At 71.1% G+C, this 46,071-nt stretch carries 42 protein-coding genes and 1 pseudogene; 23 read left to right on the top strand and 20 right to left on the bottom strand.

Translation table 11 applies throughout. From position 1 onward, the window contains the following. Positions 1 to 207 precede the first annotated feature (207 nt). From F7R91_RS37425 to F7R91_RS37415, 3 genes are read right to left on the bottom strand one after another with little or no spacing between them, the layout of a single operon-like run. Positions 208 to 1,269, bottom strand: a complete 1,062-nt coding sequence (locus F7R91_RS37425; RefSeq protein WP_191971812.1) for an ABC transporter permease — start codon at positions 1,267 to 1,269, stop codon at positions 208 to 210. Positions 1,270 to 1,279: 10 nt separating this feature from the next. Further along, on the bottom strand, positions 1,280 to 2,857 hold the full coding sequence (locus F7R91_RS37420) for a sugar ABC transporter ATP-binding protein (protein WP_150957683.1): 1,578 nt from the start codon (positions 2,855 to 2,857) through the stop codon (positions 1,280 to 1,282). Next, a complete protein-coding gene (locus F7R91_RS37415; protein WP_191971811.1) occupies positions 2,857 to 3,966 on the bottom strand; it encodes a sugar ABC transporter substrate-binding protein in 1,110 nt (369 codons plus the stop codon). The genes F7R91_RS37420 and F7R91_RS37415 overlap by 1 nt, the downstream gene beginning before the upstream one ends. 978 nt (positions 3,967 to 4,944) lie before the next feature. On the opposite strand from F7R91_RS37415, the gene F7R91_RS37410 reads away from it, so the two are divergent. From F7R91_RS37410 to F7R91_RS37400, 4 genes are all read left to right on the top strand, one after another. Continuing rightward, entirely contained in the window at positions 4,945 to 5,559 is a 615-nt protein-coding gene (locus F7R91_RS37410) for a hypothetical protein (RefSeq protein WP_150957679.1), read from the top strand. A gap of 115 nt (positions 5,560 to 5,674) precedes the next feature. Then, a complete protein-coding gene (locus tag F7R91_RS44445) occupies positions 5,675 to 5,977 on the top strand; it encodes a DUF6791 domain-containing protein (protein WP_408056096.1) in 303 nt (100 codons plus the stop codon). Positions 5,978 to 6,467: 490 nt separating this feature from the next. Then, on the top strand, positions 6,468 to 7,151 hold the full coding sequence (locus F7R91_RS37405; protein ID WP_230989832.1) for a toll/interleukin-1 receptor domain-containing protein: 684 nt from the start codon (positions 6,468 to 6,470) through the stop codon (positions 7,149 to 7,151). A gap of 80 nt (positions 7,152 to 7,231) precedes the next feature. Continuing rightward, the gene (locus tag F7R91_RS37400) at positions 7,232 to 7,597 is read left to right on the top strand and encodes a hypothetical protein (RefSeq protein ID WP_150957677.1); all 366 of its coding nucleotides are present in this window, start codon (positions 7,232 to 7,234) and stop codon (positions 7,595 to 7,597) included. Positions 7,598 to 7,918: 321 nt separating this feature from the next. On the opposite strand, the gene F7R91_RS37395 is transcribed toward F7R91_RS37400, so the two are convergent. From F7R91_RS37395 to F7R91_RS44545, 4 genes are all read right to left on the bottom strand, one after another. Then, entirely contained in the window at positions 7,919 to 9,958 is a 2,040-nt protein-coding gene (locus tag F7R91_RS37395; protein WP_150957675.1) for a S8 family serine peptidase, read from the bottom strand. A 44-nt stretch (positions 9,959 to 10,002) separates the two neighbouring features. Next, entirely contained in the window at positions 10,003 to 10,947 is a 945-nt protein-coding gene (locus F7R91_RS37390) for an endonuclease/exonuclease/phosphatase family protein (protein WP_150957674.1), read from the bottom strand. A gap of 561 nt (positions 10,948 to 11,508) precedes the next feature. Next, positions 11,509 to 12,156 carry a dihydrofolate reductase family protein gene (locus F7R91_RS37385; RefSeq protein WP_150957700.1) on the bottom strand — a complete coding sequence of 216 codons (648 nt, stop codon included), beginning with the start codon at positions 12,154 to 12,156 and terminating at the stop codon, positions 11,509 to 11,511. Positions 12,157 to 12,281: 125 nt separating this feature from the next. Then, positions 12,282 to 12,794 carry a transposase gene (locus F7R91_RS44545; RefSeq protein ID WP_456243076.1) on the bottom strand — a complete coding sequence of 171 codons (513 nt, stop codon included), beginning with the start codon at positions 12,792 to 12,794 and terminating at the stop codon, positions 12,282 to 12,284. Positions 12,795 to 12,921: 127 nt separating this feature from the next. Between F7R91_RS44545 and F7R91_RS37370 the strand changes: the two genes are divergently transcribed. Then, complete coding sequence (locus tag F7R91_RS37370) at positions 12,922 to 13,305, top strand: hypothetical protein (protein WP_191971810.1); 384 nt, start codon at positions 12,922 to 12,924, stop codon at positions 13,303 to 13,305. A 116-nt stretch (positions 13,306 to 13,421) separates the two neighbouring features. Here the strand turns inward: F7R91_RS37370 and F7R91_RS37365 are convergent, their stop codons facing one another. Next, entirely contained in the window at positions 13,422 to 13,985 is a 564-nt protein-coding gene (locus tag F7R91_RS37365) for a dihydrofolate reductase family protein (protein ID WP_150957672.1), read from the bottom strand. Positions 13,986 to 14,816: 831 nt separating this feature from the next. Next, positions 14,817 to 14,939 (bottom strand): SHOCT domain-containing protein, encoded by a 123-nt coding sequence (locus F7R91_RS43940; RefSeq protein WP_269144811.1) that lies wholly within the window; start codon positions 14,937 to 14,939, stop codon positions 14,817 to 14,819. Between the two features lie 231 nt (positions 14,940 to 15,170). On the opposite strand from F7R91_RS43940, the gene F7R91_RS37360 reads away from it, so the two are divergent. From F7R91_RS37360 to F7R91_RS37350, 3 genes are all read left to right on the top strand, one after another. Beyond that, positions 15,171 to 16,061 carry a universal stress protein gene (locus F7R91_RS37360; protein WP_225321013.1) on the top strand — a complete coding sequence of 297 codons (891 nt, stop codon included), beginning with the start codon at positions 15,171 to 15,173 and terminating at the stop codon, positions 16,059 to 16,061. 489 nt (positions 16,062 to 16,550) lie between these two features. Continuing rightward, positions 16,551 to 17,432, top strand: coding sequence for a universal stress protein (locus F7R91_RS37355; RefSeq protein WP_191971809.1), 882 nt, complete (start codon positions 16,551 to 16,553; stop codon positions 17,430 to 17,432). 2 nt (positions 17,433 to 17,434) lie between these two features. Continuing rightward, a complete protein-coding gene (locus F7R91_RS37350; protein WP_225321012.1) occupies positions 17,435 to 20,161 on the top strand; it encodes a cation-translocating P-type ATPase in 2,727 nt (908 codons plus the stop codon). A gap of 84 nt (positions 20,162 to 20,245) precedes the next feature. On the opposite strand, the gene F7R91_RS37345 is transcribed toward F7R91_RS37350, so the two are convergent. The 5 genes from F7R91_RS37345 to F7R91_RS37325 are packed head-to-tail and all read right to left on the bottom strand — an operon-like array spanning position 20,246 to position 24,513. Then, on the bottom strand, positions 20,246 to 21,481 hold the full coding sequence (locus F7R91_RS37345; RefSeq protein ID WP_225321011.1) for a PAS domain-containing sensor histidine kinase: 1,236 nt from the start codon (positions 21,479 to 21,481) through the stop codon (positions 20,246 to 20,248). Next, the gene (locus F7R91_RS37340; RefSeq protein WP_225321010.1) at positions 21,478 to 22,491 is read right to left on the bottom strand and encodes a SpoIIE family protein phosphatase; all 1,014 of its coding nucleotides are present in this window, start codon (positions 22,489 to 22,491) and stop codon (positions 21,478 to 21,480) included. Before F7R91_RS37340 ends, F7R91_RS37345 begins: the two co-directional genes overlap by 4 nt. Continuing rightward, positions 22,488 to 22,916 (bottom strand): ATP-binding protein, encoded by a 429-nt coding sequence (locus F7R91_RS37335; protein ID WP_150957669.1) that lies wholly within the window; start codon positions 22,914 to 22,916, stop codon positions 22,488 to 22,490. Before F7R91_RS37335 ends, F7R91_RS37340 begins: the two co-directional genes overlap by 4 nt. Then, a complete protein-coding gene (locus F7R91_RS37330) occupies positions 22,913 to 23,299 on the bottom strand; it encodes an STAS domain-containing protein (RefSeq protein ID WP_150957667.1) in 387 nt (128 codons plus the stop codon). The genes F7R91_RS37335 and F7R91_RS37330 overlap by 4 nt, the downstream gene beginning before the upstream one ends. Continuing rightward, the gene (locus F7R91_RS37325; RefSeq protein WP_150957665.1) at positions 23,296 to 24,513 is read right to left on the bottom strand and encodes a PAS domain S-box protein; all 1,218 of its coding nucleotides are present in this window, start codon (positions 24,511 to 24,513) and stop codon (positions 23,296 to 23,298) included. Before F7R91_RS37325 ends, F7R91_RS37330 begins: the two co-directional genes overlap by 4 nt. A gap of 289 nt (positions 24,514 to 24,802) precedes the next feature. Here F7R91_RS37325 and F7R91_RS37320 point away from each other — a divergent pair, with 289 nt between their 5' ends. The 11 genes from F7R91_RS37320 to hypE all read left to right on the top strand — a co-directional run bounded on the left by F7R91_RS37320 (position 24,803) and on the right by hypE (position 35,064). After that, positions 24,803 to 25,309 (top strand): hydrogenase maturation protease, encoded by a 507-nt coding sequence (locus F7R91_RS37320; RefSeq protein ID WP_150957663.1) that lies wholly within the window; start codon positions 24,803 to 24,805, stop codon positions 25,307 to 25,309. Next, a complete protein-coding gene (gene hypF, locus F7R91_RS37315; RefSeq protein ID WP_150957661.1) occupies positions 25,306 to 27,594 on the top strand; it encodes a carbamoyltransferase HypF in 2,289 nt (762 codons plus the stop codon). Before F7R91_RS37320 ends, hypF begins: the two co-directional genes overlap by 4 nt. Positions 27,595 to 27,600: 6 nt before the next feature. Continuing rightward, a complete protein-coding gene (locus tag F7R91_RS37310) occupies positions 27,601 to 27,858 on the top strand; it encodes a HypC/HybG/HupF family hydrogenase formation chaperone (RefSeq protein ID WP_150957659.1) in 258 nt (85 codons plus the stop codon). 148 nt (positions 27,859 to 28,006) lie between these two features. Further along, positions 28,007 to 29,146, top strand: coding sequence for a 4Fe-4S dicluster domain-containing protein (locus F7R91_RS37305; RefSeq protein WP_150957657.1), 1,140 nt, complete (start codon positions 28,007 to 28,009; stop codon positions 29,144 to 29,146). Continuing rightward, on the top strand, positions 29,143 to 29,370 hold the full coding sequence (locus tag F7R91_RS37300; protein WP_150957655.1) for a hypothetical protein: 228 nt from the start codon (positions 29,143 to 29,145) through the stop codon (positions 29,368 to 29,370). The genes F7R91_RS37305 and F7R91_RS37300 overlap by 4 nt, the downstream gene beginning before the upstream one ends. Then, positions 29,370 to 30,176, top strand: a complete 807-nt coding sequence (locus tag F7R91_RS37295) for an FAD/NAD(P)-binding protein (protein ID WP_150957653.1) — start codon at positions 29,370 to 29,372, stop codon at positions 30,174 to 30,176. Before F7R91_RS37300 ends, F7R91_RS37295 begins: the two co-directional genes overlap by 1 nt. Position 30,177: 1 nt before the next feature. Beyond that, positions 30,178 to 30,933: an NADH-quinone oxidoreductase subunit B family protein gene (locus F7R91_RS37290; RefSeq protein ID WP_150957651.1), complete on the top strand. Its 756-nt coding sequence runs from the start codon at positions 30,178 to 30,180 to the stop codon at positions 30,931 to 30,933. Further along, positions 30,930 to 32,291, top strand: coding sequence for a Ni/Fe hydrogenase subunit alpha (locus tag F7R91_RS37285; protein ID WP_150957649.1), 1,362 nt, complete (start codon positions 30,930 to 30,932; stop codon positions 32,289 to 32,291). Before F7R91_RS37290 ends, F7R91_RS37285 begins: the two co-directional genes overlap by 4 nt. After that, entirely contained in the window at positions 32,284 to 32,910 is a 627-nt protein-coding gene (locus F7R91_RS37280) for a CBS domain-containing protein (RefSeq protein WP_150957647.1), read from the top strand. Before F7R91_RS37285 ends, F7R91_RS37280 begins: the two co-directional genes overlap by 8 nt. Before the next feature lie 19 nt (positions 32,911 to 32,929). Further along, positions 32,930 to 34,033, top strand: coding sequence for a hydrogenase formation protein HypD (gene hypD, locus F7R91_RS37275; protein ID WP_150957645.1), 1,104 nt, complete (start codon positions 32,930 to 32,932; stop codon positions 34,031 to 34,033). Beyond that, on the top strand, positions 34,030 to 35,064 hold the full coding sequence (hypE, locus tag F7R91_RS37270) for a hydrogenase expression/formation protein HypE (RefSeq protein ID WP_150957644.1): 1,035 nt from the start codon (positions 34,030 to 34,032) through the stop codon (positions 35,062 to 35,064). The genes hypD and hypE overlap by 4 nt, the downstream gene beginning before the upstream one ends. A gap of 46 nt (positions 35,065 to 35,110) precedes the next feature. On the opposite strand, the gene F7R91_RS37265 is transcribed toward hypE, so the two are convergent. The 3 genes from F7R91_RS37265 to F7R91_RS37255 form a co-directional block, all read right to left on the bottom strand. After that, positions 35,111 to 35,842, bottom strand: a complete 732-nt coding sequence (locus F7R91_RS37265; protein ID WP_150957642.1) for a CBS domain-containing protein — start codon at positions 35,840 to 35,842, stop codon at positions 35,111 to 35,113. Positions 35,843 to 35,853: 11 nt separating this feature from the next. Then, complete coding sequence (locus F7R91_RS37260; protein ID WP_150957640.1) at positions 35,854 to 38,541, bottom strand: bifunctional acetate--CoA ligase family protein/GNAT family N-acetyltransferase; 2,688 nt, start codon at positions 38,539 to 38,541, stop codon at positions 35,854 to 35,856. Between the two features lie 133 nt (positions 38,542 to 38,674). Continuing rightward, positions 38,675 to 39,577: a universal stress protein gene (locus F7R91_RS37255; RefSeq protein WP_150957638.1), complete on the bottom strand. Its 903-nt coding sequence runs from the start codon at positions 39,575 to 39,577 to the stop codon at positions 38,675 to 38,677. Positions 39,578 to 39,926: 349 nt separating this feature from the next. Here F7R91_RS37255 and F7R91_RS37250 point away from each other — a divergent pair, with 349 nt between their 5' ends. From F7R91_RS37250 to F7R91_RS37235, 4 genes are all read left to right on the top strand, one after another. Beyond that, positions 39,927 to 40,904, top strand: a complete 978-nt coding sequence (locus F7R91_RS37250; protein WP_150957636.1) for an ABC transporter ATP-binding protein — start codon at positions 39,927 to 39,929, stop codon at positions 40,902 to 40,904. Positions 40,905 to 40,910: 6 nt separating this feature from the next. After that, positions 40,911 to 42,080, top strand: a complete 1,170-nt coding sequence (locus tag F7R91_RS37245; protein WP_150957634.1) for an ABC transporter permease — start codon at positions 40,911 to 40,913, stop codon at positions 42,078 to 42,080. After that, positions 42,077 to 43,252: an ABC transporter permease gene (locus F7R91_RS37240; protein ID WP_150957632.1), complete on the top strand. Its 1,176-nt coding sequence runs from the start codon at positions 42,077 to 42,079 to the stop codon at positions 43,250 to 43,252. Before F7R91_RS37245 ends, F7R91_RS37240 begins: the two co-directional genes overlap by 4 nt. A 141-nt stretch (positions 43,253 to 43,393) precedes the next feature. Beyond that, positions 43,394 to 43,918 carry a universal stress protein gene (locus F7R91_RS37235; RefSeq protein WP_150957630.1) on the top strand — a complete coding sequence of 175 codons (525 nt, stop codon included), beginning with the start codon at positions 43,394 to 43,396 and terminating at the stop codon, positions 43,916 to 43,918. Positions 43,919 to 43,935: 17 nt separating this feature from the next. Here F7R91_RS37235 and F7R91_RS43325 read toward each other — a convergent pair whose 3' ends face one another. The 3 genes and pseudogenes from F7R91_RS43325 to F7R91_RS37220 form a co-directional block, all read right to left on the bottom strand. Further along, on the bottom strand, positions 43,936 to 44,379 hold the full coding sequence (locus F7R91_RS43325) for a hypothetical protein (protein ID WP_225321009.1): 444 nt from the start codon (positions 44,377 to 44,379) through the stop codon (positions 43,936 to 43,938). A 146-nt stretch (positions 44,380 to 44,525) separates the two neighbouring features. Then, positions 44,526 to 45,530, bottom strand: coding sequence for a GerMN domain-containing protein (locus F7R91_RS37225; RefSeq protein WP_225321008.1), 1,005 nt, complete (start codon positions 45,528 to 45,530; stop codon positions 44,526 to 44,528). A 445-nt stretch (positions 45,531 to 45,975) separates the two neighbouring features. Beyond that, positions 45,976 to 46,071 (bottom strand): annotated as a pseudogene (locus F7R91_RS37220) (IS5/IS1182 family transposase); the annotation flags it as partial.

Below are 46,071 nucleotides of genomic sequence, written 5' to 3'. Positions count from 1 at the left end.
CCCGTGGCGAGAACGTGTGGAATGCGGGACGTGAGTCACGCGTCCCTGCCACCCCATAACGGGGTGTCTGGACGGAGGAGTCCACCCCAGCAGCCAGCTGGGCACTACCTCCAAGCCCGGCCCTTCAGGGCCGGGTCAAGTTGACCCCTGCCTTTCATCGGCCGTGCGGCCGCCGCCGCGCGAAGCCGGGGCGGGCGCAAGCCGGTGTCATGCCTGCTGTGACGCTCGGCGGCGCCGCAGGAGCCGGGCGATCGCCGACGTACGGCCCGTTGCGTCCCGCCGCACGGCCATGCCGACGGCGAGCAGCAGCGCCAGACCGTTGAAGAGGTCCGGAATCCACACCGGGGCCCCGGCCAGTTGCAGTCCTTTGACCCCGGTCGCCAGGACGTAGACCGCTATGACGGTGCCCCACACGTTGTAGCGGCCGCCGCGGAACTGCGTCGATCCCAGGAACGCAGCGGCGAACGCGGGCAGCAGATAGCCGGGGCCGATGCTCGGGTCGCCTGTGGCCAGCCGGGAGGAGACCAGGGTGCCTGCGGCGGAGGCGATCACCCCGCAGGCGATCAGCGACAGCACGACCGTGGTGGAGGTGCGCACGCCGGCCAGGCGCGCGGCGTCCAGGTTTCCCCCGGTGGCGTAGACCCGACGGCCCGCGGGAGTACGTTCCAGGACGTACCACACGGCCAGTGCCACGAGCACCAGGAAGTAGACGGGGTGGGTGATGCCGAACAACTGGCCCGTGGCGAGTTCCTGGTAGGCGGCTCCGAGGTCGAGGATCTGCTGGCCGTCGGAGATCCAGGTCGTGATCGCCAGCAGCACCGAGGACACGCCCAGGGTCGCGATGAACGAGTCGATCCGGGCGCGCACGATCAGCAGTCCGGTCGCCAGGCCGATGGCGGCGCCTGCGACCAGCGTGAGCGTGACGGTCGCGGGAATTGGCAGGTGCTGGGACAGCAGCCACGCCGACAGGATCGAACCGACGGCGACCTGGGACCCGATCGCCAGGTTGAAGACACCGGCGGACAGCGGGATGACCAGGCTGACCGCGGTCAGTGCCGTGATGGCCTGGTCGTCCAGCATGGCCTTCCAGGTGTCCCCGTCGAGGAAGGTGCTCGGCACCCAGAGGGAGAACAGCACAAACAGCGCAGCGAAGATGTAGAGGGCGCTGATGCTGCGGAAGGACAGCGCGTCGCGGAGTCGGTGGCGCGGGCGCGCACGTTGGGGTGACGGGTGCTCGGTGAGTGTCTCGGTGTCTTCGATCACGGTCATGTGGCTCATCTCAATCATGTGGGTCGCTGGGCGCGGACGTCGTGGACAGCCCGAGACTTTCGCTGATCAGGCGTGCCTCGCTGAGTTCGTGGCGACTGAGTTCGGCGCTCACCCTGCCGTCGCGGAGGATGAGGACCCGGTCGCAGAGATCGAGGATTTCCCTCGTGTCTGTGGAGGAGACGAGGACACCTGTGCCCGCCGCCCGGGCTTCGGCGATCAGTTGGTGAATCGCGGCCTTGGCTGCGATGTCGACGCCCTGGGTGGGCTCGTCCAGCAGCAGCACCGCAGGCGCCATGCGCAGCCATTTGGCCATCACGATCTTCTGCTGGTTGCCACCGGAGAACAGGCGCAGCGGCCGGTCCGGCTGCGGCGGACGCAGCGCGACGCGGTCCGTCCAGGCCCTTGCCTCACCCCGTTCTGCCGCCCGGTCCAGGCTTCCGAACGCGCTGCGCAGCGGACGCAGCCAGGGAAGGGTCAGATTCTCCGTCGCCGTCATGGTCATGACGGCGCCCTGCCGCAACCGGTCGGCGGGCACATAGGCCAGTCCGTGCCGGATGCTGCGGGCGGGGTCGGCGGCTTTCAGGGGACGTTCGAAAGCGGTCACCGTACCGGCGTGCCGCTCCATGGCGCCGAAGAGGACGGCGGCCAGGTGCTCGCGCCCCGAGCCGAGCAGGCCGCAGACTCCGACGACCTCGCCCTCGTGGATGTCGAGGTCCACGCCGCGCAGGACGTCGGTGACCAGGCCACGGGCCCGCAGCATGGGGCGGCCGCGCTCGTCGGCGTGTTCCATCCGGAACTCGGCCAACTCGCTTCCCGCGATCAGGTCCACCAGTCTGTCGTGGTCGACCTCGCCCGCGGGGACATCGGCCACGAGCCTGCCGTCCCGGAGGGCGACGACGCGGTCGGACAGCCCGAGTACCTCGTCGAGTCGGTGGGAGATGAAGACGACTCCCGCGCCTTCGGCGGCCACCGTGCGCACCGCGTCGAAGAGCAGCTCGGACTCGGCCGCGCCGAGTGCCGCCGTCGGCTCGTCGAGCACCAGCACGTTACCCGTCGGTGACCAGTCGCTCATCGCGCGGGCGATGGCCACGAGGGTCCGTTCGGCCGCCGTGATCCGGGCAATGGGCTCGGTGACGTCGAAATCGCCGCCGAACCGCCGGATCATCCGTTCCGCGGCGAGCAGCTCCTCGCGTGACTTGGCCGGCCAAAAGCCACGCCGCCCGAGCGGGCGGGCGATGTCCAGGTTCTCGATCGTCGACAGACCGGGCACCAGGCCGAGGTCCTGGTGGATGAACCGTATGTCCCGGTGCTCGATCACGGCGCCCGGGTCGGGTGTATGGATGCCCGCCAGCACCTTGACCAGCGTGGACTTTCCCGAGCCGTTCTGTCCGACGACCGACACCACGTCACCGGCGTTCACCTCGAAGCCGACGCCGTCGAGGGCTTTGGTCCCGGCGAAGGATTTCGACAGCCCGTGAACGCGCAGCAGCACTCGCGCAGCGCTGCGCCGATCCTGGCTCGCCGATGTGTGGGCGGGTGCGCCGGGCAGGTCGGCGGTGCGGGGGCCCTGAGAATCAGAGATGCCCATCAGCCGGCCTTTCTCGCCTTGGCCCAGAGCTCGGAGAAGCGCTGCACGAAGTCCGGGTATGCCGAGAAGCCCTTGCTCACGTCGCCGGGAAGATCTTCCTTGGTGATCAGCTGCAGGGGCACCTCACCGGACTTCTGCGCGTCGGTGAGGGGCTGGTCGGTGGCCAGGCGCACGGCCGCGTCGAGCTGAGTGAAGGCGAGAACACCTGCGTCCAGGCCGACCGCGGCGTCGATGCCGCCGTTCTTCATGTCCTGCAGGTTGGCCGGCACGGGTGCGGAGCCGGCGATCTTCACCTCGGTGATGCCCGCGCTGCGCAGCGCGGGTGGCAGGCCGGTGGCGGTCTCCAGGCTGCTGAAGAGGGCGATGTCGGTGTCCGGATGGGCCTGAAGATCGCTGACCACTCGGCTGGGCGCGGTGGTGCCGATCGTCGACAGGGGAATGTCGACGTAGCGAACTCCGCATCCCGGGCAGTTCTTCTTCAGCTCTGTCGTGAACGCCTCCGTCGAGACCTTCGTGAAGTCGAGTTCCGGATTGCGGTACCAGACGATGTTCGCGTCGCCGCCCGCGGTGACGATCGCCCAGTCGGCGAGGATCGTGCCCTGCCGCTCGTAGTTGATCGGCCCGTTGATCGACGCATCGATGCCCTGCTTCGGGCCTCCCATCACGCCGGCACCGACGATGGGGATGCCAGCCTGGTTGGCCCTCCTGATGCTCGCGCCGACCGAGCCGAGGTTGACCGCGGGAAGCAGCAGCGCTGCCGGGTCGTCGGCGGTGATCGAGGAGAGGGCGGTCTGCACACCGTCGGCCGAGTGGCCCCCCTTGACGGTGTCGACCGGCACTGTGCCCATGGTCTTGGTCCCCGTGCCGTAGAGCTGGGCCAGCAGGGCGCAGAACGGGGAGGCGCACTGCATGAAGGCGATGCGCTGACCGGGCGCCAGTCCTCGGGTCAACGGCTGATCGACGGGGAAGCGCGTGGGCTTGGAATATGTCTCGACCACCTCCTTCGCCGCCGCCAGATTCGCGTCGCCCTTCGACGCCTGGGAGCCGCTGGTGCCGTCGCCGTCCGCGGCTGCACAGCTCGTCACTGTCAGACAGGCCGCGACGGCCATAGCCGCCAGGGTCCGAATCCCCCAAGGGCGCGGGACGGCTCTGGGCACTCGGGGCCTACGAACATCGCTGGAGATGGACATCATTGCCTCTTCTCGCCGCTGGCTGCGATCCGCGGCGGGAACAGCCGCCGATGCTCCGAGCAGGCCCGGAGCCACCGACCGCGTCGTCGTCCCTGCCGACGGGGTGTAGCGGTCAGCTTGGCTGCACCGACGGGCCACGGCATCGTCCACTCGACGCGCCTGAAGTGGCTGTTTCGGTGAAAGGACCCGCAAGACCCGGCAGACCGCGGTACGACATTGGTCGCATCGGGACGCAGCCACCATTGAGGGCAGGCGCACGGCGCGAAGTGCCGCCAGGTCACGCTTTCACGAGTTCTTTCCTGATCAGGCTCTGGGAGAACGCCGGGACGGCCAACTGCGCCATCCCCGGCGCGCGGCGGCACCGGGGGGAATGGACAGCGGACAACAGCCACGCTGGGGGCCATGAGGTGCCGGGGCCCCGGAAGCCGTGACGGCAGCGAAGGCCGACATCCCCCGCGGCCCATACCGGTCGGCCCCGCTACCGCCCCCGCCCCAGTGCAGCGAACAGGTGGGTCCCGGCGTGGTCGGGCCCCGGGCGGGATGCGGCATACATCAGGCGGTGGCTGGGCCCGGGAAGGATGTCGCGGTCTTCCAGCAATTCCCCTGCAGCACCGGGCATGACTGCGCAGACGAATGCGCCATGGTCCGAAGTGTCACTCGGGGCTCGGAGTCGGTGCCGGCGACGTACGCGCACAACGTGGGCGGGGAGCGGAGCGGTGTGGACGATCGCGTAATTCCCCATCGTCGTTCCCCATGCCTGCGGTCACGTAACTCCCCACCGTCCTGCCTGGTTCGCGCGATGGTGTGAGTCGTTGTGTGCTGCGGTGATCGAGATGCTGACGACGCTCGCTGCCGTGCAGGGTGCACCGGCTATGCGGGCGTCGCTAAGGTGCGCGCATGCGTTCGAGTGCCGAGGAATGGGATCTTGAGAGGTTCGGTCCCGGTGCCCGCCGGTGGCTGGCAGGCTTGTTCGTGGCGCGTTTCGTGGTGGTGGTCCTGGTGGTCGTCCCTGCGCTGTGGCGCTGGCTGGACAGCGCCCCGCTGCTGGGGGCGGCGTCGGCAGCGGTGCCCATGGAGGGCGGCACCCGCTGGGGAAGGCCGTACACTGCCGCCTACTTTGTCTCCCTTGCCCCGGCGCTGGCCGCTGTCGGCGGGTATCTGTCCTGGGCAGCCTTCCGCAGGCCCAGCAACCGGATGCCCACGCTCCTTCTGGTCGCCGTCGGTGCCCTGGTCGTCGGCCAGTGCGGGTTCGTCACTGCAGGCTGGGGAGAGCCCACAACCGAGGACGCGTTGGACGAGAGTCTGGACCGGGCCGGCATCAGCCTGTGGGGCCATGATGTCATCGAGCGCGGTTGGTACGTCGGCTATGCAGCGCTGGGCGCCGGCTTCGGAGCCGCCGTATTCGCTTCGACCCGGGCCGCTCACCAACACGCATGGTTCGCGGTGCTCCTGATCCCCGCCGCGCTCTTGCCATGGCTCCTGCTGTCCGGCCCCCACCTGTCCTTTCTCTGACCGCCGACGCGTCACTGCGTCGGGAGCCACGCCAAGGTCCCCTGTCCGAAGTGTCCTCACGACCGGCGGCCCCGAGCTGGCGTCCCCGTGGAGAACCTGGCCATGAGGGTGGGAAATTACGAGCAGGTCGTCCCCCTGGCGTACGACCCGGTGCCATCCGGCCCCGGCATCACCTTCACCATCAGCCGGCACACGGCAAGGTGGTTGGCGGCCACCTCGTCCTGCGCGACATCCCCTACGCACACGGGAGCGAACGGTCTGCTACGGCACGCTGGTGTCGGAGCTGTCCTTGGCCGACGACGTCGCCACCGTTCCGGAGACGCACGTGACCAAGTGGTGCGGAACAGAGCCGTGCGGCCGGCAAGTTGACGTTGCCCACCTCATCGTCCGAGTGGTAAGCCTCGTCCGCGCGGCGTGAGGCCCGGTCGGGCGGGCCTTTGGCGATCGGGGGCGGACCGGACCCAGCCGCTAGCCTGCATGGTCATCCCAAAACCGGAGCAGACACGCCAGGTTCGTGACACCGCCGGGGGGGGCAGTCACCGAACTGCCGGGCGCAACCGGCAACCAGCAACCAGCAACCAGCAACCAGCAAAAGGGCCCTACCAGGCCCGCCCCTCACGGATACCCAGCCCGCACCTCATACTCGTGCCTCCGGGATCATCGTCCTCGCGTGGCATGGCTTCCACCGCGCCCCAGGAATTCCGTCACCCATTGTATTGAGCGATATCACCTCCGTAGTCTGGCAGTTGTGGACGCGCTAGCCTTGCTCCTCACTGCCATCGGCACTATCGCCGGTATTGTCAGTGCCTACTTCGCCTACGTTGCAATCCGCCACCAGCTGTCAAGAAGACGCGAGTCGCTTCCGCTCCGACGTGTTCGTCTCCTACAGTCACCATGATGCCGAGTGGGTGACGGCCTTCGTCGAACGACTGCGCGGGGCGGGATTGAGGGTGGCCTCCGACGAGATCGTGCTGAGGCCGGGGGACGTACTCGTCCACTCTCTTGAGGAGGCGATTCGAAACTCGGTGCATGGCCTGCTCGTCTTCAGCCCGGCGTCGATTGACGACGGGTGGACCAAGCAGGGGTACGCCGCGCTGATGCAGCGCTCCATCGAGACCGGCCAACGGTTCATCCCTGTGCTGTTCGGGGCCGCGGAACTGCCGGAGTTCGCTGCCAACCGCCGTTACTGCGACTTCCGTGGGGTGGACGGCCACGAGTACCAGCGGCTCGTTGCCGCCCTGGTCAGTGCCATACGAGACGAACGACCGGAGCGCCCAGCCTCGCCTCGTCCGGTGCCTGGGAGCGGGGTGCGCCCGGAGGGGCCGCGTCGCTTCGTTCTGCAAGTGGCCGTTGACCGGGTCGCCTTCGGGCACGAGGGCGGAGTGGCGATCGAGCATGAACCGTCCGTAGCCGGCACGCGCCTCGACGACCTGGTATGGCGCCTGGACAACGCACGCCGAAGTCCTGCGCGCGCGGTCCGGAGCGCGGGCAGCGAGGGCGGGACAGAGGGGCTACTGACCGAGTGTGGCCGGGAGTTGGGCAGACTCTTCCTGTCCGGTCCGGCGGGGGAAGCCCTAGCCTGCGAAACCTGACGCACCTGCGCCGGGCACTGACCATACGGGAGGACCTCGGCGACCTCATCGGCATAGCCAACTGCCATCGAGAGCTCGGCTTGCACGCCACTCTCACCGGCGATGACGACGGGGCCCTGCGCTACTTTGAGCAGGCACTCACCGTCTTCGAAGAAGAGCGCAATCAAGTCGGAATCGGACGCACCCACAGTGGCCTCGCATACCTCTTCACCAGACGAGAACAGCCCGAGCAGGCCGTCGAGCACGCCTTGATCAGCCTGCAGGTGTTTCTGGGGCTACAGGCGCCGTCAGAGATCCGTGAGGCGTTGAGGCTGCTGGAGCGCCAGCGCCGACATGTGGGCCATGACGCGTTCCACGAGCTGCTCAGCCTCCACCTCGACAGCACATCAGTCGCGAACGTCATGCAAGCACTCGGTCCAGGAGACACAGACGCGGAATCGAGCTGATGCCAACGGTTCAGCCCCCTGTTGGTGCAATCCCCACCGTGACCTGGTCGGGCTGCACCAGGCACGATGCGGGACTTGCGCCGGGACACTGCCGGACTGCCGGGGTCTGATCTACTCGCCGATCACGGCGATGCCGTGGTCCTGAGCCATCGCAGGATCCGAGGCCAAAGGTCTCCTGACCACGCGGTGGACCGGATCTCTCCGTCCCGGGTGATGGGTGCTGCTTCGGCGATTTTGTGGGACTCGACCATGTAAGCAGGGGGCGCCACGAGCCCTGGGCATCGAGCTCGGGGCGTCCGGCGGCCAGCAGCCGACGTCTGGTCAGGAAATGCGCCAGGCGAAGGCGTAGGGCTGCGGGAAGCGGGTGATGCGGTGGGCACGGACGATGACCTCGACGTCTCCGGCGGGGATGTCGTCCCACTGGACCTGTTCGACGTTGTTGGTGCGGTCGAACCCGGCGGAGGTGCCCATGTTTCCGTGGCGCTCTCGGCCGTCGGCGGTCCGGACGACGAGGTCGAGGTCGTTTTGCAGGGCCGCGCCGGGAGGGTCCGTCCACACCAGGGTGACCTTGAACGTCGGCTCTTCACCGCCGTCCTGCTCCGGGATCCGTATGCGGACAAGGTTCTGTTCGCCCTGGTCCAGCGGGCCGCCCTCGTGGAAGCCCGCACGCCCGTCGTCTCCAGGGAGGACCACCGAGCGGGTGAGGTCCACGCGGCCGAAGCCGGAATTGTTGTTGGGCGACGGGCCCGCCTCCGATGGGCTGTACTGGCCCGGAAGTTCGACCGCCCCGTTGATCAGCATGGCTTTGACGAGCGCCGCGCTCGGCTCGGGGGTGCCGTTCCTGATCAGGGTCTCGCGCAAAACCGCCACGCAACCGGCGACCAGGGGCGTGGCCATGCTGGTGCCGCTCAGGAAGAAGAACTTCGGGTCCGCGGAGGCACCGAAGGGGTCGCCGGGGATGCTTGCTGCGGCACGTGACAGCGCGGAGAGGATCGAGGTGCCCGGGCCGACAATGTCCGGCGCGATCCTGCCTTCCCGGGTGGGCCCGCGGCTGCTGAAGGCAGCCATTCCATCGGGGTTGTCCGCCTGCCGGTCGTCGCGGATCGGGTTGACGGGAAAGTCCCGGCCCCAGAGTTCGCCGTAGGTAGAGCGAACTTCCGGGCGGCTGCTCTCGCTGGCCCCGACGGTGATGCAGTTCTTGGCTGCTCCTTCCGATCCGACGTCTCCCAGATTGACGCGGCCGTCCCGGTCACGGTCATTGCCGTCGTTGCCCGCCGCGAAACAGATCACGAGGTCCTGGTTGTTCCAGACCATGTCGTCGATCTCGAATGCGCTCCGGTCGTACGACAGCCCCGGCACGGTCGAGCCCCAGGAGTTGGTGTGCACGCGCGCGCCGTCGTTGTCATACGGGGGTGTGAAAAGGTCGCGCAGGTCCGCAGGGATTCCGCCGAGCCCCCCGCGGCGGTCCAGGAGCGATTGCAGCACCAGGGTGGCGCGGGGCGCGGTGCCCTGGACGGCTCCGCCGATCGCGGCGGATGCGGCGTCGCCGAGCACGGAGCCCGCGACGTGCGTGCCGTGCCCGTCAGGGTCGTCTGCCCGGGTGGGCCGGCCGAGGGCGTACAGACGGGCGACCCGGCTGGTGAACGCGCTGTGCACATCCGTGGTGGAGCCCAGGTCGAGGCCGGTGTCGGCCACCGCCACGACCTGCCCCTCGCCTTGGTGCGGGGTGCCGTTCACGACCACGTCGGCGTGCAGGATCGGCCGGGCCTGGCTGTTGTACAGACTCCGCTCCGGGACCTCTTCGACCTGCCGCACTTCGTCCATGGCCGTGAGCGCGGCCAGGGACTCTTCCGGCACCTCCACACGCAGTTTGTCGCGGGCCGGATGCAGGTCGTCGGGGTTGAGCCGGGCCGCCGCTGCGATCCGCTGCCGCACCTCGTACGAGCCTGGGTCGACATCGTCGTGGAGGACGATGTCGACGGTGCGCGTCCCCGGGACCAGGGCGTCGGCGGGTGCGCGGAGGACCGAGATGTCCGGCCGCAGCCCTTCCCCGCGCAGCGAAGGAGCGATCTTGAAACCCTCGAGATACACATCCGCCCACGTCACGAAGGGCAGGTCGCGGACTGCGTCCAGGTCGGAAGGCTGGTAGCCGCAGAGATAGGTGTTCTCCGGCACGTATTCGTGAATCACCACGCCCACGTTGACCAGTTGTGCCTTCTCCTCGGCGGAGAGCACGTGGTCGGTCTGGACGAGCAGGTAGTTGGACTGGGAGGCGTCTTCGGCTATCAGGGATGCTTCGGCCAACTCGTCTCTTTGGGCCAGCGGGTCGACCGTCACTCCGTTGATGGTGATGCGAGCCATGATTGAGCTCCGTACTCCATAAAGCTCCGTCAATTGCGGAGTGGTCAGGCGATCGTGAGGTCCATGACCACGGGACAGTGGTCGGAGGCCTTGGGCTTGTCGTTGCCGACGCCCGGGAACCGCGGCCCGGTGTAGCGGGTCGCGCGCAGAGGCATGCCCATGCGGTGGATCTCGGGCTGTGACTGCGCGGACGCCTCGGCGAGGGACGCCGAGGGGAGCAGGTAGTCAAGTTGCCGGTACTCGTTGCCGCCCCGGAAGAAGTGGGTCCACTGGTCAGCCTCAGGCAGGCGTGTCACCACGTTGTCCACCTGGTCCCATTCGACGAGGCCGTCGATGCCGGAGGTTCCGTCCGGCCCGAGGTAGTCGTTGAGGTCACCCACGATGACGAACGGATGGTCTCCGGGAGAGGCGGATCCAAAACGCCCGGTGACGAGTTCCTTCACCTTCGCGGCCTGACGACGCCGCTTTCCCCGGGTTTCAGCACGCCCGCCCATCATGGACTTGAAGTGATTGACCAGGAGCGTCACGGTCGTGCTCTTCGATTCGCTCTCCCTGACCTCGACATCGACCTCAAGACAGTCCCGCGAGAACAGCGTCGCGGCCGGACTCTCGGAGTCCATCAGATGCTGGTGCGAGCGGATGCGGGTGATGGGCAGCTTCGACAGCACGGCGACGTCGATGAGGCGTGGATCGTTGCCGTCGACTCCCGCGACGTAGGGGTACTCGGCGCGCCCGCCGAGGGCCTGTGCCCGGAAGTGCTTCAAGGTGTCGACGTTCTCGACCTCCTGAAGAGCGAGCACATCCGCACGGACCTCACGCACGGCCGCTCCCGTGATGGCTTTGTCGTCGACGCCCAGCTCCTCGAACTGGGTCTGCTCGACGACCCAGCCCCGTGTGTTCGCGGTGGTGGGGTTGACACCGTCTCTGAACCGCCATCGGGCGAAGAGGTTTTCGACGTTGAAGGTCGCCAATCGCAATGTCGTGGACATGGGCCCTCCCGCAACCGGAACGCAGCCCCGGCACCGCCGGAACCAGTGATGGACGGGCGTACCCGGGTGGACGCCAGCGGCATTGCGTGGTGTGCCGCCCGCCGGCCCCGGTCCACGGGCAACCCCGCGGGTCATACGACCAGTGTCCGCCTGACCTGGGGTCACAGCAACGCGAGGAACCCCTCCACGCCCCGGGCACTTACCGTCACCCGCTCATGCGACGGGGACCTCCGGAAGTCACGCTGCGTAACTCGCCTTCGGTCTCGGCCTGGTATCCGTCCACCGCCTCGGCCGCGCTCAGCTTGCTGCGCGCCTTCCCCATTCGCCTGTACGGCAGAGTCAGCTCACTGTTGGATCGGCCTGCACGGCGCTGCGGGCCTGTTCAGTTGGGGCTGTCCTTGAGGCGCACAACAGCCGGCACGTCTGCTGCACATGTGGTTGGTTGATTGGTGGGTTGTGGGCGAGTACCGGGGTCTGCAGTGGTAACTCGCCCACCACTACGGGTTCATCTGCTGGAACGCTCGCGTCGGCCGTCCTGAGGTTCCCGCATTGTCTCTCTTGTCATTTGCGCCAGAAAAGGTGGTGCGTCACGCCGCTCGGGCTGGGCACGACCTCCATGTGGAACCGGTCCAGGAGCTGTTGGGGCGAGTCCCAGAGGCGTAGCCCGGAGCCGAGCTTCAGCGGTGAGACGGCCACATGCATGGTGTCGACGAGGTCGGCGTCGAGGAACTCCCGGATGGTGGTCACGCCGCCGCCGAGCCGGACGTCCTTGCCCTGCGCGGCCTCCCGCGCCTGCGCGAGAACCGTGGCGGGGTCGCCGTCCACGAAATGGAACGTGGTGTCGGAGAGCGTGAACGATGGACGCTTGTGGTGGGTCAGGACGAACACCGGCGTGTGGAAGGGCGGCTCGTCACCCCACCAGCCGCGCCACTCATGGTCGCGCCATGGGCCGCGCTGGGGTCCGAACTTGTTGCGGCCCATGATCTCGGCGCCGATGTTGTGGCTGAAGTCCCGGGTGAAGTAGTCGTCGAGGCCCCGGCTTCCCCCGGGCTCGGTGCGGTTGGGCCAGCTCGCCGTGGCGCCGGCCCAGGCGAAGAGCCTTCCCGGATCGATGTTGTGGCCGAAAGGCCGCTCCAGGCTCTGGTCCTCGCCGGTGGCGACGCCGTCGCTCGAGATGGTGAAGTTCTGTACTCGCAGCAGCTGATCCATGTGCTCCCTCATCAGGTCCTGTCGCCTCCTCGTATGGCGATGCGTCCTACATGAGGATGTCGAACGGGACGTGGCTGGATCGACAGCGCGCGCAAGCTCTTCCAAAGCGTTCCCCGCGCGACCGTTCACCTACGTCGTTCGGCGGCATCCCGGTGCCTTGCGTTGCGCGGCGAGTACGTCGGGGTGGCGGGCTTGGGCGTTGCGCCACCGCAGGTAGCGGTGCAGGGCCTGGGTCTGTGCCGGGTGGCTGCGGTGATGGGAGTTGGCCAGGGTGAAATGCCGCAGCAGGGCGAAGTCCTCGATCGGGTTAGCCCAAGAGGCGTAGGTCGGGGTGAAGCACAGTTGGACTTCAAATTGTTCTCTTCGAGTGTGTGGCGGACGTGTGGGCCGCCGAAGTAGCGGCGGACGATGTGCGGTTGGCGTTGACGTCGTTGGGAGACCGGGCGGGTTTCGGTGGCGGGTTGAGCCTGATCGAGGGCAGCTGTGCATCGGCAGGCTGTGCTTGAGATCGGCGTTGAGCAGCTCGTCGGGTTCAGTTCGGGCGCGTGGGGCGGCAGGGAGCGCAGCTCGATGTCGTCGGTGTGCCGGTTGAGCCAGTAGCGGACCGCGCGGGAGCCGTGGGCGGAGTGGCCGTCCACGGCCAGGTTGGGGCTATCCAGGACGACTCCCACGCAGTGATCACAGCCACACGGAGATCATCTCAGTTGCCGGTCCCGCCGCTTCTCGTCGATCCTGTGTGCTCAACACGCAGGGCAGGGAGGGTGCATGGGGCTGGTTCTTTTCCCGGGCGATGGAGACACCACCAGTCCTGATGCCTCCTGGTCCTGCAGCGGCTTTGCTGCCTTCCGGCGGCGCCTGGCCCAGGCCGAGGGGTTCACCCTCTCCGAGATGTGGGGCTTCGACGGCGAACGGCCGTGGAGCGACGTGTCCACCGTGCTGGAGCCACTCCTCGATCACCCGGACGTCGGCGGTGACGACCTCTCGCCCGCCGACTGCGCGGCAATCCTGCCCCGCCTGGAGACCATCACCGATCAGTGGGCACAGGATGGCGACGACACGCTCCATCACGAGCACATCGAGAAAGGCCGCCAGCTGGCCACCGTCCTGCGTCTCTGCATCGAGAAGAACGTACCGCTGTGCTTCCTCTGACCTCGCCGATCACTGAACCTCACTTACGGGACAGCCCTTCGGCGGCCTCCACGTCCGCTACACCCTCAACGAGAACCATTTGAGTTTCTGATCAATAGGGCCGGCGGACGAGCCGGTTAACGCACCACGCGGTAGCGGAGGTAGACGACTCTCGAGCTGAAGGTGCGGGTCTCGACGAGTTCGAGATCCACCCGGCGCTCATGTTGGGGAAAGAACGGAATGCCACCGCCAACCAGCACTGGGTGCACCATGGCCCGGTACTCGTCGATCAGACCCAACGCGGCTGCCTCGGCGGCAAGCGTCGCGCCCCCGATCGCGATGTCGCCCTCCCCCGGCTCGGCCCGCAACCGCTCGATCTCCTCCGCCAGGCCGCCGGAGGCCAGGCGGGCATTGCCCTGCACCGCCGACAGCGTGGTCGAGAACACCACCTTCGGGAGCGGATTCCAGAGCGCGGCCCACTCGAGCTCTGAGTCGTCGAGCGATGGATTCTGGTCAGCGGTCTCCCAGTACAGCATCGTCTCGTACAGGCGTCGTCCCAACAGGTGGACGCCGACCTCTCGAATCTCGTCGATCCAGAAGCGAAAGACCTCCTCGTCGGGCACCGTCCAGTCGAAGCCGCCGTCCGGCCCGACGATGTAGCCGTCAAGTGAGACGCCCATCGAATAGGTCACGCTGCGCATCAGAAGTCCTCCTCGGTAACGGGTTCGACAGTACGACCGCCGGACGCCGCAGGACCCATCGCGACTCGCGGGGTCCCCTGGGCCCGAGTCACCCCACGGGATCATTTCGTTGAGAAAACCTCAGTGGCACACACGCGGCGAACGCCTGGCCTCCTACGCGGAATTCCGCATGACCATTTCCACCATTCGGCTTCCGAATTGTGTCACATAGCGAATTCCCTGCAAGCCGGGATGCTTCGTTTCGCCTGTGCCGCTTGCCAGGAAACGCGGCAGCTGCTGGTGGTTGTGCCAAGCAGCGCCAGGGCCAGGGCCAGGTTTGAGCTTGGCCAGGGTGCCTCCGGAGAGGCGGTCGGTAGGGGTGGCCGCGGAGCTGGTGAAGCCGAGGCCTCGTAGAAGTTGCGGCGGGCGCGACGCCGGCCATGTACGGCGCCGGTAGCTCTTCTCGATGCCGGTGTCTCGAGCAGCATGTCGTGGCCGGTCATGGCGGGTTCACCTGCGCGCCGGGGCTTGGGGTGTGTGCCTACGCGGCCGCCACGCCTGCCGGACCTGCCGGGGCGGCGCGCCGTCCGCGCAGGCGGGCCCGGCGGCGGACGACAGGGCTCGTCGGGGGTGATCCGGCGGGCGGTGTCGTAGACAAGGCCCGCCAGAATCAGCACCCCGGCCGACGAGGCGATCACAGCCGAACATCATCAGCGGGCAGGCGGCGACGAAAGCAGCCAGACCAGGCTCTCCAGAGGTGCGCCCACCATCAGAGCGCCGACGACGATCGCGGCGGCCATCGCATACATGCCGTATTCCAGGGTTTGGTGACGGGAGCGGCGTGCAGCGTGCTCAGGCGGCGCCAGGTACGTCGTCCTCGTCGATCTCCCCGCGGGTCAGCCGCTCGCGAAGGATGTCCTCGGACGTGGGCGCGACGGGGGTGTGCGTGTGTTCATGCGACTCCAGTCGCACCATTACCCCCTGACGACTTCGATGCCGAGCTCCAACGGACTGCCGGTCCGCCTTTACGCGTAGACACCCGGCAGCCGGTGCCTCAGTCCCGCCAAGGCGCGGGACCTCACCAGGGCCCTTCCAGGGAAGCCGGGCCGGATGGCGCCCGAGATGGCCCCTTGGTCCTGTGGCCGCGGGATATGGCCGGGCGGAAGCTGGGAGTGGCAGCGGGGGTACGTTCTGGGCGTGGGAGGCATGGTGGCTGGTCTGGTCGTCGTAGGAGTGGATGGGTCGGCGTCGAGTCTTGCCGCGGTGGAGGCGGCGGCGCGGGAGGCCCGAGTGCGTGGGGCGGGGCTTCGCGTGGTGCATGCGTTCCTGTGGCCGGCGATGCATGTGCCGCTGGGTCCGTCGCCGCTGGGCCCGCCGGAGGGCGGGATGCGGAACATGGTGGAACGCCTGGTGGCCGAGGCCGTCGAGCGTGCGCGGGAGACGGCACCCGAAGTGGACGTCAGCCACGCCGTGGTCACCGGTGAGCCGCTGACGGTCCTGGAGGCGCAGTCGCGCGCGGCCGAGCTGGTCGTGGTCGGTTCCCGGGGCATGGGTGGGTTCGTGGGGCTCCTGGTCGGATCGACGGCGGTGCATCTGGCTGCGCACGGCCGGTGCCCGGTTCTGGTGGTGCGCGAGCAGACGACTGCGGACGGTCCGATCGTGTTGGGTGTGGACGGTTCGGACGTGGGCGAGCGGGCGGTGGAGTTCGCCTTCGCCGAGGCGGCGCTGCGCAAGGCGCCCCTGGTGGCGCTGCATACCTGGACCACGTGGAGCGCGACCATGCCGGCGCCGCAGGATGCGTCCGAGCCGTACATGAATCCGCCGGGTGCGCTGGCCGGGGAGGAGGAGCGCCTGCTGTCCGAGGCGCTGGCGGGCCACCGGGAGCGGTATCCGGACGTGGCGGTGGAGCACCAGGTGGTGCACGGCCGGACGCGGGAGGCGCTGATCGAGGCGAGCCGCTCCGCGCAGCTGGTGGTGGTGGGTGCGCGGGGGCGTGGCGGGTTCGCGGGGCTGCTGCTGGGATCGGTCAGTCAGGCCCTGCTGCATCACGCGCACTGCCCGGTCGCTGTCGTACGGGGAGCGCACGCGAGCCACTGATGGCCGCGGGGCGCCGAGCGGCGCGGGGCGGGTGGGAGTGAAGCGGGTCACGGCGGGGCACGCCCACGGCGAGGAGCAGCACGTAGGTGGTGACCAGGGCCCTGATCCGCTGGTCTGCGATACCTGCGACGCCCACGATGACGACGATGACGACGGAGGACTCGCCTCGGGCGATCAGAGCGGGCCACCCCGGCCGCAACCGGCCGGGGTGGCCCGCTCCGTCGCGGTCGGCCGTGTGCCGGCCGGACGCCGGCTTCGTGGACGCAGTGACACGACCAGTGCTGTTCGGCAGGTGCCGACGGGTACTCGAGCACCGGGCACCGGGCCTGACCCACGGATTGATGCCGGCGTCCTGACCGCTAGGGCGCATGGGCAGGGCCGAGTGGCCTCTCAGGCGACCTGATGGCCCCTGGCCCCGAGGGGCGCGCGAGCCGAGGCTGGGAACCGCAGCGGCAGTTCGCCGATGGCGTTTTGGAATGGGAGTGCGCAATGAGTGATCCGGTGATCGTCGGGGTGGACGGTTCCGCCTCCAGCCTCGATGCGGTCGACGTCGCGGCCCGTGAGGCGCACCTGCGCGGGGTGCCGCTGCGGATCGTGCACGCCTTCGGCCATGCGCCCGGACGGCTGCCGGTCGGGGCGGCCCCGTGGAACCCGGCCGACCACGGTCTGGAGCCGATGGTGCATGGGGTACTGGCGCGCGCCGAGGAACGGGCGCACGGGGTGGTGCCGGACGTCGAGATCACCCGGTCGGTGGTGGCTGGTGAGCCGCTGGAGGTGCTGGAGATCGAGTCGCGGTCGGCGGCGCTGGCGGTGGTCGGCGGCCGGGGCCATTCCGGCTTCGCCGGGCTGCTGCTGGGCTCGACAGCGGTGCATCTGGCAGCGCATGGACACTGCCCGCTGATGGTGGTGCGCGGCCGCCCCGATCCGGCCGGGGCGGTGGTGCTGGCCGTGGACGGCTCCGCGGCCGGGGAGGCGGCGGTGGAGTTCGCGTTCGCCGAGGCCGCACTGCGCAAGGCGCCACTGGTGGCGCTGCATGTGTGGAACACCTGGAGCGAACACGCCTACGAAGGCCCGGGCGACCCCCTGACCGCTGTGGTCGCCGATGTCGACCATCTCCGCGCGGCTGAGCAGCGCCTGCTGGACGAGACGGTGGCCTCCCTGCAGGAGGTCTTTCCCGAGGTCGCGGTGGAGCGGCGCCTGGTGCGTTCCCGGATCCGCCCCGCCCTCATCGACGCGAGCAGGTCCGCGCAGCTGCTGGTGACCGGGGCGAGGGGCCGTGGTGGCTTCGCCGGTCTGCTGCTCGGCTCGGTCAGCCAGGCCCTGCTGCACCATGCCCACTGCCCCGTCACCGTGGTCCGCGGCAAGGAGTGACCGTGTCCCAGCAGCCCTCCACCACCGCCGGGGCCGAGGCGCCACCCGGCGGGACGGAGCCGGTGACGGATGCCTACCAGCGGGAGGCCGCCGAGGTGGCGGATCTGCTCGCCGTCGATCCGGCCACCGGCCTGACCACGACGGACGCCGAGCGGCGGGCCAGTTCCTGGGGGGCCAACGAACTGGCCGAACCCGCCCGCCGGCCGCAGTGGCTGCGTCTGCTGGACCAGTTCCGCAGCTGGCTGATCGGCATCCTGCTCGCTGCCGCCGTCGTCGCCGGAATCATCGGCAACATCAAGGACGCCATCGTCATCACTCTCGTGCTCTTCATCAACGCCACCATCGGCTACCTGCAAGAACGCCGTGCCGAGCGCAGCCTGGAAGCGCTGCGTCAGATGCTGGTGCCCACCGCCCGGGTACGCCGCGACGGCCAGGTCCAAGTGGTGCCGGCCCGCACTCTGGTGCCCGGCGATGTGGTCCTGCTGGAGGCCGGTGACCGTATCCCGGCCGACGGGCGTCTGGTGGTCGCCGAGTCGGTCGAGGCCGCCGAGGCCGCGCTGACCGGTGAGTCCCAGCCCGTGGCCAAGACGATCGAGCCCACCGCGGCCGAGGGCGACGAGCCCGTGCCCGTCGCCGAGCGCACCGGCATGCTGTTCATGAACACCGCGCTCACCCGGGGCCGCGCCGAAATGATCGTCACGGCCACCGGGATGCGCACCGAGGTCGGCGCCATCGCCGAGGCGCTGCGCACCGGCCAGGAGCCGCCCAGCCCGCTGCAGGTCCAGATGGACAGTCTGGGCCGGCGTCTGGCGCTGGTCAGCGGCATCGCCGTCGCCGCCTACGCACTCGTCGCCCTCCTCCACGGCGAGGACCTGGCCGACCTGGCGCTGCGCGCGGTGGCCCTGGCCGTCGCGGCGATCCCCGAGGGACTGCCCGCCGTCCTCGCCCTCACTCTGGCCCTGGGCGTCCACCGGATGGCCCGCCGCGGCGCCATCATCAAACGCCTGGCCTCCGTCGAGTCCCTCGGCTCCGCGACCGTGGTGTGCAGCGACAAGACCGGCACTCTGACGCTGAACGAGATGACCACGCGTGCGTTGTGGGCCGCAGGACGCGGGTACGAGGTGACCGGTGAGGGGTACGACACCGTCGGCACCGTGCGCCCCGTCGGCGAGGGGGCTCCGTCCCCCCGCCTGCGCGAGGCGGTGCTGCCGTTCGCTCTGTGCAACGACGCCCGCCTCATCCCCGACGGCCAGGGGACCATCGGCGACCCCACCGAAGCCGCCCTCCTCGTGCTCGCCGCCAAGACCGGCCTGGACACCGACAGCCTCCGCACGCGCACACCGCGCATCGGCGAGGTCCCTTTCGACCCGGCCGCCAAGTTCATGGCCACCTTCCACAGCGCCGACGACGACGGCGTCCGCGTCCACGTCAAGGGAGCCGTCGACGTTCTGCTGGGCCGCTGCACCCACATCCTGACCGAAGGCGGCCCCGCCCCCCTCGACGCCGGACACCGCCAGGCGGTCAACGACGCCGTCCGGCGCATGGGCGGTCAGGGCCTGCGTGTCCTCGGCGCCGCCACCGCCGTCACGGACCGGCCCCACCCGGACGAGGTGAGGGGGCTGACCCTGACGGGGGTCGCCGGGATCGCCGACCCGCCCCGTCCCCAGGCCCGCGACGCGGTCGCTCTGGCCCAGGACGCCGGTGTCACCGTCAAGATGATCACCGGTGATCATGCCGACACCGCCGCGGCCATCGCCCGCGAACTCGGCATCACCGGCGACGTCCTCACCGGCACCGAACTGGCCCGGATGAGCGAGCGCGACCTCGCCGACCGCATCGAGGACATCGGCGTCTTCGCCCGGGTCGCCCCCGAGCACAAGGTGACCATCGTCCGCGCCCTGTCCGAGCGCGGCCACATCGTGGCCATGACCGGAGACGGCGTCAACGACGCCGCCGCCCTGCGCGCCGCCCACATCGGCGTCGCCATGGGCATCACCGGCACCGACGTCGCCAAGGAAGCCGCCGACATGGTGCTGACCGACGACGACTTCTCCACCATCGTGCGCGCGGTCCGCGAGGGACGCTCCATCTACGACAACATCGTCACCTTCGTCCGCTTCCAGCTGTCGACCAACATCGGCGCCATCCTCACCCTGCTCGCCACCGTCGTGGCCGGACTGCCCGCGCCCATGTCCGCGATCCAGCTGCTGTGGGTCAACATCATCATGGACGGGCCGCCCGCCATGGCCCTGGGCATCGACCCGCCCCGCGAGAACGTGATGCACCGCCCGCCCCGCCGACCCGACGAACGCATCCTGGGCGCCCGCCGCCTGACCGCCATCACCCGCGCCGGCGCGGTCATGGCCACCGGCACCGTGGCCGTCTTCGCCACCGCCCGGCACCTCACCGACACCACCACCGCAGCCACCATGGCCTTCACCACCTTCGTCCTCTTCCAGCTGTGCAACGCCCTGGCCGCACGCAGCGAGGACGAACCCGTCCTCGGCCGCCACCAGTTGCACAACCGCACCCTGTGGATCTGCCTTGCCGCGGTGCTCGTCCTGCAGGTCATCGCCGTACAAGTGCCCATGGCGCAGGGAGTCTTCGACACCGTCTCCCTCAGCCCGGCCCAGTGGGCGATCTGCCTCGCCACCTCCTCCACCGTGATCCTGACCGAACACGCCTGGCGTGCCGGGCGGGCACGGCTGGGCCGCGCGGCCCTTGGGTGAGCCGTGGCGCTGTGCCCTGCGACCTGAACAGCTCGCATGTCTCAGACGCGGAACGTCAGGGCGAGGGTGCCGAGTCGGTGATGGTCAGGGCGTGGGTGCCGAGTCGGTGACGGTCAGGGGGATGCGCCAGCGCAGGCGGGTGCCGCCTGCCGGGAGGCCGGCGATGTCGAAGGTGCCGCCGAGTTTCTCGGCGCGGCGGCGCAGGTTGGTCAGGCCACTGCGGCGGGTGACGGCCGGGTCGAGACCGCGGCCGTCGTCGGTGACCTCCAGCAGCAGGTCACTGCCGGCCTGGACGTGGACGGTGACGGCGGAGGCGTGGGCGTGGCGAACGGCGTTGGACAGGGCCTCGCGCAGTACGGCGAGCAGGTGGGCGGCCGTCGCGTCGGGGATGGCCGCGTCGACGGGGCCGGTGAACTCGACCGCGGGAGCGAAGCCGAGGCGGTCGTGGGCGGCGGAGGTCTCCTCGAGAACCTGGGCGCGGAGGCTGGCCGCCTTCTGGGTGGGCTGGTGGAGGTCGAAAATGGTGGTGCGCAACTCCCGGATGGTGGCGTCGAGTTCACCGATGACGCCGTGGATGCGGTCGGCGCCGGGGCCGGGCAGCCGGGCGGCGGTGCTCTGCAGGGCGAGTCCGGCGCCGAAGACCCGCTGGATGACCATGTCATGCAGGTCGCGGGCGATGCGGTCGCGTTCGGCCATCACCTCGCGGTCGGCGCGGGCGGCCGCCAATTCGGCCTGGGCGACGAGCCGGTGGGTGATGTCCCGGGCCGTGGCACAGTAGCCGATCAGGGTTCCGGAGGCGTCGCGCATCGCCGAAACGGTGACGGCCACATCGACTTCGGTGCCGTCCGCGCGGCGCCAGCGGCACTCGTACGACTCGGCGCGCCGGTCGGCGCGTATCTGTTCCACCGCCGTGCGGAACGCCGCGCGTGCCGCGTCGGGCATGAGGGTGTCGACCGGTTGTCCGGCAATGTGCTGTTCGGTGTGGCCGAACAGGCGCTCGGCGCCCGGATTCCAGGTCTGGACGCGGCCGTCGGCGTCCAGGGAGAGCATGGCGTCGTCGTTCGAGGCGACGATGGCCGCGAGGCGGGCCTCGGCCAGCCGGGCGTTCTCCAGCTCCGTGTGCAGGGCGATGAGGCCCCGGTTGGTGTCCTCCAGCTCCTGGCGCAGCTCGTTGATCAGCCGACCGCGCTGCTCCAGGTCGGCCTGCTGCTGTGCCGTGTCCTGGGCGTGAGCGGAGTGTGCGTCGTCGAGGGGCCGGACGCCGCCCGGGTTCCCCATATCTGACCGCCCTTCGTCCGAGGTGCCGGAAGCCTGCTTCATGATGCCGCCTCCGGGGTGCCGCGGACCACGAGCACCGTGGCATCGTCGGTGGACCGTCCGTGGTCACGGTGGAGGACGGCTGCGACGACGGACGGGTGGTGCTCCAAAAGGCGCGGGTGCTCCTCGAGCTCCCAGCCGGAGCGGATCCCGTCGGAGGCCAGGATCAGGGTGGTGCCGGGCTCCCACGGGCAGTGCTGGGGGCGGGTGGTGGGCAGGCGAAGGTGGGTGCCGAGGGTGCCGGGGCGGTCCAGCAGGTGGACGGTGCGGCCACCGGTCAGGACGCGTCCGGTGATGTTGCCGACCGCCGCGTAGGAGAGTTCGCCGCGCCCGGGATCGATCAGGCAGGCGCCCAGCACGCCGCCCCGGGTGGACCGCATCGCCTCGTGGGCGCGCTTGACCAAGGTGTCGAGGTCGGTGACCGGGCCGTGTCCGAACGCGGTGACCGCGGCGCGGGCCGCGACGGCGGCGGCCGGACCGTGCCCGAGTCCGTCGACGACCACGGCGGCCAGCCGGCCGTCCGGCGCGACGGCCCAGGCGTCCCCGGACTCGCCGTCGCCGCCGCAGGGGACGTTGACAGCGCCGTACCGCCATCGGCCGGCCACGCGCGGGTCCGCGGTGCCGAGCCGGGCGTAGACGACCGTGCCCCGCCGCGTCGAGTAGGAGTCGAACTCCGCTGCGTGCCGGCGTACGACGTTCAGGCCCGCGCTCAGCCCGCCCCCGCGCGCCGGAGGAGTGGCCGTGTCGACGTCGCGAGCGAGCGCTCCGGCGGGCATCCCCGGCCCGCGGTCGACGGAGATCAGCTCGATCCCGTCCCCGGCCCTGCGGGCCAGCACATAACCTCCCTTGTCGGCGTGCCGGACGAGGTTGGTGCCCAGTTCGGTGGCCACCAGTTCGGCCACGCCGGGCCGCAGCCCGGGCTGCCCGGCCGCCATCCGGGCCACCATGCGGCGCAGCGCGCCCACGTCCTCCTCGGCCCCGACCGCGCAGAGACGGTGTTCGGCCTCGCTCACCGCTGCCACTTCACGATCACCACGGTCGTGCCCCTTCCGGCGGCGGAGGTCAGGGTCATGTCGTCCACCAGGCGCCGCGCGCCCGGCAGACCCAGACCCATGCTGCCGCGGGTGCTGAAGCCGTCGGTCATCGCCAGATCGACGTCGTCGATCCCCGGCCCGTCGTCGCAGAAGGTGGCCTGCACCCCGCGTCTGCCCTGGCGGGACACCTGCTCGATGCTGACCCGGCCTCGGCGGCCGGTGGCGTAGTTGAGGATGTTGCGGGCCAGTTCACTGCCCGCCGTGATCAGCTTCGTCGTGTCGACGAGGTTGAGTCCGGTCGCCTCGGCCTCGGTGCGCAGCACCTTGCGGACACGGATCAGGTCGGACTCGTCGACGATGTCGAAGACCGCGGGCTCCCGGCCCGTCACAGCTTCCACCGTCATGGTCGGCCCGTACCGGTGTCGCCGCGGCGCAGCCGCTCCAGCAGCGCCAGACCCTGCTCGGCGTTGAGCGCGGTGTCCAAATGTCCCATGGGCACGCCGAGTTCCACCAGGGTGATGGCCACCGCAGGCTGGATGCCGACCACGGCCGCCTGCGCCCCCAGCAGCCTCACCATCGCCACGATCCGGGCCAGGACACGGGCGATGAAGGAGTCGACCACGCTCAGCCGGCTGACGTCGATCAGCATGCCGGTCGCGGCACTTCGGGCGATCTCCCGGGTCAGCTGGTCCTCGATCCGTATCACCGTGGTGTCGTCCAGGTCGCCCTGCAGCGCCACCAGCAGCGTGTCACCGATCCGCATGACCGGTACGACGTCCTCGGTCACCGTCCCTCCCCGGCGGACAGCGCACGCGTGGCCGCGGCGGCGGTGCCGGCCCGCTCGGCCAGCACCGCCAGGGCCAGCTGGAGCGCGTCCTGAAGGGTGTTGCGGGAGCGCAGCCGGCCCATGTCGATGCCCAGATGCACCATCGACTGGGCGGTCTCCGGCCGCACCCCGCTCATGATGCTCACCGTGCCCATCAGCGCGGCCGCCTGCACCGTCTTCAGCAGGTGCTGGGCCACCTGGGTGTCGATGGTGGGCACCCCGCTGATGTCCAGGATGGCCACCTCGGCCTGGGACTGGGCGATCTTCTCCAGCAGGCCCTCGGTCAGCCGGGTGGCCCGCAGGGTATCCAGGGTGCCGATGATCGGCAGCACCAGGATCTTGTCCCACACCTGGATCACCGGCGTGGACAGCTCCAGGATCTCATCGCGCTGGCGTTGCAGCCGCTGCTCGGTCTCCCGGCGTTCGGTGACGTCCCGGATCGCGGCGGCGACCAGTCGTCCCTCGGCGGTCTCCAGCGGGCTGAGGCTGATCTCGACGGGGAACTCGGTGCCGTCGCGGCGCAGCCCCCACAGCTCCAGCCCGGCTCCCATCGGCCGCACCTGAGGGTCGGCGAGGAAACCATTGCGGTGGCCCACGTGGCGGTCGCGGAAGCGCCCCGGCACGAGTACCTCGATCTCCCGGCCGACCAACTCGTCGCGCCCGAAGCCGAACAGCGCCTCTGCCTGCCGGTTGACCAGGACGATCCGCGCGTCCGAGCCCACGATCACCATGGCGTCCGGTGCCGACTCCAGCAGGCCGTGGAACAGCGACTCGGCCCGCGCGGACTCGGTGGCGTCCCGCAGGACCTCGACGAAGCCGGTGACGGTGCCGTCCTCGCCGGTGACCGGGGTCAGGCTGATGTGGGACAGGAACCGCTCCCCGGTCTTGCGCACCCGCCAGCCCTGGAACTCCCGCCGACCGTCCTGCCGCACCGCATCCAGTTCCCGCTCCAGCAACCCGGCCTCGCGGTCCTCCTCGGTACGCAGCAGCGACAACGGCCGCCCCACGACCTCGGCTTCGGCATAGCCGGTCATCGCCTGGGCGGTGCGGCTCCAGCGGACCACCTTGCCGTCCGGGCCGAGCTTGATGACGGCATGGTCGCCGAGCGCGTCCAGCATCGCCTCCAGGTCGCGCACCCTTGCCTGCGGATCTTGTCCGTCCACCAGTGGCGCCATGGCCCCCCGCCCTTCGCGTTTTGCAACCCCACCGCGGGCGCGCTGATCGCCGACGCCCACCTGATCTGCCGGCGCCCGATGTTACCTGGCCCTGAAACCCAGCGATCAGCCCTGTTCGTTCGCCACGGACCGGAGAGCAGGAACAGACGCAGGGCGACTGGACGAGGAGCCGCTTCGAAGACAGGACCGGCAGCGCCCCGCCGAGGGCATGGCCCGCAACGGCGGGCCGGCCCCGGCATGGGACGTTCGGCCCCTGTCGGGTCGGGCCCGGCCCGACCATCCTGAGGGCATGAGGACGCACGCGCGGACGGTCGTCATCGGCGTCGGGAACGAGTTCCGGCGTGACGACGGCGTGGGCTGGGCGGTGATCTCGCAGCTGCGGATGCGGGCCGCGGACCGGTCACTTCCGCCCGGCACCGTGCTCGCCACCTGTGACGGCGAACCGGCGCGGCTGATCGCCCTGTGGGAGGACTCCGCCGTCGCCGTGGTCGTGGACGCGGCCCACAGTCATCCCGGGACCCCCGGCCGGATCCACCGCCTGGAGCTCGACGCCGGGAGCGTGACGCAGCCTGCTACGACCAGCTCGCACGGACTGGGTCTCGGCGAGGCCGTCGAACTCGCGCGAGCCCTCGGCCGTCTGCCGGCACGTCTCGTGGTCTATGCCGTGGAGGGCGCCGACAGTTCGCTGGGCACCGGCCTGTCCCCCGCCGTCGCGGCCGTGGTCGAACCGCTCGCCGTCCGTGTCGAGGACGAGCTCCGACGCCGCCGCGGGACGACGGCAGGGGAACTCCCATGACCGTACGGCGCTTCCAGGTGCACGGGGTCGTCCAGGGTGTCGGTTTCCGCCCCTTCGTGTACCGCACTGCGTGCGCGCTGGGCCTGGACGGCTGGGTGGCCAACGTCAACGGGCATGTGGAGGGCGAGGTCTGCGGATCGCCGACGGCCATCGAGGAGTTCGCCGCACGCCTGCGCACCGACGCCCCGGTCCTGGCCGACGTACGGCAGGTCCGGCTCACTCCCGGCAGGCGCCGACCGGCCCACCGCGGCGGCTTCCGCGTCCGGCCCAGCGCGCCCGCCCACGCGGACCGGGCGGCGCGGGAACTCCCGCCCGACGCCGCGATCTGCGCCGCCTGCCTGGCGGAGCTGTACGACCCGAAGGACCGGCGCCACCGCTACCCGTTCATCAACTGCACCGACTGCGGGCCCCGCGCCACGATCATCGAGGACCTGCCGTACGACCGGATCCGCACCACCATGCGCCGCTTCCCGCTGTGCGCGGACTGCGCGGCCGAGTACGGCGATCCCGGTGACCGCCGCTTCCACGCCGAGCCCGTCGCCTGCCCTGCCTGCGGGCCGCGGCTGGCCTGGGAGGAGAGGCGCGGCGAGAACGCCCTGCGGGCGGCGGTCAAGACGGTCGAGGCGGGCGGGATCGTCGCACTGAAGGGACTCGGCGGCTATCAACTGGTGTGCGACGCGGGCGATTCCGTCGCTGTGGCGGAGCTGCGCCGCCGCAAGCGCCGCCCGAAAAAACCCTTCGCGGTGATGGTGCGCGACGTGGAAACCGCGGCTCAGCTGGCCCGGATCAGCGGCACGGAACACGCCACGCTGATCTCCCCTGCGCGTCCCGTGGTGCTGCTCACCGGCCGCCGCAGGCATGGCGCGCCGTTGCTCGCGCCCGAGGTGCACCCCGGTCTCGCACGCGTCGGCCTGTTCCTGCCCACCACGGGCCTGCACCATCTCCTCCTCGACCAACTGGCGCGCCCGCTCGTGGTGACCAGCGGCAACCTGAGCGCGGAGCCCATCGCCGTCGACGACGCCGAGGCCCGCCGCACCCTGGCCGGCGTCGCCGACGGCTTCCTCACCCACGACCGGCCGATCCGAGCCCGCTACGACGACTCCGTGGTGCAGCTCACCGGCCGGACCACCATCACCGTCCGCCGGGCGCGCGGGCTGGCCCCTGCCCCGCTGCCGATCGAGGGTCGCGAGCCGGTCGCCGGGGCCGGAGCCCAGCTGAAGCACACCTTCACGCTCGCCGCCGACGGCCGGGCCCACCTCGGGCCGCACACCGGCGACCTGGCGGACGTGGCGACGTACGAGGCGTTCCGGACGTCGTACGAGGACCTCAAGCGGCTCACCGGCGTCGAACCGGTGGCGATCGCGCACGACCTGCACCCCGGCTATCTCTCCACCGAGTGGGCCAAGGCGCAGTCGCCACGCCGGATCCCCGTACAGCACCACCACGCGCATGTGGCCGCCTGCGCCGCCGAGCACGGCGTGCGAGGGCCGTTCCTCGGGATCGCCTACGACGGCCTGGGCCTCGGAGACGACGGCACGTTGTGGGGCGGCGAGATCCTCGTCGCCGATCTGAGCGGCTACCGCCGCGTGGGCAGGTTCGCCACCGCGCCCCTGCCCGGCGGCGACGCGGCGGTACGCCATCCCTCCCGCACCGCCCTCGGTCACCTGCTCGGCGCCGAAGCGCTGGGCACCCCGCGCCCGTTCCCGTGGCTGACGAGCCCCTTCACCGACCGGCTGGATCCCGGCGAGGTCGCCGCGGTGCGCGCCATGGTGGCGCGCGATGTGCGCTGCCCGCGGGCGTCCAGCGCCGGACGGCTCTTCGACGCGGTCGCCTCCCTGCTCGGTCTCGCCGACGAGGTGAGCTACGAGGGTGAGGCCGCCGTGCTGCTGGAGGCGGCTGCGGGAGGCGAGCACGCCGTGCCGCTGGCCCATCGCGTGGTCCGCGCCCAGGGGATGTGGGTGTACGACTCCACGGCCACCCTGGCCGACCTGCTCCGGCGACGGCTGGACGGGGAGCCCGTGTCCCAGCTGGCGGCGGCCTTCCACCAGACTCTCGCGACCGTCACCGCCGACCTCGTCGCACGCGCCGTCGCGGACGGCGCACCGCGCACGGTGTGCCTGGGCGGCGGCTGCTTCGTCAACCAGCGGCTGTTGACCGAGGTGCGGCGCCGGCTGCGGGCCCTGGGGCTCAGGGTGCTGGCCGGCGGTCAGGTGCCGGTGGGCGACGGCGGGATCAGTTACGGCCAGGCGGCGATCGCGGCCGCACGGCTGGCCGGGGAGAGGTGAGCGCGCATGTGCCTGGGCATTCCCGGCCGCATCCTGGAGATCCACGACGACGCCGGGCTGAGCATGGCCACCGTCGACTTCGGCGGCGTACGGCGCGAGGTCTGTCTCAGCTGCACGCCCGACGCGCAGGTGGGCACCTATGTCATCGTGCACGTCGGCTTCGCGATCACGGAGGTCGACGAGGCGGAGGCGCAGCGCACGCTCGACGTCCTCAGGGCGATGGCGGACGCGGTCGAAACCGAGCTGGGCGAACCTCTGCCGTGAGCGGCGCGGCATCGCCCGACGGGCCGTTCGGCCCCGGGTGACCCGGCCGGCCCCGCAGGAAGGGCCGGACAGCCCCTGTCGCGGGGACCGCCCGGAGCCGGAACCTGGCCGTGGAGGAAGTGCAGTCACCCCCGCGAGGAGGACCGCAATGACCGCCACCGTGGGCCCGGCCGTACTCGACCGGGACGGTCTGGACGCTCTGGTCTCGGCGCTCGCGTCGCAGGGGCGGACGGTCGTCGGACCGACCGTGCGCGACGGCGCGATCGTGCTGGCCGAACTGACCACGGCGGCCCAGCTGCCGTACGGCTGGGGCGTCGAACTGGCCGCAGGCCGCTACCGCCTCGTCCCCCGCGAGGACGGCGCCGCCTTCGCCCACAGTGCGGGTCCGCAGTCCTGGAAGTCCTTCCTGCACCCGGCGCGGGAGCAGCTGTGGAGCGCCGACCGGACACCGGAGGGCGGGCTGTCCTTCACGCCGCAGGAGCCCGAGGCGCCGTCGTACGCCTTCCTCGGGGTCCGGCCCTGTGACCTGCGGGCCATCGCGATCCAGGACCGTGTGCTGACCGGCGGACGGTATGAGGACACCGGCTACGGCATGCGCAGGCGGCGCGCCCTGCTGATCGCGGCGGAGTGCACCGAGCCCGGCGAGACCTGCTTCTGTGTGTCCACGGGCGGAGGGCCGGCCGCCGACGCCGGGTACGACCTGGCGCTGACCGAGGTGGTCGACGAGGACGGGCACCGGTTCCTCGTACGCGTCGGCAGCGAGGAGGGCGCCCGGCTGCTGGACCTCGTGCCGCACCGCGCGGCCGACCCCGCCACGCAGTCCACGGCACGCGGCGCCGTGGACGCCGCCCGCGACCGCATGGGCCGGGAGCTGCCCGCCGTCGACCTGCGTGCCCTGCTGGGTGGGAGCCTGGACGCGGAGCGCTGGGACGACGTCGCCGCCCGCTGTCTGACCTGCGGAAACTGCACGATGGTGTGCCCGACCTGCTTCTGCGTCACCACCGAGGAGGTCACGGACCTCACCGGTGACCACACCGAACGGTGGCAGCGCTGGGACTCCTGCTTCGATCTGGACTTCTCCCATCTGCACGAGGGCCCGGTCCGCAACTCGGGGCGCTCCCGCTACCGGCAGTGGCTCACCCACAAGCTCGCCACCTGGCACGACCAGTTCGGCAGCTCCGGATGCGTCGGCTGTGGGCGGTGCATCGCCTGGTGCCCGGCCGGCATCGACATCACCGAGGAAGTCGCCGCGCTGCGCGCCGAAGCGGGGACGGAGGCGGAGCGATGACACCCTCGATCGCCCTGCGCCTGGGCCACGCGATGCCGCCCGAGCACCGTGACCTGCTTCTGCACTACGACTTCGACGCCGTCACCGTACGCCGGATGCGCGACGAGGACCCGGCGTTCGGGCGGGCCGTCGGCCGCTCGGTCGGACAGGTGCTGTCCCATCGGCTGAACGCGGCTCGCGCCCGGCCGGCCGACCTGTACCCCTCCCCTGGAGGCGGTGTGTGATGACCGCCCTGCCTGTTCCCTACCGTGTGGCCGGCCGCCGGCGCGAGACCGCGCAGACGGTCACGCTGCGGCTCGAACCGGTCGGTGAGGCGCTGGCCGACTTCGCACCGGGGCAGTTCGCGATGGTGCACTGCTTCGGCCGCGGGGAGATCCCCCTGTCGGTGAGTTCCGTCCAGAGCACCGGCGGCCTCGCCCACACGATCCGCGGCGTGGGCGCGGTCTCCGACGGGCTGTGCGCGGCCCGGACCGGTGACGTCCTCGGCCTGCGCGGTCCGTACGGCACGAGCTGGGAGCTCGGCCGGGCGCGCGGGCGGGACGTGCTCGTGGTCGCCGGCGGCATCGGGCTGGCCCCGCTCAGGCCGCTGATCCTGAGCGCGCTGGCCGAGCCGGAGGCGTACGGCAGGGTCAGCGTACTCGTCGGGGCGCGCACCCCCGGCGACCTGATCGCCCGCGAGGAGATGAACCGGTGGCGGACGGCCTGCACCGGGATGGTGGTCGACCGGCCCGACGCCTCCTGGCGCGGCGATGTCGGCATGGTCACCCAGCTCCTCGGCCGGGCGCCCTTCGACCCGGGCGGCACCTGGGCGTTCGTCTGCGGACCCGAGCCGATGATCCGCGCCACCGCCCGCGAACTCGCCCACCGCGGCGTGCCCAAGGAACGGATCCGGGTGTCGCTGGAGCGGAGCATGCGCTGCGCGACGGGCACCTGCGGGCACTGCCAGCTCGGCCCGCTGCTGGTCTGCCGCGACGGGCCGGTCCTGGGCTGGGACCGGGCCGAACGCCTGCTGTCCGTGAGGGAGTTGTGAGATGACCATGCCCACGCTCGCCGTGTTCAAGCTGGCGTCCTGCGACGGCTGCCAGCTCACCCTGCTGGACTGCGAGGACGAACTCCTCGCGCTGGCCGGCCGGGTCGAGATCTCCCACTTCCTGGAGGCCTCCAGCACAGTGGCAGCGGGACCGTACGACCTGGTGCTCGTCGAGGGCTCGGTCACCACCGCCGAGGACGCCGAGCGCGTACGCGAGATCCGGGCCTGCGCGCGCCATCTGGTCACCATCGGCGCCTGCGCGACCGCCGGCGGCATCCAGGCCCTCAGGAACTTCGCGGACGTCGACGAGTACCGGCGCACGGTCTACGCGCACCCCGAGTACATCTCGGCTCTCGCCACCTCCACCCCCGTATCGGCCCATGTGGACGTCGACTTCGAACTGCGTGGCTGCCCGATCGACCGACGGCAGCTGCTGGAGGTGATCACGGCGTTCCTGGCCGGGCGCAAGCCCGACATCCCGAGCCACAGCGTGTGCTTCGAGTGCAAGCGGCGCGGCACGGTCTGCGTCACCGTCGCCCACGGCACGCCCTGTCTCGGCCCGGTGACCCACGCGGGGTGCGGGGCGCTGTGCCCGGCGTACGGACGCGGCTGCTACGGCTGCTTCGGGCCGTCGAGATCGGTGAACCTGCCCGCGCTGATCCCGCTGTTGCGCAGGGACGGCCTCGACGAGGACGCCACCGAGCGTCTCCTGCACACCTTCAACGCCCCTGCCTTCGACAAGGAGGTGTCCCGGTGACGCACCGCGGATCCCGTGTGCTGCACGTCGGCTCGCTCTCCCGGGTCGAGGGCGAGGGCGCGCTGCGCCTGTACGTGCAGGACGGCACGGTCACCGAGGCACGGCTCGACATCTACGAACCGCCCCGTTTCTTCGAGGCGTTCCTGCGCGGCCGCTCGTACACCGAGCCGCCGGACATCACCGCCCGGGTGTGCGGAATCTGCCCGGTGGCGTACCAGATGAGCGCCTGCGCGGCGATCGAGGACGCCTGCTGCGCGGACATCGATCCGGCGATCCGTGATCTGCGCAGGCTGCTGTACTGCGGCGAGTGGATCGAGAGCCACGCCCTGCACATCTACCTCCTGCACGCCCCGGACTTCCTCGGCCGCGCGAGCGCGATCGACCTCGCGCGCACGCACCGGGCCGAGGTCGAGCGGGGGCTCCGGCTGAAGAAGGCGGGCAACTCCCTGATGGAACTGCTCGGCGGGCGGGCCATCCACCCGGTCAACGTACGCCTCGGCGGCTTCCACCGCGTGCCCACACGCGCGGAACTTCGGCCGCTGGAACAGGAGTTGACGCAAGCACTGGACGACGCCCGGCAGACCGTTCGGTGGGTGGCGGGTTTCGACATCCCGGACGCCCGTACGGACGCGGACCTGCTGGCGCTGGCCGCCCCGGACACGTACGCCATCGAGAGCGGAACACCGACCGTCCTGCGGTCCGACGGCAGCGTCGACTCGTTTCCGGTGCGGGACTTCACCGACCGGGTCACCGAGACCCATGTGCCGCACTCCACCGCGCTGCACTCGCGGCTCGACGGGCGCCGCCACCTCACCGGCGCGCTCGCCCGGTTCGCGGTCGGCGGCCGCTTCCTGTCCCCCACGGCGCGCGAGGCGGCCCGCGAGGCCGGGCTCGGCGATCCGCGCGAGGGCGCGGTGTGCCGCAATCCCTTCCAGTCCATCCTCGTACGAGCGGTCGAGGTGGTGTACGCCGTCGACGAGGCACTGCGCATCATCACGACGTACGAGCCGCCGGAGCGCCCGTACACCGAGGTGCCGCCGCGCGCGGGCGTCGGGCACGGCGCCACCGAGGCACCACGCGGGCTGCTCTACCACCGCTACGCACTCGGCGCCGACGGCACCGTCACCGACGCCCGGCTCGTGCCGCCCACCGCCCAGAACCAGGGCGCCATCGAGGACGACCTGCGCCGCACGGCGCAGCACGCCATCACCGAACACGACCCGGACGACGCGGAGCTGACGGCGCTGTGCGAGCGGACGATCCGCAACCACGACCCGTGCATCTCCTGCTCCACCCATTTCCTCGACCTCACGGTCGTCCGTACCTCGTCCGACACCTCAGGAGGCCGCCATGCCTGACTCACCGCACACCGTCAGCGATGTGATGACGCACACCGTCGTCGCGGTCGGACGCGACGCGCCCTTCAAGGAGATCGTCGAGCTGTTCGACCAGTGGAAGGTCAGCGCCCTGCCCGTCCTGGAGGGCGAGGGCCGGGTCATCGGCGTCGTCTCCGAGGCCGATCTGCTGCACAAGGAGGAATTCCGGGACGCCGACGAGCAGTCCGGCGAGCTCGCGGACCGGATCAAGGCGGGCGCGGTCACCGCGGGCGAGCTGATGAGCGCCCCGGCCGTCACCGTGCACGCGGACGCCACACTCGCCGAGGCCGCCCGCATCATGGCGCGCCGCCATGTCAAGCGGCTCCCGGTCGTCGACGGGGTCGGCCTGCTCCAGGGCGTGGTCAGCCGAGGCGATCTGCTGAAGGTCTTCCTCCGCTCCGACGAGGAGATCGCCGAGGAGATCCGCAATTCCGTCCTCGGCCGGCTCCCGGTCACCGGCCCCCTGACGGTCGCCGTGGCCGAGGGCGTGGTCACGTTGGCCGGCTCCCTGCCCGAACGCGGGCTGGAGCCCGTCCTGGCCCGGGCCGTACGGGCGGTCGAGGGAGTCGTCGACGTCCGCCTCGACCTGACGCACCGTTGATATACCGGGGCAAAACACCATGAAGTACCTGGACGAATACCGTGACCCCGCGCTCGCCCGGCATCTCCTGGACGAGCTGCGGGAGACGGCCACGCACCCCTGGCGGATCATGGAGGTGTGCGGCGGGCAGACCCACACCCTGGTCCGCCAGGGCATCGACGAGCTGCTGCCCGCCCGGATGCGGATGATCCACGGCCCGGGCTGCCCGGTCTGTGTCACCCCGCTGGAGACCCTCGATCGCGCCATGGCCATCGCCGCCCGGCCCGGCGTCGTCTTCACCAGCTTCGGCGACATGCTGCGTGTGCCCGGCACCGACACCGACCTGCTGTCCCTGCGGGCGCGAGGCGCGGACGTACGCGTCGTCTACACCCCGATGGACGCGGTGCGCATGGCCGCCGGCCACCCCGAGCACGAGGTGGTCTTCCTCGCCGTCGGCTTCGAGACGACGGCGCCGGCCAACGCGATGGCCGTCCTGCACGCCGCCCGCCTCGGCCTGAGGAACTTCTCGGTGCTCGTCAGCCATGTCCTGGTGCCACCGGCGCTGACCGCGCTGCTGGAGGACCCGGACTGCGAGGTGGAGGCGTTCCTCGCCGCCGGACATGTGTGCGCGGTGATGGGCTGGCGCGAGTACGAACCGATCGCCGACCGGTACCGGGTACCCATCGTCGTCACCGGTTTCGAGCCGCTGGATCTGCTGGAGGGCATCCTCATGGCCGTACGGCAGCTGGAGTGGGGCCGCCACGAGGTGGAGAACCAGTACGTGCGGGCCGTGCGCCGCTCCGGAAACACCCGGGCCCAGGACGCCGTCCGCAGGGTCTTCCGGGTCACCGACCGCGCCTGGCGCGGCATCGGCGCACTCCCGGCCAGCGGCCTCGAACTCGCGGAGGAGTACGAGCGGTTCGACGCGGCCCGCCGCTTCGACGTGGCCGGGCTGCGGCCCGCCGAGGACCCCGAGTGCATCGCCGGGGCCGTCCTCACCGGCGCCCGCCTGCCCACCGACTGCACCGCCTACGGCAGTCGCTGCACACCCCGCCATCCCCTCGGCGCGCCCATGGTGTCGTCCGAGGGAACGTGTGCCGCCTTCCACGCGGCCGGACGCACCCCTGCGAGGAGCACGACATGACCATCGACTGCCCCACTCCCCGGCACGAGGACGAGGTCGTCCTGCTGGGCCACGGCGCCGGCGGCCGCCTCTCCGCCGAACTGCTGGACCAGCTGGTGCTGCCCGCGCTCGACGGCGGCGGGGGCCCGCTGGAGGACGCGGCTCTGCTGCCCGGCTACCGGGAGCTGGTGATCAGCACCGACAGTTTCGTCGTCAGCCCGCTGTTCTTCCCCGGCGGGGACATCGGCTCCCTCGCCGTGCACGGCACGGTCAACGACCTGGCCATGCGGGGGGCGTGGCCGCTCGCCCTGTCCGTCTCCCTCATCGTGGAGGAGGGTCTGCCGCTGGCCGAACTCCGTGCGGTGCTCGGCTCGCTGGGGAAGGCGGCACAGAACGCCGGTGTGCCGGTGGTGACCGGGGACACCAAGGTCGTGGGGCGTGGCGCCGCCGACAAGCTGTTCGTCAACACCACCGGCATCGGGCGGCGGCACGGCGCGCTGCACCCGTCCGCCGCGCTGGCCCGGCCCGGCGACACGGTGCTGCTGTCCGGTCCCATCGGGCTGCACGGCACGACCGTGCTGAGCACCCGTGAGCGCCTCGGCTTCGAGAGCGACATCGCCTCCGACACCCGCCCGCTGCACCGGCTGGTGAAGGCGCTGGCCCCGCTCGGCGCCGCCGTCCACGTCCTGCGAGACCCGACACGCGGCGGGCTCGCGGCCGCCCTCAACGAGATCGCCCGTGACTCGTGCGTCGCCGTCGAGATCGACGAGAGCGCCGTGCCGGTTCCCGAGGCCGTCGCCTCGGCATGCGACCTGCTCGGCCTCGACCCGCTGATCGTGGCCAACGAGGGCTGCCTGGTCGCCTTCGTCAGCGCCCCGGCGGCCGACGACGCCCTGGCCGCCATGCGCTCCGTGCCGGAGGGAACGGAAGCGGTCCGGATCGGCGAAGTGCCCCCGCACGGGCCGGACGGACGGGTGTCCCTGCGGACGCTGGTGGGTGCGCGACGCATCGTGGAGATGCCGTTGGGCGAGCAGCTTCCGCGCATCTGCTGAGCGTCCACGCACCGTGCAGCCGCAGGTCCGGACCCGTCCTTTCGGCTCACATCCTGCGCAGCCATTCGTCGGCGATGCCGTGCATGGCCTGCTCGTCGGGCTTGACGCGGGAGTCGTCCAGCCGGTGGGTGAGCTGGTCGACCACCGCGACCACGCCGTCGATCTGGCGGGTCATCGAGACGGCGATCTCCGTCTCGCTCTTGCGTTCCATGCTGCCGTCGAGGGTCACCACGCCCTCGGCCACGGAGACCTGGATGGTTCCCGGCTCCAGCCACATCGCACGGACCAGCACTTCTTCGATCACCTCGCGCCGTATGTCGTCGTCCGTCCGCAGGAAGACCTGGAGCAGGTCGCGGCGGGTGACGATCCCGACGAGCCGGTCCTCAGCATCCAGGACGGGCAGCCGCTCCACGCGCCGCTTCGCCATGGTCCGGGCGGCCTCGACGATGGTGTCGTCGGCGTGCACGGTGATGGCCGGCTCGGTCATCAGCTGGCCGGCGGTGCGGGCCTTCGCCTTCGCCGTCTGCCGACGCGCGCTGTGGGTCAGCTCGGCAAGCCGGAGATGCCGCTTGTGCTCGTGCGGGTCCGGAGTCTCTGCCTGGCGGACCATCAGGTCGGTCTCGGAAATGACTCCGATGACCTTCTCGTCGTCGTCCACCACGGGCAGTCCGCTGATGCGGTGGTCGGCGAGCAGCCGGGCCACCTCCTTGAACGGGGTGTCATACGTTGCGCGCACGACGTCCGGGGTCATCACGGACCCGATCTTGTTGTGCTTCATGACGGTTCCTCCTAGCGGAGTCGGCGCAGATAGGGGTCCTGAGGCCTGCGCGGCAGCAGGCGCAGGCGCACGTCGAGCACGCTGACCGCGTCCGGTGTCGCCAGCACGGGGTTGAAGTCGGCCTCGGCGAGCTGGGGCAGGTCGGCCGCCATCCGGGACAGGCGCAGCAGCAGCTGCTCAAGCCCCTCGAGATCGGCCGGTCCGTTGCCGTGCGCGCCGAACAGGAGGGGGGCGCAGCGCGGTGCGGTGATCAGGTCGTGCACGTCGTGGTCGGTGAGCGGGGCGAGCCGGGCGGCGTGGTCGCGGAGCACCTCGGTCGCGGTGCCGCCCAGTCCGAACAGGACGAGCGGGCCGAAGACCTCGTCCTGGACGACTCCGGCGAGCAGTTCCGTACCGCGGGCGGCCAGCGGCTGGACGACGACTCCGGTCAGCAGGCCGGCGAAGCGCGTCTCGAAGTCACGGAAGGCGGCGCGCACTTGATGGGCACCCTGGAGATCGAGATGGACGGCGTGCTGCTCGCTCTTGTGCAGCAGCCCCGGCCAGTAGGCCTTCAGCACCACGCGGCCGTCGGGGCCGCGCAGCCGCTCGGCGGCCGTCACGGCCTCGTCCTCGGTCTCGGCCCACGCCGAGGCGATCTGGGGGATGCCGTACAGGGACAGTAGTTCGGCGCAGACGCGCGGTTCGAGCCAGCCGCCGTCGGGGTGCGCGGCCAGATACGTCTCGACGACCTCGTGGGCGCGCTGCGTCTGGACGCCGTCGAGGTCCGGCTTCGTGCCGGCGGGCCGGCTCAGCCAGGCCGCTCGGGCGGCGGCGTGGGCCAGCGCCCGTGCCGCCGCCTGGGGTTCGGCGTACGAGGGGATCGCGCCGCCGTCCGCGGCGGGCAGCAGCCGGACGGGGAGGTCCTGTTCGAGCCGTACCGCGAGGACCGGCTTCGTCCGGCGCGCCGGGCCGCCGGTGAGAGCGCGGACGAGGTCGTCGCCGGTCGCCACGGCGACCGCGGTGGGGACGAGGGCCAGCAGGACCGCGTCGACGCCGGGATGGCGCAGGATCCGGTCCAGGCAGTTGCTGAGCTGGTCCTCCGTGACGGCGGCTGTGGCGTCCACGGGGTTGCCCACGGAGGCACCGTCGGGGAGCACGGCCAGCAGGTCCTCGACCGTTTCGGGGGTGAAGGACGGCAGGGCGAGGCCCGCCTCCGCGCAGGCGTCCGCGGCCAGGACGCCCGCGCCGCCGGCGTTGGTGACGACGGCGACGCGACTGCCCGCCGGGAGCGGCTGGGCGTGCATCAGCGCGGCGGTCTCCAGGAGTTCGCCGACCGAGCGGGTGGCGGTGATGCCGGCCTGAGCGAACAGTGCCTGCCGGGTCATGGTGCGGGTGGCCGCGGCCGCGGTGTGCGAGGCGGCGGCACGGCGGCCCGCGTCGGTGCGGCCCGCGTCCACGGTGAGGACCGGCATCCGGCGGGTGACCCGCCTGGCGGTGCGGGAGAACGCCCGCGGGTTGCCGAACGACTCCAGGTGCAGCAGGGCGAGGTCGGTGCGCCCGTCGCTCTCCCACCACTGGAGCATGTCGTTGCCGCTGACGTCGTACTTGTCGCCGAGCGACGCGAACGACGACACACCGATGCCGAGCCGCGACAGCCCCTCGAGCAGCGCGATGCCGACGCCGCCGGACTGCACGGCGACGCCTGCGGTGCCGGGACGTGGATGCCCGGCGGCGAACGTCGCGTCCAGGGAGATCGCGGGGTCGGTGTGGGAGATTCCGAGGCAGTTCGGCCCGACGAGCCGCATGCCGTAGGCGCGGCAGGCCGTCAGCAGGGCCTGTGCCCGAGCGCGGTCGAGGCCGGCGGAGACGACGAGGAGTGCCCGCACGCCGGCCCGGCCGCACTCCTCGGCGGCGGCCGGGACCGCGGCCGCCGGAACCGCGACCACCGCGAGGTCCGGGGTCCTGGGCAGGGCGCCGACCGACGGGTGGCAGGGCACGCCGAGGATCGACGTCGCGGAGGGGTTCACCGCGAACAGCCGTCCGGTGAAGCCGCCCGTGCGCAGGTGGTGCAGGACGGCCCGCCCCACGGACCCGGCCTTGCGTCCCGCGCCGACCACGGCGACCGTGCGCGGCCGCAGCAGCGGCTCCAGACTGGCCACGTCGGCGCCCCTGCCCCGCTCCTCCACGGCCGACAGATAGGTGTCGTCCTCACCGAGCTCGACGGTGCACCGCACCTGGGGACCGTCGAAGTGGCGGGCGGTGCGCAGGCCGAGGTCGGCGAAGAGGCGGAGCACCTCGTGGTTCTCGCTCAGCGCGTCGGCGGAGAAGGTGGTGATGCCCTCCGCGCGGGCGGCCGAGACCAGGTGCTCCACGAGAAGGGTGCCGACGCCGCGATGGTGCAGCCCGTCGGCGACGGCGATGGAGATCTCCGCCGTGTCCTTCCCGTCACCCGTGTCGTAGTCGGCGAGGCCGATCACCTGCCCCTGCCGCTCCGCGAGCAGGCACCGGTATCCGGCACGGGGCGGCGCACAGGCCCGGTCCGCAGCCGGCTCGGCCGAATGCCGGCTCGCCACGAAGAACCGCCGCCGGAGGTTCTCCGGGGACATCTCCTCGTACAGTCCCTGCACCTGCGCGTGATCGTGCGGCTCCACGGCCCGGATCCGGACGGTGGTCCCGTCCGCGAGCAGCGCGTGGACAGGGGGCCGGCTGTTGTCCGTCATCACACGTCTCCTCCCAGCATCCTCGCACTTCGAGGGTCCGACGGATCAGGTGCTCGGCCCATGGGCTGTACGGGGCCGACGGGGGGCCGGTCGGCCCTGACTCACGCCACCGGTACGGCCGGTCGGTCCGGGGTCACGTATGAGGGACGACGGCGACCGGGCAGCGGACGTGATGCAGCGCCGCGTGCGTCACGGGGCCGATGTGGGTTCCCAGGCGGCTGTCCCGTATCCGCCGTCCCACGACGACGAGGGAGGCTCCGTAGGACGCACGCACGAGTTCGGAAGCGGCCCGCCCCTCGACAACGCTCTCGACCACCAAGACCCCGGGAAACTTCTCGCACCACGGGCGCAGCGTCGCGATGACGGAGCGTTCCTGCGCCGCGAGGATCTCCGGTCCGGACGGCTTGCCCGTACGGATCTCCGTGTCGAAGTACGGCGGGACGCTGTAGGCATGCACCACCCGCAGACCGGCACCGCAGCGCCGGGCGGCCTCGAAGGCGAACTCGATCAGCTCGTCGCAGGGTTGCCCGGTGTCCAGGCCGAGAACGACGTCACGGAAGGGGATCTCGGGGATCTCCTCCGGTGATACCCCGTCGAGCGCCGGCAGGTGCTCGTCGGCGGCGGTCTCGCGCGCCCGAACGAGCACCACGGGGCGTGCGGACCGGGCGACGACCCGCTGGGACACCGAACCGATGATGAATCCGGCGACGCCGCCGATACCTCGGGAGCCGAGCACCAGCAGCTCCGGTTCCGAGGCGAGCAGGGCGTCGACCGCGGAGCCGGTCTCCAGTCGACCGACGACGTTCAGGCCCGGGTGTGCGGCGCGGACGCTTCGCCCGGCCTCGTCCAGCGTCTGCTCGGCCCACCCGCGCTGGGTGCTGCCCATCGGCACCGAGGCAGGCGGGCGCGGGTACCACTTCCAGGCGTGGATCAGCTGCAGCGCCGCTCCCCGACGCAGCGCCTCCCGGGCCGCCCAGTGTGCGGCCGCGAGGCTCTCGGGGGATCCGTCGACTCCCGCGGCGACATACCGAACCATGATGCGCACCTCCTGCGTACGGACCTGTTTGCCTCCTGGTCAAGACTGGCCCCGGAGAGGGCCTCGGCGCAGGAGCCGCACAGTCCTTTCCGGGGGCCCTTCGGCCCTGGGCGTCGTGTCGTCGTGGATGTGTCGCCTGCACGGGTCATCACCGGGATGTGGTCGTCGTGCCTTTCGTGAACGGCTCGGGCACACGGGATGGGCCGGGCGGCCCTCCGGGTGGCCCGGGCGGCCCCTGCCGCAACCGTGGCACAGCGACAAGGCTGAGATCCGCGCGGCCCTTCCGACGGCTCGTCGGAATGCGTCGGTGAGGTCACCGGCTCGAGGTCCCCGCCGCCGAGGTGATGTCATGAGCGCCCCCACGGGACACGCAAGCAGTCGGCAGGCCGTGCTCGAATGTGCGCACCTCGTCCGGCGGTTCGGCGAGCGGACCGCCGTCGACGACGTGAGTATGCGCATCGCACCGGGTGAGACGTACGGTCTGCTCGGGCCCAACGGCGCGGGGAAGACGACGACGATCAGGATGGTCTGCGGGCTGCTGCGCCCCGACGCAGGGTCCGTGTACGTGGCGGGGCGCGCGATGAGCACCGCCGCCGGACCGGCCAAGCAGCTCATCGGCTTCGTCCCGCAGGACGTGGCCCTCTACCCCGACCTCAGCGTCCGCGAGAACCTCCGCTTCTTCGGCAGGCTCTACCGGCTGCCGCGCCGCCGGCTGGAGCGCCGCGTCGACGAGGTGCTGCACCTCGTCGACCTGGGTTCCCGGGCCGGTGACCGCGTCGACTCGCTGTCCGGCGGCATGCGCCGGCGGCTCAACATCGGCGCCGGGCTGGTGCACTCCCCCACCCTGCTCGTGCTGGACGAGCCGACGGTCGGCGTCGATCCGCAGAGCCGGCACGCGATCCTCGAGAGCGTCCACCGGTTCGGCGAGGAAGGCATGGCCGTCCTGTACACGACCCACTACATGGAGGAGGCGGAGCGCCTGTGCGACCGCGTGGGGATCATCGACCGGGGCCGTCTGGTCGCCGAGGGCACCCCGCGGGAACTGGTGGCGCTGGTGGCCGAACGCGACCGGGTGCGGCTGACCGCCGTCGGAAACCTGACGGCGTACGCAAAGGCGTGCCGGCGCATGGCGCGGATCGAGGGTGCGGCCCGCAGCGGCGAGCACGGGGACGTGGTGGAGCTGGTCGTCAAGGACGCGCGCAGTCTGCTGCCCGACCTGCTCGACCTCGCCCACGAGCAGGGCGTCGGCGTCCGCAGCGTGGAGATCGACGAGCCCGACCTGGAATCGGTCTTCCTCCACCTGACCGGCACCGCGCTGAGGGAATGAGCCGTCGTGTCCGCCGTCCTCGCCATCGCCGCCAAGGACCTGCGGCAGCGCCTGCGCGACCGGTCCGCCTGGGTGATCGTGTTCCTGGCCCCGGTGCTGATCTCCGCCCTGATGGCCCTGGCGTTCAACAACAACTCCGAGTTCCGCGCGAACATCGGCGTCGTGGACCTGGACCGGGGCCCGGCCGCTGTCGGCCTCACCGAGGTGCTGAAGAGTCCGGAACTCGCGGACACGGTCCATGTGCGGGCGTACGACGACGAGAGCGCCGCCCGACGGGCGGTGGACGCGGGCGGCGTGCACGCCGCGATCGTCGTGCCCGAGGGGTTCAGTGCGGCGTTGCACGGTGGCAGGGCCACACCCCTCACCGTTCTGGACAGCGTCGACTACGGCCTGCAGGCGCAGCTCGCCCGGGCGGTCACCGAGTCGTACGTCGCGCAGGTCAACGCCGACCGGCTGTCGGTCGCCACGGCCGTCGCCGCGGGCGCCTCACAGACGGACATCCCGCAACTCGCCGCCAAGGCAGCCCTGTTGCATCTGCCTGAACAAGTCCGGGCACAGGGGCTGCCCGACGACCCGCTGAAGGTGATCAGCTACTTCGGGCCGAGCATGGGCATGTTCTTCGTTCTGTTCACCGTCGGTTTCGGGGCCCGCGGCTACTTCGTCGAGCAGCAGCAGGGCACCCTCGACCGGATCTCCGCGGCGCCCGTCGGGCGGGGTGCGCTGCTGATCGGCAAGTCCGTGTCGACGTTCGTCTACAGCCTGGCCGGACTCCTCACGGTCACGCTCGTGTCGTGGCTCGCCTTCGGTGCGCGCTGGGCGGACCCGGTCGGCGTCGCGGCCCTCAGCGTGGCCATGGCAGTGTGCATGGTGTGTCTGACCGCGCTGGTCATCGCTCTCGTGCGCACCGAGCAACAGGCGCAGGGGCTGGCGTCCGTCCTCGTGTTCGCCCTCGTCCTGCTCGGTGGCAACTTCGTCTTCGCCTCCGGCAGCACGCCGATGATCCGCCGCCTCGCGCTGTTCACGCCCAACGGCTGGGCCCTGCGCGGATTCACCGACCTCGGCACGGGGGTGCGCGGCTGGGACGCCGTCGGCGCCCCGCTGCTCGGCATCGCAGCGTTCTCGGCAGCCGTGGCCGCACTGACGGCTGTGCTCCTTCGGCTGAGGAGGACGACATGACCGCGCTCGCCGTGACCCGGGCCACCCTCCTGCGCGTACTGCGCGACCGTACCGCGCTGTTCTTCATGGTGCTGCTCCCGGTGGCGATCATCGTCGTCATCGGCGTGACGGTCAGCGGCTTCGACCAGTTCCGCATCGGTCTCGTCCCCTCGGCCCGACCCGGCCCCGTCGCCGCGGAGTTGACCGCGGACCTGCAGGATTCTCCCGGGCTGCGCACCCGTACCTACGACACCGCGGCCGACGCGACGACCGCGTTGCGCCGCGCCGAGCTGGACGCGGTGGTGCTGGTGCCGTCCGGACTCGACGCGGACGTGCGAGCCGGGCGGTCCGTCACCGTTCGGGTGCTGGTGGAGCCCTCGGGCAGCGCCGGGCACGGGGCCGTGTCGTCGGTGTCGGCCGTGGTGGCCGAGCACGCGGCGCGTCTGCAGGCGGCCCGCTTCGCGGGCGACGTGACCGGCGGCGCCTTCGACGACAATCTGACGCTGGCCCGTGGCGCCGAACAGGCCGCGGCCCCCATCGCCGTACGCAGTGAGACCGTCAACGGCCAGAGCGACTTCCTCCCGTTGGGCTACAGCTACAGCACCCCGACCATGCTGGTGCTGTTCGTGTTCATCAACGCTCTGGCGGGTGGTGCGACCATCGTGCAGACGCGCCGGACGGGGGTGTACGCGCGGGCGCTGGCGGCGCCCGTCTCGGCCCGCACCCTGGTGTTCGGCGAGACCGTCGCCTATCTGCTGCTGGCCCTGCTGCAGTCCGTACTGATCATCGGCATAGGAGCGCTGGCCTTCGATGTCGCCTGGGGCGATCCGCTCGCGGCCGGAGCCCTGGTCGCCGTGTGGGCGCTGGTGGGCACCGGCGCCGGTGTGCTGGCGGGAGCACTGTTCCGTACACCCGAACAGGTGCACGCCATAGGCCCCGCCGTCGGCATCGGACTGGGCATGCTCGGCGGCTGCATGTGGCCCCTGGCCCTGGTCCCCGACTGGCTGCGCACCGCCGGGCACGCGGTACCGCACGCATGGGCCGTCGACGCGTGGACGACGCTGCTCTCCCGGGGCGGGGACCTGCCCGCCATCCTGCGCGACCTCGCCGTCCTCACGGCCTTCGCAGCCGGCCTCGTCACCCTCGCGTCCCTGGCGCTGCGGCACCGCCTGACGACCAGCACCGGGGCGTGATCACAGATCGGGGAAGCGGGCGTCCCCGTGGTGACGGTGCTGTCCATCAAGGGCCGTTCGACACGAGCATGGTGCCACTCGGCCCACGCACGGCCCGCCGGCCGGGGCCACTGTGGGAGAGAGGCCATCCGGGAGGCTGCCATGACCCGACTCTCCGACAGCAACGGCATTGTGGTGGGCGTCGACGGATCCGAGGCGGCCGTGGCCGCCCTGCGCTGGGCCGTCCAACAGGCGCGCACCCTGCACACGGAGGTGGTCGCCGTCCACGCCTGGGAGCCGACCGCACGCCGCTTCGCGCCCTACGCCCCGGCTTCAGCCCGTCCCACGGTCGCCGAGGAGCGCGAGCAGGCCGCCGAACTCCTCGCCTCGGCAGTGCGGAGGGCCTTCGGTCCGCGGATCGACAATGCCGTACGGGTCGTACTGGTCGAAGGGCCTCCCGCGAGGGTGCTGCCCCAGCAGGCGCGGGGAGCCCTTCTGCTGGCTCTGGGGCGCAGGGCCCACGGACAGTACGAACTGCCCGCCATCGGCTCGGTGGGCCGCGCCTGCCTGCGGCACGCGACCGTCCCGGTGGTGACCGTGCCCGTCTCCGACCGGTCCGCGCCACGGCTCAGGACGGTCGTGACTGCCACTTCCGCACCGAGCCGGCCCGCGCAACGGGCGGGGTGAGGAAGCGCGAGGTGACGTCATGGACATCTGGTGGGATACGCGACAGCCCATGGTTCGACCCGCGAGATCACCCAACACTTGGCCGACACCTTGAGCAAGGCCGGGCTGACGGCCGAGGCAAGGGCGTGGAAACCGTGGACGACTCCGACGCGTACGGCGCGTTCGTCCTCGGCAGTGCCGTGCACGGGCAGGCCTGGCTGGAATCGGCCAGGGCCTTCGTCCGCGGCAACCTCGACGTGCTCGGCCGCCAGCCCGTGTGGATCTTCAGCGTAGGACCGCGCCAGTGGCGCCGACGCACGTTGGCGAGGCCCTGGAAGGTCCGCAGTCAAAGAGGACGCGCGCGTGGTGGCTCTCGACGAGAAACTGCTGCCGGTGACGGTCTCCACGCCGCCCAGGAACGTGAGCAGCGCGGGCCGGGCATGCGTCGGCCGGTCCGTCGCGCTCGGCACCACGGTGGTCATGACGTCGCTCTCCTTCTCGGGTGTGGCCGGTCGGCCATGGCAGTGCCACGGACGGTGTGGTCAAGGGCCGAGGAAGACATGACGGCCATGGCTCCATGGCTTCTCCCTGCGTGGTCTGTACAAGTGGGCAGCGAACGGATTCGCCGTCAGCGCCTGACCGTAAGGGGCACGGTGTCCTCTATGACGGCGTGGCCGTCCTCCGGGGACTCCCAGTAGGCCGTGAGCTTTCCGGCTCCCGAGCGGGTCGCCTTGTAGGGGAACGTAACGTCGAACGTGCCGCGGGTGCCGGTGCCGGACGTCGCCGTGGCGTAGATGTTCGCCGCAGTGCGCCCCGCGGCGTCGGTGATCTTCAGACGGAGGGTCGCCTCGAACGTGTTGGCGCTCCCCCACACCCGCACGGGAGTGCGGATGGTGTCGCCGATCAGCGGCGACTCGACAAGGATCAGTGGCGCCAGGTCCTCGAAGTCCGCACGGCCGACAGGGCCGTTGAGGACGATGCCCTCGCCGCCGAAGGACGTCACGGGCTTGCCGTCCAGCTCGAATCGCACCTTCTCGATGGCCGGGAAGCGGGTCGCGGTGAACACCACCTGGGCAAGCCGGGCCCGCATCGACAGGCTTCCGCCGCCGTCGTCGTACCGCCCGGACAGATCCACCGTGGCCACGTGGCGGTTCACCACGACCGAGTTGAGCGTCGTGCCCGCGGGAATGGTCGTCGTTCGCCCGTGGCCGCGTTCGTAGGAGCTGGGCCCGGCCAGCAGGGCGCGCAGCGCACCGGCCGCGGTGGTGGGCGGAGCTACTGTGCGCGGGGCGGGCGAGACCTTCTCCCCGTGCAGGAAGTACACGGACGCGCGCACTTGGCGCTGTCCACCGCCAGGGGTCGTCGGCGACGCCGATGTGCGCGGCGCCTGGGGGGTACCGGGTCCGGTGGTCCCGTCCCGGCCGGGTGTGCTGGTCCCCCCCTCGCCGGAGCCCCCGCTGGTGCCGCCCGTGCTCGGTGAGCTTGGTCGGCCGGCGCCGGGCGAGGAGCCCGACTCGCCGGTGTCGCTGTCGCACGCGCTCGTCGCAGTGGACAGCAGCAGGGCGGCCACGACCAGGACGATCGGTCGACGCGGCCGGCGGAACGTGCGCCTGGTGGAGATTTCGGTACGCATGACAGCCTCCTCCGACGATCCCAGACAACGCCTCCGGCCAAGACGTCCCAAGTGCCGTACGACCCCCGGTGGGTGGGCCGTACGGCACTGGTTCCGGGGGCCGGACGGCGAGTGGTTGACGGCGGATCAGATCGTCGCTGCCAGCCCCGGGCCGATCAGGACAGCTGCACAGATCAACGGCCACAGCAGGGGAATGGGCCTGGGCGTTTCCTGTTCGCCGTCCTGGGCTCCGATGCTCTCCGGCTCAGTCGGCGGCCCGGTGACGCTGAGCAAAGGCGGGCAGGACCGTGCCGCGGCAGCACGTATCGCGGTGCAGGTGTCAGAAGAGCTGGGGGCTGCTTCTGCGGCGCAGGTCGCCCCCGACGTAGTGCTGTTCCAGCAGCGCCTTCGGCGCCTCGCCGGTGAACCTGCCGATTAAGAGGTCGCGCAGATAGGCGTGTACTACTCATGGACGGCGGTGCGGGCGTTCGTCCCAGCGGTGGGTGGTCCATGCCTGGCGGATCAGGCTACGTACGGTGATGATCGTGTCGGCGAGGTCGAA

This window comes from Streptomyces luteolifulvus, assembly GCF_008806595.1.
GTDB lineage: Bacteria > Actinomycetota > Actinomycetes > Streptomycetales > Streptomycetaceae > Streptomyces > Streptomyces luteolifulvus.
The sequence above is the reverse complement of the archived record's forward strand: the minus strand, read 5'-3'. Positions and strand labels throughout refer to the sequence as shown.

Excerpts from the sequence above, each read along its gene's own strand:
- F7R91_RS37425 (WP_191971812.1), bottom strand. The coding sequence starts at position 1,269 with ATGACCGTGATCGAAGACACCGAGACACTCACCGAGCACCCGTCACCC.
- F7R91_RS37420 (WP_150957683.1), bottom strand. The coding sequence starts at position 2,857 with ATGGGCATCTCTGATTCTCAGGGCCCCCGCACCGCCGACCTGCCCGGC.
- F7R91_RS37415 (WP_191971811.1), bottom strand. The coding sequence starts at position 3,966 with ATGGCCGTCGCGGCCTGTCTGACAGTGACGAGCTGTGCAGCCGCGGAC.
- F7R91_RS37410 (WP_150957679.1), top strand. The coding sequence starts at position 4,945 with ATGCGTTCGAGTGCCGAGGAATGGGATCTTGAGAGGTTCGGTCCCGGT.
- F7R91_RS37395 (WP_150957675.1), bottom strand. The coding sequence starts at position 9,958 with ATGGCTCGCATCACCATCAACGGAGTGACGGTCGACCCGCTGGCCCAA.
- F7R91_RS37390 (WP_150957674.1), bottom strand. The coding sequence starts at position 10,947 with ATGTCCACGACATTGCGATTGGCGACCTTCAACGTCGAAAACCTCTTC.
- F7R91_RS37385 (WP_150957700.1), bottom strand. The coding sequence starts at position 12,156 with ATGGATCAGCTGCTGCGAGTACAGAACTTCACCATCTCGAGCGACGGC.
- F7R91_RS37370 (WP_191971810.1), top strand. The coding sequence starts at position 12,922 with ATGGGGCTGGTTCTTTTCCCGGGCGATGGAGACACCACCAGTCCTGAT.
- F7R91_RS37365 (WP_150957672.1), bottom strand. The coding sequence starts at position 13,985 with ATGCGCAGCGTGACCTATTCGATGGGCGTCTCACTTGACGGCTACATC.
- F7R91_RS43940 (WP_269144811.1), bottom strand. The coding sequence starts at position 14,939 with ATGGTGCGACTGGAGTCGCATGAACACACGCACACCCCCGTCGCGCCC.
- F7R91_RS37360 (WP_225321013.1), top strand. The coding sequence starts at position 15,171 with ATGGTGGCTGGTCTGGTCGTCGTAGGAGTGGATGGGTCGGCGTCGAGT.
- F7R91_RS37355 (WP_191971809.1), top strand. The coding sequence starts at position 16,551 with ATGAGTGATCCGGTGATCGTCGGGGTGGACGGTTCCGCCTCCAGCCTC.
- F7R91_RS37345 (WP_225321011.1), bottom strand. The coding sequence starts at position 21,481 with ATGAAGCAGGCTTCCGGCACCTCGGACGAAGGGCGGTCAGATATGGGG.
- F7R91_RS37335 (WP_150957669.1), bottom strand. The coding sequence starts at position 22,916 with ATGACGGTGGAAGCTGTGACGGGCCGGGAGCCCGCGGTCTTCGACATC.
- F7R91_RS37325 (WP_150957665.1), bottom strand. The coding sequence starts at position 24,513 with ATGGCGCCACTGGTGGACGGACAAGATCCGCAGGCAAGGGTGCGCGAC.
- F7R91_RS37320 (WP_150957663.1), top strand. The coding sequence starts at position 24,803 with ATGAGGACGCACGCGCGGACGGTCGTCATCGGCGTCGGGAACGAGTTC.
- hypF (WP_150957661.1), top strand. The coding sequence starts at position 25,306 with ATGACCGTACGGCGCTTCCAGGTGCACGGGGTCGTCCAGGGTGTCGGT.
- F7R91_RS37310 (WP_150957659.1), top strand. The coding sequence starts at position 27,601 with ATGTGCCTGGGCATTCCCGGCCGCATCCTGGAGATCCACGACGACGCC.
- F7R91_RS37305 (WP_150957657.1), top strand. The coding sequence starts at position 28,007 with ATGACCGCCACCGTGGGCCCGGCCGTACTCGACCGGGACGGTCTGGAC.
- F7R91_RS37300 (WP_150957655.1), top strand. The coding sequence starts at position 29,143 with ATGACACCCTCGATCGCCCTGCGCCTGGGCCACGCGATGCCGCCCGAG.
- F7R91_RS37295 (WP_150957653.1), top strand. The coding sequence starts at position 29,370 with ATGACCGCCCTGCCTGTTCCCTACCGTGTGGCCGGCCGCCGGCGCGAG.
- F7R91_RS37290 (WP_150957651.1), top strand. The coding sequence starts at position 30,178 with ATGACCATGCCCACGCTCGCCGTGTTCAAGCTGGCGTCCTGCGACGGC.
- F7R91_RS37280 (WP_150957647.1), top strand. The coding sequence starts at position 32,284 with ATGCCTGACTCACCGCACACCGTCAGCGATGTGATGACGCACACCGTC.
- hypD (WP_150957645.1), top strand. The coding sequence starts at position 32,930 with ATGAAGTACCTGGACGAATACCGTGACCCCGCGCTCGCCCGGCATCTC.
- hypE (WP_150957644.1), top strand. The coding sequence starts at position 34,030 with ATGACCATCGACTGCCCCACTCCCCGGCACGAGGACGAGGTCGTCCTG.
- F7R91_RS37265 (WP_150957642.1), bottom strand. The coding sequence starts at position 35,842 with ATGAAGCACAACAAGATCGGGTCCGTGATGACCCCGGACGTCGTGCGC.
- F7R91_RS37260 (WP_150957640.1), bottom strand. The coding sequence starts at position 38,541 with ATGACGGACAACAGCCGGCCCCCTGTCCACGCGCTGCTCGCGGACGGG.
- F7R91_RS37255 (WP_150957638.1), bottom strand. The coding sequence starts at position 39,577 with ATGGTTCGGTATGTCGCCGCGGGAGTCGACGGATCCCCCGAGAGCCTC.
- F7R91_RS37250 (WP_150957636.1), top strand. The coding sequence starts at position 39,927 with ATGAGCGCCCCCACGGGACACGCAAGCAGTCGGCAGGCCGTGCTCGAA.
- F7R91_RS37240 (WP_150957632.1), top strand. The coding sequence starts at position 42,077 with ATGACCGCGCTCGCCGTGACCCGGGCCACCCTCCTGCGCGTACTGCGC.
- F7R91_RS37235 (WP_150957630.1), top strand. The coding sequence starts at position 43,394 with ATGACCCGACTCTCCGACAGCAACGGCATTGTGGTGGGCGTCGACGGA.
- F7R91_RS43325 (WP_225321009.1), bottom strand. The coding sequence starts at position 44,379 with ATGACCACCGTGGTGCCGAGCGCGACGGACCGGCCGACGCATGCCCGG.
- F7R91_RS37225 (WP_225321008.1), bottom strand. The coding sequence starts at position 45,530 with ATGCGTACCGAAATCTCCACCAGGCGCACGTTCCGCCGGCCGCGTCGA.